This window comes from Kitasatospora sp. NPDC098652, from assembly GCF_044760155.1.
Lineage (GTDB): Bacteria > Actinomycetota > Actinomycetes > Streptomycetales > Streptomycetaceae > Kitasatospora.
Genome location: NZ_JBIWAQ010000009.1, coordinates 245,899 through 302,029, shown reverse-complemented (window position 1 = coordinate 302,029; position 56,131 = coordinate 245,899). Strand labels below are relative to the sequence as shown.

Genomic DNA, 56,131 nt, shown 5'->3' with positions numbered 1-56,131 from the left:
GCACCGTCCGCACCGGCTCCCCCGCCACCGTCACCGACCCGGGCGACGACCGGCGGCCCGCCGTCGTCCGCACCGGCGAGGGCGACCAGGAGGCCGCGCTCGTCGTCGCCGCCGACGGCATCCACTCCGCCACCCGCGGCCTGCTCTTCCCCCACCACCCCGGCCCGCGCTACAGCGGCTTCACCACCTGGCGCGCCATCGTCACCCCCGACCGCCGTCCGGCCGCCGCCGGCGAGGTCTGGGGCCCCGGCCGCCTCGCCGGAATCGCCCCGCTCGCCGAGGACCGGGTCTACGTCTACGGCGCCGCCCTCGCCCCGGCCGGCGCCCGCGCCACCGACGAACGGGCCGAACTCCAGCGGCTCTTCGGCGACTGGTGCGCCCCCGTCCCCCAACTGTTCGCCCTCGCCGAACCCGACCGGCTGCTCCGCAACGACGTCCGGGAACTCGCCGACCCCCTGCCCGCCCACCACCACGGCCGGGTCGCCCTCCTCGGCGACGCCGCCCACGCCATGTGCCCCTTCCTCGGCCAGGGCGCCTGCCAGGCCATCGAGGACGCCCTCGTCCTCGCCTCCCCGCTCACCCCCGCCACCGACCCGGTCACCACCCTCCCCGCCTACACCGCCGCCCGGCTCCCCCGCACCACCGCCGTCGCCACCGCCTCCCGCCGCACCGGCAGCCTGGTCGCCCTCCACACCCCCGCCGCCACCCTCCTGCGCACCACCGCCCTCACCCTGGCCGGCCTCCTCCCCACCCGCACCCTCCTCGGCCGCACCACCGCGATCTACGACTGGCAGCCCCCGGCCCTCCGCACCGGAGCCTGAGGGCGGGTGCGGCGTCCGAGGAAGCGCGGCCGGATGTCGGTGGTGGCGGGGAGGATGGGCGGCATGACGGATTCCGGGCGGGCCATCGCGGATTACTGGGACGCGGCCGCGGCGGCCTTCGACGAGGGGCCGGACCACGGCCTGCGGGCGGCGGTGACGCGGGCGGCGTGGGGGTGGCGGTTGCGGGGGTGGCTGCCGGGTGAGCCGGTGGAGGTGCTCGATGTCGGGTGCGGGACGGGGTCGTTGGCCGAGCTGGTGGCGGCGGACGGGCACCGGGTGACGGGAGTGGACCTGGCGCCGCGGATGGTCGCGCGAGCCCGGGCGAAGCTGGCGGCGGCCGGGCTGGCGGGGCGGTTCCTGGTGGGGGACGCGGGCGCACCGCCGGTGCGGGAGGGCGGCTTCGACGTGGTGCTGTCCCGCCACCTGGTCTGGACCCTGCCCGAGCCGGAGCGGGCGCTGCGCGCCTGGGTGCGGCTGCTGCGCCCCGGCGGGCGGCTGGTGCTGGTCGAGGGCCGCTGGCGGGAGGCGGGCGAGCAGGCGGCGCCGTACGCCGCCGGGGCGGAGCGCCTGCCCTGGGGCGGCGGCGTGGGCGCGGACGAACTCGCCGCTGCGGTGCGCCCGTTGGTGGCGGAGCTGCGCGTCGAGCCGCTCAGCGGGGACGCGGAGCTGTGGGGCGGCCCGGTGGCGGATGAGCGCTACGCGCTGGTCGCTCAGCTCTGATCGCGCCTCGACTCACGGCCCGACCACCTCGCCGTGGTCGTCGCCGGGAAGTGGCCTGCTGAGCTCTGCCGTCAGCTCGGGATCCGCGAGCACCCGGGCGGTGGCGCGCCATTCGATCAGCACTCGACGCAGATCGGCGACCAACTCGCGTCGTTCGGCGGCCGAAAGGTGCCTGAGCCAGAACAAGGCCGACTCACCCCGCACCCGTACCGAAGGTCCCGTTGAGCGGGTCGCGGCGGAAGCAGGCGGGGCAGCGGAGGCGGGTGTAGATCGCCACCGCGCCCATGCAGACGTCCTCGCGGCCGTCGAGCCGGGAGGCCGAGCCGGCCGGCTCGCCGCAGACCGCGCAGCGGCGGTGGGGGCGGGCGGTGATCGAGCAGGCGCGGCAGACCAGGTGGGTGGGGTGCTCGGCGTGGACGACGACGGGCTGCGGGCCGCCGTGCAGCAGGTGGTCGCACCAGGTGCAGGACTCGTCCTCCTGAGCGGCGAGCATCCGTTCCCTGGTCTCCCGCTGCCACTTGGCCGCGTTCTGCAGCGGCACCTTCACCGGCGGCCCCCACCCGGCGGCGGCGAGCCACTGGGCGCCCTCCGCCCCGGCCGCCCGCAGCTGGTCGTCGACGGCGATCTCCCTTGGGGTCCTGTGCTTCATCGGGCGTCTCCTCCGGCGCGTCGTCCTGCTGGTCTAACGCGGCCGGGAGGTGGTGGTCACGCGAACGACCCGGCCGTCAGCCCAGGGGTTCGGTGTCGCCGTGGGCGATGAGGAGCTTGCGCAGCAGGGTGTCGAGCTGGGCGCGCTCGTCGGCGTCGAGGGCGGCGAGGAGGCTCTCCTCGTTGCGGATGTGGCCGGGGAGGGCGGCGTCGATGAGGTCCTTGCCCGCCGGGGTGAGCCGGACCAGGACGGCGCGGCGGTCGGTGGGGCAGGGGTTGCGTTCGACCAGGCCCTTGGCGGAGAGCTTGTCGACCCGGTTGGTGATGGCGCCGGAGGTGACCATCGCGGACTTGAGCAGGGCGCGGGCGTTCAGCTCGTAGGGCTCGCCGGAGCGGCGGAGGGTGGCGAGGACGTCGAACTCGGACGGGTCCAGCCCGCAGGTGAGGAAGTACTCGCGCAGGGCGTTGTCGACCCGGACGTTGAGCCGCCGCAGCCGGCCGATCAGGGCCATCGCCTCCAGCGGCAGGTCGGGGCGGTTCCTGGCCCACTGGTCGGCGATGTCGTCGACGGTGTCGCGCTGCTGCATGCTCGGTCATCTCCCTCGGACGGCCAGGTGTTGCCGGTCCAGATATCTTAACATTCACATACTTGACGTTCACCGATCCCGGGGCGTAGAAATATCTCAACGTTCAGATAGTCAACGTTGAGGGGATTGGGAACCGCCATGGACCGCAAGCGCGCAGGGATCGCCGTCACCGCCGCACTCGCCCCGGCCGCCTGGGGCACCACCTACCTGGTCACCACCCAGCTGCTGCCCGAGGGCCGCCCGCTGCTGCTCGCCGCGCTGCGGGCGCTGCCCGCCGGGCTGCTCCTGCTGCTGATCGGCCGCAAGCTGCCCAAGGGGCGCTGGTGGGGGCGTGCGGCAGTGCTCGGGATGCTCAACATCGGGCTGTTCTTCCCGCTCACCTTCGTCGGTGCCTACCGCCTGCCCGGCGGCGTGGCGGCCACCATCGGGGCGATCCAGCCGCTGCTGGTCGCCGGGCTCTCGGTCGGGGTGCTCCGGGTCCGGCCCGGGCGGCGGGCGCTGCTCGCCGGACTGGTCGGGGTCGCCGGGGTGGCGCTGCTGGTGCTCAAGAGCGGCGCGCAGCTGGACGGCATCGGCATCGCCGCGATGGTCACCGCGATCGGCCTGATGGCCACCGGCACCGTGCTGACCCGCCGCTGGGGCCGCCCGGAGGGCGCCACCATGATCGACCTCACCGCCTGGCAGCTGCTGGCCGGCTCGGTCTTCCTGGTCCCGCTGGCGGCGCTGGTCGAGGGCGCGCCGCCGGCCCTGAGCGCCGCCAACCTCGCGGGGTTCGCCTACCTCGGCCTGTTCAGCACCGCGCTCGGCTACGTCCTCTGGTTCCGCGGCATCGAGCGGCTCGGCGCCGGTCCGGTGTCCTTCCTGGGGCTGGTCAACCCGGTGGTGGCCACCGTCGGCGGACTGGTGGTGCTCGGCCAGACGCTCACCCCCTGGCAGGTGCTGGGGCTGGTGCTGGCGCTCGGCGCGATGCTGATCGGCCAGGCCCCGGCCCGGCGGACCACCCCGGCGGCCGGTCCGGCCACCGCTCCGGCGACCTCGGCCCCGGCACCCGTCCCGGCACCCGTTTCGGCCCTCGCCTCGGCCCCCGCACCCGAGCGCCGGGCGCCGGCGGTCGCCCGCTGACGGCCCAGCGCCTCCGCTCCCGTCCCCACCCCGTCGCCCAGTGGCCGGCGGGGCGCGGACGTGTCCGGGCTCAGCCGGTGGCGCGGATGTAGATGTCGGCGGCGCCGGGCAGCCCGCCCCGGACGGCCGCCACATAGATCCGGCGGGCCGAGGGGGCGCGGGTGGGGACGGCGGACGGGCTGGTGGTGGGCGTCCAGGTCGGGGTGGGGCTCGGGTCAGGAGTGCCGTCCTCGGGGACGTGCGCGGTGCCGCCGGAGCCGTCGTCCGCCCCGTCGTCGGCACCGGCGTCCGGTGCGGCGCCGCCGGAGCCGTCCGGGTCGGGGTCGGCCGAGGCGGGATCCGCCGGAACGGCCATCGGCGCGACACCGGCCCCCGGATCCACCACGGCAGCGGAGGCGGACGCGGCCCCCGAGGGCGAGGGCGCTCCCGAATCCCCCACCGGCCCCGCCGACCCTGCCGACCCCACCGCCCCCGCCGGCAGCTCCGGCAGCTCCGGGGCCTCGGCAGGCTCGTCGCCCCCGAGGGCCGCCGCGAGGTCCGGCGGCAGCGGGGCGGCCGGCCCGGGTGCCGGGAGGTCGTAGGTCTGCAGGAAGTCGCCGAGGCCGGGCTCCTTGCCGCCGCCGAGCCGGTAGTGGAGATAGGCGACCGGCGCCCCGTCCGAGGTGCGGGTGTAGACGGCCCCGACCGGGACGTAGTAGCGGCCCGCGCCGGGGTGCTGGGAGGGGTGGAGGCCCGCCAGCCGCTCGGCGCGGTCCCGGTCGGTCTCCCGTCCGACCCGGCCGACGGTGAGCGCGTTGACGCCGCGCACGATCAGGGCGGCGCCGGCGGACACGCACAGCACGAGTCCGACGGCGACGGTGCGCCGCAGGACCGGTCGGCCGTGCAGGACCGGCCAGGAGTCGGTGACCACGCGCTCGGGTGGGATGCCGTCCACGGTTCGCTCGTTCCCCCGCTTCGATCAGGACGTCCGGCCGGCACCTCGGGCCGGGACGTCACACTCTGCTCGACGTGGGACGTTAGCGGAGAGTTCCTCAGCCCAGGTAGGCGGGGGCGACGGCGGCCTTGGTGACCAGCCGTGGGGCGCCGGAGCCGTCGGCCGGGACGGTCCACAGGTCGGCGCCGTAGTCCCCGGGCAGGGCGTACAGCAGCGTCCCGGTGTCGGACCAGAGCGCCTGGTCGTCGATGTTGCGCTGCTCGGCGGTGGCGGTCTCGCTGCCGGTCGCGAGGTCGAGGACGTACAGCCGCCAGGGGGCGTCGGACGACAGACCGGGGACGCGCTTCTTGTACGCGATGCGGGTGCCGTCCGGGGAGAGCGAGGGGCACTCGACGTTGTCGTGCAGGGTGGTGAGGGTGCGGGCGGCAAGGTCGCCGCGGACGAGGTGGGTCTGCCCGGAGGTGGCGAGGGTCGCGTAGAAGGTGTTGTCGTCGGCGAAGGTGACGCCCCAGATGTTGACATCGTGCGCCTGGTACGGGTGGCCGTCCTTGACGACGGCGAAGTCCTCCAGGTTCTCCCGCAGGTTCCAGTCCCGCACGTCGACGATCGAGGTGCGGGTGGAGAAGTTCGTGCCCGCGTAGGAGTCGCCGCTGACGAAGACCGTCCAGGCGGCGAGGTGCCCGGACGGCGAGACCCGGGAGCGGGTGGGGATGCCGGCGGCGGGGAAGGAGCGCCGTTCGTGCAGGTGGTCGTCCAGGACGACGGCGCGGTAGGTGTCGTCGAGCGCGCCGTGCTGGGCCTGGAGGCAGATGCCGGTGCCCGCGGCGGCGTGGAAGCGCAGGCACTGGGTGCCGGAGGCGGTCCGCGGGCCGTCGGGGCGGTCGGCGGGGACGCTGGTGATCTCGTCCCGGTGCGGCCCCCAGGCCATGCTGCGGAACAGCAACTGGCGCCCGCTGGGGGGCACTTGGAGCGAGACCTGGCCGGGTTCGACGGCCGGTCCGCCGGCCTGGGTGCGGTCGCGCTCGGCGCCGCGGTCGGCCGCGTAGAGGACGGCGCCGGTGCCGACCGCGCCGAGCACCAGGACGGCGAGCAGCAGCACGATCACCCGGCTGCGGTTGTTCTGCAGGTTCACGGGCTCTCCACTACGGGGTTCAGGGGTCTCCTCCACGGGATTCACGGGCTCCCCTCGGGATTCACGGGCTCTCCACCTCGGGGTTCACGGGCCTTCCTCCACGGCGACGGGTTCCGAGCGGCGCAGCACCGCCGCCGCCCCGGCCACGCACAGCGCCAGGGCGCCCGCGGACCAGGCGAGTGCGGTCGGGCCGCCCACCGCGCTCCACAGCGCGCCGAACAGCAGCGAACAGGCGAACCGGGCCAGCGCCTGCCCGGTGCCGACCAGGGCGAGCCCGGCGCCGCGCTGTTCGGCGGGGACGGCGTCGGCCGCGGCGGCGGCGAGCACGCCGTCGGTGGCCGCGTAGAAGCAGCCGTGCAGCAGCAGCACGCAGAGCACGGCGGGCAGCCCGCGCAGCGGCGAGAGCAGCAGCCCGTACCCGAGCAGCAGCACCCCGTGGCCGAGCAGGAAGAGGCGGCGGCGCCCGATCCGGTCGGCGAGCGCGCCGAGCGGGACGGCGAGCAGCAGGAAGGCGGCCGCGGTGCCGAGCGGCAGCAGCGGGAACAGGTTGACGGACAGGCCGAGTCGGCGCTGGATCAGCAGGTACAGGAAGGAGTCGCTGACCGTGGTGAGCCCGAGCAGGACGGCGCACAGGGTGAGCCGGCGCAGTCCGGGCAGGCGGAGCAGGGTGAGGCTGCTGCGCAGCGAGGGGGTGGCGGTGGACGGCGCCTCGCCGCTCTGCCGGTTCGGCACGAACAGCAGCAGGATCAGCACGCCGAGCGCGGCGACGCAGGCGCTGACCGTGAACACCGCGTCGTAGCCGTGCCGTTCGCCGCCGTCGGCGAGCATCGGGCCGCCGGCCAGCCGCAGCACCAGGAAGGCGGTGAGCGGGCCGAGCAGGGCGCCCGCGGTGTCCATCGCCCGGTGCACGCCGAACGCCCGGCCGCGGTGGGCGGGTTCGGTGGCCAGCGAGATCATCGCGTCCCGGGGCGCGGTGCGCAGGCCCTTGCCGGTGCGGTCGACGGCGATGACGGCGCCGATCAGCGGCACGGTGTGGACGAACAGCAGCAGCGGCCGGCACAGCGCGGACAGCCCGTAGCCGACGGCCGCGACGGCCTTGTGCCGGGCGGCCCCGTCGCGGCCGCGGCGGTCGGCGAGGTGGCCGCCGACCAGCCGGACCAGGGCGCTGAATCCGTTCTGGATGCCGTCGAGCAGACCGAAGCCCAGCGGGGAGAGGCCGAGTCCGGTGAGCAGGTAGAGCGGCAGCACGGCGTTGACCATCTCCGAGGAGACGTCGGTGACCATGCTGACCGCGCCGAGGGCGAGGACCGCCCCCGGCACCGAGCGCAGGGCGGCGCCCCGCCGCACCTGGCCGGTGGCCGGTGCGACGGGGGCCTTCGAGCTGCGGGAGTCCGCGACGTACACCGGCGTCAGTTCCAGATGCCGGTGATGTCGGAGGCCCCGGCGGAGTTGCCGGCGTGGGCGTTGACGCCGGCCAGGTCCTCCAGGGTGTGCAGCACGTCGTAGTGGTTGTACCGGGTGGCGGTGGAGCTGCCGGGGGCGACGTGGGCGCCGTAGACGATGGTCGGGATGCGGTTGCCGGCGAGCCGGTTGTCCTCGTCGAAGGTCACCACCAGCAGGCTGTTGTTGCTCTTGGCCCACTGGGCGTAGGCGTCGAGGTTGTCCTGCAGCCAGGTGTCACCAGTGCCGACCGAACAGTCGTGCATGTCGTCGCAGAGGTCCGGGACGACGAAGGAGACCTTCGGCAGGGTGGTGAAGTCGGTCGGGAAGGCGTCCATGCCGTAGGCGCTGGAGGTGGGCACGTTGCCGAAGCCGAACCACGGGTTGTGCTTCTGGGCGTAGTTGTCGACCCGGCAGTCGGTGGCGCCGACCGCGGGCAGGCCCTCGTTGTAGCTGGCCCAGGTCTGGTTGGCGGCGAGCAGCTCGGAGGCGAGGTTGGGCTCCTGGAGCGCGCCGACGTCCACGCAGCTGTCGTCCGTGACGCCCTGGGCGCTGCCGGAGAACAGCATGTAGTAGTTGGGCTGGCTGGGGTGGGTGAGCGCGTAGGACTGGGTCAGCTTCGCGCCGCCGGCCACCAGGGTGTGGTTGACGTACGGCGCGCTGGAGCTGCCGATCACCTGGGAGTAGGCGTGGTTCTCCAGCACCACGACGACGACGTGGTCGGGCGAGGGCAGGGCAGCGGCGGTGTCGGCGGCCGCGCTGCCGCCCGCGGCCCACAGGCCGAGCGAGCCGGCGACCAGGCCGAGGCCGGTGGCGAGGGCGGTGATCGGGCGGAGCCTGCGGCGACGGGCGGGGCGCGGGCCGGCCGTGGGGGTGCCGGGGGTGGGGCCGGCGGTGGGGGCGGGGGTGCCGGGGGTACGGAGTCGTGCGAAGGCCATGGGGTCCTCCGGGGTCGGGGCTTCCGGGGCGGGAGCGCCGAGAACAGTAGGATCGCGGCGTGTCGTGTACCGCACAAGAGAAATGAAGAACAGGCGAACAGCTGCGAGGCAGTCCCGGTACGGAGCAACCGGACGCCGGACCACACCGTGCAGGGCAGGTCCGGCCGCACCGCCCCGGAACCACGGCGGAGGTCACACCCGCCGCGATTGACCCCCCTCCACCGCCCGTGGTGGGATCACGGGGGCCCGCGAGCACCGGGCCGGGGACGGCAAGGAGTGCGGTACGTGATCGGACTGGTCGCCATCTACGGGCCGGGCCGCCCGCTGACCGACGAACTGCAGGAGCTCTGGCCGGAGAGCAGCCGCGCCTACCGGGCCTCGCACACCAACTGCCTCCAGGGGCCGGAGGCGATGCAGGTCGCCCTCGACAACCACCGCCAGGTGATCGCGGTCGGGGCGCTCGGCGCCGTCGTCGGGCTGCTGGGCGACCCCCGGGTCGAGGTGCCGCGCGGCGCCGAGGTGCTCTGCGTGGACCCGGGTCGGCGCTGGGTGATCCCGCTGACCCACACGGACTCCGCGGTGGAGCTGGCCGAGGAGGTGGCGGGCGCCCTCGGCGTCACCCCGGTGTTCACCGGCCCGCCGCCGGGGCCCGGGAACCCGCTCGACGTACTGACCCCGCACGCCGTCCGCTACCGCCGGGCCGGTGCCGGCCACGCCGCCGAGGCCGCGGCGGCCGGGGAGCCGGTCCGGCTGGTCACCGAGGTGGCGTACCCGCTGCCCGCACTGCCCCCGAACGTGCGGCCGGACGCGCCCGAGGACGCCCCCGTCCTGCGGATCACCGACCGGGAGGACCCGGACGGCAGCGACCTGCTGGTCGTCCCGCGCACCCTGGTGGTCGGCATCGGCGCGGGCAGCGGCACCGAACCGGCCGAGGCCATGCGGCTGCTGATGGACGTGCTCAAGGAGACCGGCCTCCTGCGCTCGGCGATCGCCCGGATCGCCACCGTGACCGGCAAGGCCGACCACCCGGCGGTGCGCTGGGCCGCGCGGTGCCTGAACGTGCCGGTGGAGGAGCACCCGGCCGAGGAGCTGGCCCGGATCACGGTGCCGAACCCGTCCGAGGCGGTCGGTACGGCCGTCGGCACCGTGAGCGTGGCCGAGGCGGCGGCGCTGGCCGGCGCCGGTGGCGGTGAACTCGTCGTCCCCAAGCGGAAGTCGGCGACGGCCACGGTGGCGATCGCCCGGGCGGCGGTACGCGGCCGGCTGGCGCTGGTCGGCCTCGGGCCGGGCGCCCCCGACCTGCTGGTGCCCAGGGCACTGACCGAACTGCGGCGCGCCTCGGTGGTGGTGGGCCTGCCGGAGGCGGTCGAGGCGGTGGCCGCCCTGCTCCGGCCGGGGACCAGGCGGGTCGCGGTGCCCGAGCGGGCCGGGCCGGGCGGTTCCGGGGTGGCCGGCCGGGTGCCGACGGACGGCGCCGGGGAGGCACTGGACCCGACCGGGGCGGCGGTCACCCTCGCCGCGCACGGGCACGCCGTCGCCCTGGTCGCCCTGGGCGACGGCGCCGGACTCACCGTGCCATCCGGGGCGTACGAGCTGCTGCGGGTGCCCGGCCTCCCCGCCGACATCGACGGGATCCCCGCATGACCGCCACCCACCGGACCAGCACCGACCGGACCGACACCGACCGGGGCGGTACCGACCGAGGCGATACCGGCCGGACCAGCACCGACCGGGGCGACACCGACCGGGGCGGCGCCGTCGCCACCGACACCGAACCCGACCTGCGCCACCACGGCGACGCCGAGGTGCGCGCCGAGGGCAGCGGCCTGGTCGACCTCGCCGTCAACGTCCGCACCGGCACGCCGCCGGCCTGGCTGCGCGAGCACCTGGCCGCCACCCTCGGCACCCTCGCCGCCTACCCCGACCAGAGCGCCGCCCGCGCGGCCGTGGCCGCCCGGCACGGACGCCCGGTCGAGGAGGTGCTGCTCACCTCGGGAGCGGCGGAGGCCTTCGTGCTGCTCGCCCGAGTCCTGACGGCACGTCACATCGTCGTGGTGCACCCCCAGTTCACCGAGCCGGAGGCCGCCCTGCGGGACGCCGGACACCGGGTGCACCGGGTGCTGCTCTCCCCGGAGGACGGGTTCCGACTGGGCGCCGTCCCCGAGCAGGCGGACCTGGTCGTCCTCGGCAACCCGACCAACCCGACCTCCGTCCTGCACCCCGCCGAGGCCGTCGCCGCGCTCGCCCGCCCCGGGCGCACCCTGGTGGTGGACGAGGCGTTCATGGACACCGTGCCCGGGGAGCGCGAGTCCCTCGCCGCCGCCCGGGACCTCCCCGGCCGGGTCGTCGTCCTGCGCAGCCTCACCAAGACCTGGGGCCTGGCCGGACTGCGGATCGGCTACGCGCTCGGACCGGCGCCGCTGATCGCCGCCCTCGGCGCCGCCCAGCCGCTCTGGCCGGTCTCCACCCCGGCGCTGGCCGCCGCCGAGGCCTGCAGCGGCCCGGCGGCGCTCGCCGAGGCGGACCGGGCGGCCGCCGAACTCGCCCTGTGGCGCGACTACTTGGTGAAGGGGCTGGCCGCCTTCCCGGCCGTGCGGCTGCACGGCGAGCCGGCCGCCTCCTTCGTCCTGGTCCGGCTGCCGGGCGCGGCGGCGGTCCGGGCGCGGCTGCGCGAGCTCGGCTTCGCCGTCCGGCGCGGGGACACCTTCCCCGGCCTGGGCGAGGACTGGCTGCGGATCGCCGTCCGGGACGAGGAGACCACCGACCGCTTCCTCAACGCCCTGGAGGCGGCGCTCCGTCCAGCCTGACCGGGTCGCCGGTGCGGATGAGCCCCGGCGCCAGCACCTGGGCGTACACCCCCGCGCAGGGCAGCGCCGGCATGCCTGCCAGCGGGACCAGCCGGTTGCGTTCGGCCGGGCCCCGTAGTGCCTCCGTCCGGCGGGGCAGCGGGCCGTGCCGCAGGGTGGGGACGGCGCACCGCGGGGTGGGTGCCACGATCCGCAGCCGCAGGCTCTCCCCGACGGTCAACTCCCGCCCCACCCAGGCGTTCTCGACGAAGCCCTCGCCCTCGGTGCGGAGCACCAGGTTCGGCCGGTAGCGCTCCGCCTCGACGCCGACGGCGAGCAGGGTGGAGCTGGTGATCAGATGCAGCGGGGCGAAGTCGAAGAACCCGCCGTCCGGCGCGGCCCGCCCCAACTCGTTGACGGTCACCGGGACTTCCGCCTCGATCCCGCGCGCCAGCACCTCCTCCGGCACGGCCCGCTCGACCTCCGCGCCGGGCGGGCGCTCGGCGATCAGGGCAAGCTTGCGGCCGAAGGCCTCGGACAGCTCCGCCTCGCCCGCGGCGCGCCCGTCCGGGCCGGTCACGGCCACCCGGCCGTCCGCCGTGGCCGTCGCCGAGTAGTCGAGCAGTGCGGCCCACCGGTGGGGGTTCTTGGCGCTGGCCACCCGCCCGGTCTCCAGGTCCAGCAGGGCTCGCGCCCGGTCCCCGGCCAGGCCCCGCGTGGACACCTCGGCCGCCGGGAGGTCCTCCCCCAGCAGCGACTTGACCGGGTAGCGCCGCAGCCGCTCGACCCGGCCGACCAGCTCGCCGGTGGGCCCGCCGGTCAGCACGCCGCGTCCTCCGCCCACTCCCGCAGCGCCGCGAAGTGCAGCTCCCGCAGCCCCGCCCGGGGGTCGACCCAGAGCGGCAGCGCCTCGGCCGGGTGGTGCGCCGCGATCCACTCGATGTCCTGCGGCCCGAGTTCGTCGTCCAGCCAGACGAACGGCCGACCGGCGGCCCAGGCCACCACGTCCCTGGTCTTCCAGTGCAGCCCGTCCGGATCCTCGCCGAACAGGTTGGTCCAGCGGACGTACGGGAGTTCGGGCAGGCCGAGGCGCGGGCCGATGAAGGTGTTCGCCTCGTCCATCCAGGTGGTCGCCCACGCCAACTCGTACGGCAGCGACAGCAGTTCCGGCCCGTGCGCCGGGTTCAGCCACACCCGCAGCGGCTCGACCTGCTCCCGCGGCTGCGGCGCGTGCCGCGCGACCCAGGACTCGGGCAGCAGCCGGTGGGTGCCGTAGCCCTCGGGGCAGCGGGAGTCCGGCGCGGCGTAGGGGTTGAGCGGCCCGTCCACGTCGATCAGGAGCAACGGCGACCCGGTCATGCGGCGGCCGCCCAGTCCCGCAGGGCCGCGAAGTCGTCGGCGAGCATGCCGACCCGGGGGTTGACGTGCAGGGTGAGCGCCGGGCCCGGGTGGTGTGCCGCGATCCATTCGGCGTCCTGCGGCCCGAGTTCGTCGTCGACCCAGACGAACGGCCGACCGGCGGCCCAGGCCACCACGTCCCTGGTCTTCCAGTGCAGCCCGTCCGGATCCTCGCCGAACAGCTCCGTCCAGCGCACGTACGGGAGTTCGGGCAGGCCGAGGCGCGGGCCGATCAGGGCGTTCGCCTCGTCCATCCAGGTGGTCGCCCACACCAGCTCGTACGGCAGCGACAGCAGCTCGGGCCCGTGCGCCGGGTTCAGCCACACCCGCAGCGGTTTCGCCACGCCGTCGGCGGCGCGCCGGGTCTGCCGCTCGGCCCACCAGGTGGGCATCAGCTCGTGCGTCCGGTAGCCGTCCGGCCGCCGCAGCCTCGGCGCGGCGTAGGGGTTGAGGGGTCCGTCCACGTCGAGGAGGAGCAGCGGCTGTCGAGTCATGCCGTGAATTCTCCGGTGGTGGACCGGGATTGACCAGTGATTTGCCCCGACCCGACGGCCGCTGCGACGGACGCCGCCGCTGCCGGCCGCCGCGACCGGTCACGGCCGGCGCCACAGCCCGCGGGCGGCCAGCAGCGGCAGGACCCCCTCGCCGAACCAGTAGACCTCCTCCAGGTGCGGCATGCCCGACAGCACGAACTCGTCGATCCCCAGCTCGTGGTACTCGGTGATCAGGTCGGCGACCTCCCGGTGGCTGCCCACCAGCGCGGTGCCCGCCCCGCCGCGGAGCAGCCCGATGCCGGCCCACAGCCCCGGGTGCACCTCCAGCCGTTCCGCCGAGCCGCCGTGCAGCGCGAGCATCCGCCGCTGCCCCTCCGACTCGCTCTCGGCGAGGGCCCGCTGGGTCTCCCGGACGCGCTGCGGGTCCATGCCGGCGAGCAGCCGCTCGGTCTCCGCCCAGGCCTGCGCCGAGGTGTCCCGGCTGATCACGTGCAGCCGGATGCCGAACCGCACCGTCCGGCCCTGGGCGGCGGCCAGTTCGCGGATCCAGCGGAGCTTCTCCCGTACCTGGGCGGGCGGTTCGCCCCAGGTCAGGTAGACGTCGGCGGACCGGGCGGCGACGTCCCCGGCCGCCGGGGAGGAGCCGCCGAAGTACACCGGCGGCACCGGGTCGGGCAGTCGGTTCAACTTCGCGCGCTCGACCCGCAGATGGGGGCCGTGGTGGTCGACGGTCTCCCCCGCCCAGAGCCGCCGGGCGATGTCCAGGAACTCCCCGGTGCGGGCGTAGCGGGCGTCCTTGTCCAGGAAGTCCCCGTAGGCCCGCTGCTCGGCGGACTCGCCGCCGGTCACCACGTTGAGCAACAGCCTTCCGCCGGACTGCCGTTGGTAGGTCGCGGCCATCTGCGCCGCCAGCGTGGGGCTGATCTGCCCGGGCCGGAATGCCACCAGGTACTTCAACCGCTCGGTCACCTGGGTCAGCATCGCGGTGGTCAGCCAGGCGTCCTCGCACCAGGCGCCGGTCGGCGTGAGCGCCCCCTCGAAGCCCAACTGCTCGGCGCTGCGGGCGATCTGGCCCAGGTACGCGATGCTCGGCGGCCGGTCGGACCCGGCCGTCCCGGGCGTCGAGCCGTGCCCGCCGCCGACGATCTGCCGGCTGTCGCCGTTGGTGGGGAGGAACCAGTGGAAGGTGAGAGCCATGGAACGGACACACTCCTGCGGCCGGTGTGCTGTCGGGGGTCGGTCGGTCCTGCTTCGGTCCTGCTTCGGACCCGCTTCGGTCCTGCTGCTGGGAACTCACCGACGACGACAGCCGGCCGCCCACACCCGCGCCAGGTCCACGTGCAGACGGCGCACGAGGCAGGGGCGGGTCGGAGCGGTCATGCGCCCGATTATGCCCGACACGACACAACGCCCGCAGGCCCTCCCCCGGGTGGGGAAGGGCCTGCGGGCGTTGCGTACCTTGCGTACGTCAGGCGGGGATCAGACCTGGCCGGCCTTCTCCAGGGCCGCGCAGCAGGTGTTGATCAGCAGGCGGGTGACGACGTACGGGTCGACGTTGGCGTTCGGGCGACGGTCCTCGATGTAGCCCTTCTGCTCCACCTCGACCTGCCACGGGATGCGGACGGACGCGCCGCGGTTGGAGACGCCGTAGCTGTAGACGTTCCACGGGGCGGTCTCGTGCTTGCCGGTCAGGCGGGACTCGATGTCGGCGCCGTACTGGGTGACGTGCTCCAGCACCTTCTCCTGGGAGGCGCCGAGCGACTCGCAGGCGGTGATGATGGCGTCGTAGCCCTCGCGCATCGCCTTGGTGGAGAAGTTGGTGTGGGCGCCCGCGCCGTTCCAGTCGCCCCGGGCCGGCTTGGCGTCCAGGGTGGCGTCGATGCCGAACTCCTCGGCGGTGCGGTAGAGCAGGTAGCGGGCGATCCACAGGTCGTCCGAGACGGTGAGGGCGTCGACCGGGCCGATCTGGAACTCCCACTGGCCGGGCATGACCTCGGCGTTGATGCCGCAGATCGCCAGGCCGGCGTCGAGGCAGCGGTCCAGGTGCAGCTCGACGATCTCGCGGCCGAAGACCTCCTCGGCGCCGACGCCGCAGTAGTAGCCGCCCTGCGGGGCCGGGAAGCCGCCCTCGGGGAAGCCCAGCGGGCGGGATCCCTTGAAGAAGGTGTACTCCTGCTCGATGCCGAAGATCGACTCCTGCGCGGTGTACTTCTCCTCGACCTCGCGCAGCAGGGCGCGGGTGTTGGACTCGTGCGGGGTGCCGTCCGTCTCCAGGACCTCGCACAGGACGAGGATGTTGTCACCACCGCGGATCGGGTCCTTGACGACCTTCACCGGCTCCAGCACGCGGTCCGAGGCGTGGCCCTCGGCCTGGTTGGTCGAGGAACCGTCGAAGCCCCAGGTCGGGATCTTGTCGGCGTTGGGCAGGACGCGAGTCTTGGAACGGAGCTTCGCGGTCGGCTTGGTGCCGTCGATCCAGATGTACTCGGCCTTGATTGCCACGGCGTGTCCCTCTATTGCTGGGTGGTGGATGCCCGCGTAGCGTCGCAAGCCGCCGTTTCCCGGTTGTTCCTCTCGTGTAACGCGCATGTGAACCAACCGTCCGCATCGGCACGGTCACGGTGCGGGAGTGCCGGGCGTGGCACCCCGCACCGCTGCGGGTGCTCAGCCGCGACGGGCGTGCGCGGCCCGGCGGCGCCGGGTGGCCCACAGCGCGGCCGCACCGCCCGCGACCAGGGCGGCGGCCCCGGCGGCCAGCGGGCCGGTGGCGCTGCTGCCGCCGGTGGTGGCGAGCCGCTCGGGCTTCTCCACCGCCGCCTGCGGCACGGCGGCGCGCGAGGTGGTGGCGTCCGCGACCGGCTGGGCGGCGGGCGGGGACGTCGGCACGGTGCTCGGAGTGGCGGTGGCGGTGGGGCCGGACGGCTTCTCGCAGCTCACCGAGGCGACGGTGACCTTCCCGGTGACCTTGGCGACGTTCAGGTTGAGCGGGTTCACCTCCACCTGCACCTCCAGGGCCGAGGCGGCGGCGGTGGTCGTGGTGGTGCTCTTCTTGGAGAACTCCACCGACACGCTGCCGACCAGCGGCACGTCCACCTTGGTGGGGCCGTACAGCCCGACGGTGACGGGCTTGCCCAGCACGGTCAGCTTGGCGGGCGCGACCACGTTCGCGGTCGGCTGCCCGTCGACCGGACAGGTGGCCTCGGCGCTCATCGCCTCCAGGCCGAGCAGCGCGGTGGCGGGCAGGCCGGGGGCGTGCACGTCGGCGTTGACCAGCTTGACGGAGGCGGTGGCACCCTTGGCGTCGACCCGGGTGACGGACCTTCCGAGGTCGGCCTTGACCAGCTCGACCGGGGCGGCCTGGTCGACGCCCGCGACCTTGGCGGTCAGCACGGAGCCCTCACGCTGCTCCGGCGTCTCCACCTTGTTGAGCGCGATGTCCACCGGGACGTCCACCGCCTTGTTCAGGAAGCTGACGTCCAGGGCGACTTCGGCGGTGACGGCACGGGCCTTGCCCGGCGAGGGAGTGGCCGCCGGGGCCGCCGGAGCTGCCGGAGCGGCCTGGACGGGCCCGGCGGTGAGCAGCGTGCTCACCACCACGGCGGCGGATGCGGAAACGATTCGGCGAGACGGCCGGGACGGCTGAGACGGCTGAGACGGCCGAGACGACTGGAAGGATCGGGAAGACCGGAAAGACCGGGAAGACATGGCGGGACCCCCACACAGGTGAAACGATGAGCCGCCAGTCTTCTCAAACGATCCGTCACATGAGCCTCACGGAGCGTCATTTCACTCGTTGGAGTGAGATTGACGTCCGGCACTGACCGGGATCTGCTACGGGAGCAACTCCCTTACGGCAGTCGCCAGTCCACCGGCTGCGCCCCCTGCCGCACCAGCAGCTCGTTCGCCCGGCTGAACGGCCGCGAGCCGAAGAAGCCGCGGTCGGCCGACATCGGGCTCGGGTGCACCGACTCCACCGTCGGGATGTCGCCCAGCAGCGGGCGCAGGTTACGGGCGTCGCTGCCCCACAGGATCGCCACCATCGGGCCGCCGCGCGCCACCAGCGCCCGGATCGCCTGTTCGGTGACCGCCTCCCAGCCCTTGCCCTTGTGGGCCCGGGGGTTGCGCGGCTGGGTGGTCAGCGCCCGGTTCAGCAGCAGGACGCCCTGCTGCGTCCAGGGCGTGAGGTCGCCGTTGGACGGCTGCGGCAGGCCGAGGTCGGTGCCGTACTCCCGGAAGATGTTGACCAGGCTCGGCGGGATCGGCCGGACGTCCGGCGCCACCGAGAAGCTCAGGCCGACGGCATGGCCGGGCGTCGGGTACGGGTCCTGCCCGACGATCAGTACCCGGACGTCGGCGATCGGCTGCTGGAACGCCCGCAGCACGTTCGGCCCGGACGGCAGGTAGGTGCGGCCGGCCGCGATCTCGGCGCGGAGGAAGTCCCCCATCGCGGCGATCTGCCCGGCGACGGGCTCCAGGGCGGTGGCCCAACCGGGCTCGACGATCTCATTCAGTGGACGCGGTGCCATGGTCGTCACCCTATCGGCCGATACCGACAGGGCGTCACGACGGACGGTCACCGTGAACGACCACCTCGGACGGTCACCGTGAACGACCGCCTCGACCGATCGCCGGGCTCCCCACCGCCCGCGCCCGGTCACCCCACCGGCCGCCCCCGCAGCACCACCGTGCGCGGGTCCGCGAGCACCCGGACGTCCGCCCGCGGGTCCTCCTGGTACACCACGAAGTCCGCCGGAGCGCCCTCCGCCAGCCCCGGCCGCCCGAGCCACTCCCGGGCACCCCAGCTCGCCGCCGACAGCGCCTCGGCCGGGCTCAGCCCCGCCTTCACCAGCTCCGCCACCTCGTCCGCGACCAGCCCGTGGGCGAGCGAGCCGCCCGCGTCGGTGCCGACGAACACCGGGATGCCCGCGTCGTGCGCGGCGCCCACGGTGTCGTAGCGGCGCTCGTGCAGCCGCCGCATGTGCGCCGACCAGGCCGGGAACTTGGCCTCCCCGCCGGCCGCCAGCTGCGGGAAGGTGGCGATGTTGACCAGGGTCGGCACGATGGCCACCCCGCGCTCGGCGAAGGCCGGGATCAGCTCCTCGGTCAGCCCGGTGGCGTGCTCGACGCAGTCGATCCCGGCCGCCAGCAGGTCCGGCAGCGACTCGGCCGCGAAGCAGTGCGCGGTGACCCGGGCGCCCTCCTCGTGCGCCGCCGCGATCGCCTCGGCCAGCGCGTCGCCGGGCCAGCAGGCGGCGAGGTCGCCGCGCTCGCGGTCGATCCAGTCGCCGACCAGCTTCACCCAGCCGTCGCCGCGCCGGGCCTCGGCCCGCACGTAGGCGGCGAGGTCCCCGGGCTCGATCTCGTGGGCGTAGTTGCGGATGTAGCGGCGGGTGCGGGCGATGTGCCGGCCGGCCCGGATGATCCGGGGCAGGTCCTCGCGCTCGTCGATCCAGCGGGTGTCGGCGGCCGAGCCGGCGTCGCGGATCAGCAGGGTGCCCGCGTCTCGGTCGGTGAGCGCCTGCTTCTCGCTGGTCTCGGCGTCCACGGCGCCGTGCGCGTCGAGGCCGACGTGGCAGTGCGCGTCCACCAGACCGGGCAGCACCCAGCCCGTCACCGTCCGGACGTCCCCGGCGGTCGGCGGGCGGGTGAAGCTCACCCGGCCGTCCACCACCCAGAGTTCGTCCCGTACCTCCTCCGGGCCGACCAGCACCCGGCCCCGGACGTGCAGCACCGCACCTTCGCTCATGGCCGCACTCTACCGACGGGCGGGTTCCGTGCCATCGGCGCGCATGGGGCAGACTCGTTGCCGCACCCACCACCCGCCCCGCGAAAGGCCGTGAAGCCGTGAGCCCCTTCCTCGACCTCCCCCCGCTCAGCGCCGCCGGGTTCGCCGCGATCGAGGACCAGGTCGCCGCGCTGCTGCACACCGAGGCCGACGTCATCGTGACCCAGGGCGAGGCCCTGCTGCCGCTGGAGGCCGCGATCCGCGGCGCCGCGCACCCCGGCTCCACCGCGCTCAACATCGTCACCGGCCCGTACGGCCAGACCTTCGGCAACTGGCTGCGCTCCTGCGGCGCGACGGTCGTCGACCTCGCGGTGCCCTTCGACAGCGCGGTCAGCGCCGAGCAGGTCGCCGAGGCGCTCGACGGCCACCCGGAGATCGACTTCGTCTCCCTGGTGCACGCCGAGGCCGCCACCGGCAACACCAACCCGGTCGCCGGGATCGCCGCCGTGGTCCGCGAGCACGGCGCCCTGCTGATGCTCGACGCGGTCGCCTCGGTCGCCGCCGAGCCGCTGCTCACCGACGAGTGGGGCATCGACCTGTGCGTGATCGGCGGCCAGAAGGCGATGGGCGGCCCGGCCGGGGTCTCCGCCGTCTCCGTCTCCGAGCGCGCCTGGGAGCGGATCGCCGCCAACCCGGCCGCCCCGCGCCGCTCCTACCTCTCCCTGCTGGACTGGAAGGAGCGCTGGACGGACGCCGGTCGCACCGTACTGCCGCACGCCCCGGCCCAGTTGGAGATGCTCGCGCTCGGCGCCTGCCTGGACCGGATCGCCGCCGACGGCCTGCCCGCCGTGATCGCCCGGCACCGTGCCGCCTCCGCCGCCACCCGGGCCGGCGCCCGCGCCCTCGGCACGCTCGGCCCGTACGTCCACCAGGACGCCGCCGCGGCCCCGGTCGCCACCACCCTGCGCACCCCGGCCGGGGTGCACGCCGCCGAACTCGCCGCCGCCCTCGACCCGGCGCTGCCCGTCCAGCCCGGCGGCGGGGCGCTGGCAGCCTCCATGCTCCGCGTCAACCACTACGGCCGGGCGGCCTCGCTGGACACCGTCGCGGCCTGCCTGACCGCCCTCGCCAAGGCCACCGGGGGCGACGCCGACGCGGCACTGACCGCCGCCGGGGCGGCGTGGGACGCGGCCGTCTGACGACCGGACGCCGAGCGGCCCCCGAGACTCCTCGGGGGCCGCTCCTCCGTTCCGGCGCGGGCTCAGTGCCCGCCCTCGTCCACCACCTCCACACCGCGGATGTTCCGCTCGATCTCCTCCGCCGGGAGCGCCACCGCCAGCGCCCAGTAGTAGATGACCAGTGCGAACACCACCACGACCCCGATGTCCCACCACAGCGGCAGGTTCCCCTGGGCGCCCACCCCGAAGGTGCCCTGCCAGGAGACGATCCCCATCCCGACCAGGTAGACCGGCAGCCACTGCCCGGCCTTGAAGTCCATCCGCGGCGCGTTCGGCACCCCCTTCGAAGCGGCGTACATCGAGTACCCGCCGAGCAGCAGGTAGCCGATCAGGATCGCCAGCCCGAGGCGCCACAGGGTGTCCCAGCCGGACCAGTAGATGACCAGGCTCGCCACCGCGAACGCGGCCGGCGAGATGATCGTGCCGCCGGGCAGGTGGTACGACCGCTCCATCCCGGGCAGCCGCTTGCGCAGCACCCCGAAGGCCAGCGGCGCGCCCGCGTACATCAGCACCACGGCAGAGGTGATGAAGCCGACCAGCTTCTGCCAGCTCGGGAACGGCAGGAAGCAGACCACCCCGGCGACCCAGGCGATCAGCAGGCCGAGCCAGGGCACCGAGTTGCGGTCGGTGTACTGGAGGGCCTGCGGGGCGTAGCCGTTGCGACTGAGGCCGTAGGTGACCCGGGAGCTGGAGGTGATGTAGACCAGCCCGGTGCCGGCGGGCGAGATCACCGCGTCGATGAACAGGACGGTGGCCAGCCAGCCCAGGCCGATCAGGGTCGCGAGGCCCGCGAACGGGCCGCTGATCCCGGGGTAGTCGAGCTTGGCCCACCCGCCCGCGAAGGTCTCCGGCGGCAGGGCGCCGATGAACACCACCTGGAGCAGCACGTAGATCACGGTGCCGATCACCACCGAGCCGAGGACCGCCCGGGGGATGTCCCGGCGCGGGTTGCGGCTCTCCCCCGCCCACTGGATGGCCTGCTCGAAGCCGAGCAGCGCGAAGATCACCCCGCTGGTGCTGATGGCCGCCAGCACGCCCTTGGAGCCGTCCGGCGCGAAGCCGTGCGAGGTGAAGTTGGAGCCGTGGAAGTCCTGGATCCCGAAGGCGAAGATGGTCAGGATCGGGATGGCGACCTTCCACACGGTCGCCGCGCTGTTGGTGTGCGCGAGCAGCCGGACGCCGAGGAAGTTGATCGCGACGAACACCCCGAGCAGCACGGCCGCAACCACGAAGCCCGAGCCGGTCAGCGTCAGGTCCTTGTTGAGGAAGCCGTCCGCCCAGGTCCAGTGCCGGGCGTAGTTGATCATCGCCTGGACCTCGATCGGCGCGATGGTCGCGGCCTGGAGCCAGGTGAACCAGCCGAAGGACATCCCGGCGAACCCGCCGAAGGCGTAGTGCGGGTACCGCGCCGTCCCGCCCGCGACCGGGAACAGCCCGCCCAGCTCGGCGTGGATCAGCGCCAGCAGGATGATCGCCAGCGCCCCGATCCCCCAGGACAGCAGAGCGGCCGGCCCGGCCGCCACCGCCGCCTTCTGCGCCCCGAACAGCCAGCCGGAGCCGATGATCGCCCCGACCGAGGCCCACAGCAGCCCGGCCAGGCCGACCTCCCGCTTGAGCCCGCCGTGCCCCGTCGGGGGCGATGTCGTCGTATTGGAATGGGCCATGGCGCCACGCCTCTCACCTCGGGGAATCCCCCCGACAGTGCCGCAGCCCCGAGCCCTCCCCCACCCTCGAAACACCCTCCGACCTGCACCCTCACCCGAACGGCCGGAGCGCGGGTCCGTCAGTCGGGCGGCAGCACCGGCCGACGGTGCCGGCCCGGGCGGTATCCGACCGCCGCCCGGATCGCACCACCCCATCCCGCGCCTCCCCGCTCAACCGCTTTCGCCCCCCCGCGACAGTTCCCGCACCGTTCACCTACCCGGCACGCGGATCTCACCGCGAACCGGCAAGCTCCCGCACGGAGCGAAGTTGGCTGTACAACTTTGCCCGGGAGTCGTCGAGGAGGAACCCCCGTGACCGAGCGACCGCCGTTGACCGAGCTGCCGCCGTACTGGCTGCGCGACAACTGCCCCTGCGCCGAGTGCCGGGACCCGCGCAACGGGCAGAAGCTGTTCCAGATCGACGACCTGCCGGCGGGCCTCGCGATCGCCGCGAGCACGGAGCTCGACGGCCGCCTGGAGGTGCTCTGGTCGGACGGGCACCGCTCCCGCTATCCGCTCGCCTGGCTCGACGAGGCGGAGGAGGGCGACGGGCGCACCGAGCAGGGCAAGCGGCTCTGGGCGGCCGCCGAATTCGCGCGCGGCATTCCCGAGGCCGACTGGGAGGCCTACCTCACCGACCCCGCCGAGCAGGCCGCCGTCCTGGCCGCCGTACGGCGCAGCGGCTTCGCGGTGCTGCGCGGGGTGCCCGCCGTGGAGGGGCAGGTGCTGCGGGTGGCCGAGAGCTTCGGCTACGTCCGGGTCACCAACTACGGGGAGCTGTTCGACGTCCGGGTCGAGCCGGATCCGAACAACCTCGCGTTCACCGACAAGGCGATCGCCCCGCACACCGACAACCCGTACCGCGACCCGGTGCCCACCCTCCAGCTGCTGCACTGCCTGGAGAACTCGGCGACCGGCGGCGACTCCGGCCTGGTGGACGGCTTCAAGGCGGCGGCGATCCTCCGGGACGAAGCCCCCGAGGACTTCGCGACGCTCACCCGCACCCCCGTCCCCTTCGTCTTCCGTGACCGCCGCACCGAACTGCGCGCCGACCGCCCGCTGATCGACGTGGACCCGCTGGGCCGGATCCGCGAGGTCCGGTTCAACAACCGCTCCATCGGCACCCTCCGCGCCGGCGCGGAGGACCTGACGGCCTTCTACGCCGCCTACCGCCGCTTCGCCGCGATCACCCTGCGCCCCGAGCTCCAGCTGACCTTCCGGCTCGGCCCCGGCGACTGCCTGGTCTTCGACAACACCCGTCTGCTGCACGCCCGTACGGCCTTCCAGCAGGACGGCCGCCGACACCTCCAGGGGTGCTACGCGGACCTCGACTCGCTCGCCTCCACCCTCGCCGTGCTGCACCGCCGCACCGCCGCCCTGGACGAACTGGCCGAACTGTTCGCGGGCGAGGGCGCCGGGGAGTACCTGGGGGAGCCGGTCACCATGGCGGAGCACATGCTCCAGGCCGCGGCCGCCGCCGAGGCCGCCGGGGCCCCCGACCACCTGGTCGCCGCCGCCCTGCTGCACGACCTCGGCCACTTCCACGGCGCCTTGCACGGAAGAGATCTGATGCAAGGTCAGGACAATCGCCACAGCCACACCGGCGCCGACCGGCTGGCCGCCTGGTTCGGGCCGGAGGTCACCGAGCCGGTCCGGCTGCACGTGGCCGCCAAGCGCTACCTGTGCGCGGTCGAGCCCGGCTACCGGGCCCGGCTCTCCGAGGCCTCCGAGTACACCCTCACCGTCCAGGGCGGCCCGATGGGCGCCGAGGAGGCCGCCGCCTTCGCCCAACTCCCGGGCGCCGTCGACGCGGTAGCCGTGCGCCGATGGGACGAGCAGGCGAAGGAGCCCGGCCTGGAGACGCCGGACTTCGAGCACTACCGCCCGCTGCTCGCCTCACTCATGCGCTGACCGCCCCGCCGCGAGGCCCCGAGGCGGCGCGGCCGTCCGGGAGCTCAGTCCAGCTCCCGGGCGTGCCGCGAAAGCGCCGACGTGGCCAGCGAGTTGTGCACGCTGAACGCCACCGTGCCGGGCAGGTAGCGGTCCTGGGACCACTCCACCGGCGTGCCGGTCGGGTCGGTGGTGCGCCGCCGCTCGCGCAGCAGCGGGCCGCCCCGGCGGCAGCCGAGCAGCCGGGCGTCCTCGGCGTTGGCCGCGACGACGTCGATGGTGTGGTCGGCGTCGGTGAACAGGATGCCGTGCTCGCGCAGCACCTCGGTGTGCGAGACCACGTCCGGCGGCAGCTCGGCGACGATCTCGCCGACCCGCGGCGGGTAGATGGTCCGCTCGACCATCACCGGGGTGCCGGACAGCGTCCGCAGCCGGACCGTCACGTACACCTCGGCGCCGGGCTCCAGCCGCAGTTGCTCGCGCTCGGCCGCGTCCGCCGGGCGGCGCACCAGGGAGTCCAGGATGCCGCCGGGCTCCTCGCCCATCGAGTACGCCCAGTGCGTGAAGCTGAGCAGTTCGGAGAAGCTCTGCACCCGGGCGCCGCCGAGCACCACCCGTCGGGTGCCGCGGCGGGAGGTGACCAGCCCGTCGGAGCGCAGCACGGCGAGCGCCTGGCGGACGGTGCCGCGGGAGACCCCGTACTGCTCGGCCAGCGCGCCCTCGGCGGGCAGCCGGCCGGCCTCGCCGTACGCGCCGGTGGTGATGGCCTCGCGCAGATCGGCGGCCACCTTGCGGTACAGGGCTCCGGCCGTGCGCTCGACGGGGCGCTCGGGCTCTACTGCCACGTCACTCAATTGTCCCTCCAGGGGCGGTGTCCAGCGCAGCCGTACCGGCACGGACAGCCCGACCTTATCCCGCTGCGCAGTTCGAGCATCGCACCGAACGGATCACGCACCGATGGCCGGATTCCACCGTTCCCGCAGCCGACCCCGGTTCTGGGCCGTCCGTTCACCTTCCCGTCACCGAACTTCGGGTTACTTACCTCCGTCAGCGAAGTTGGCTAGTCAACTCGGACGCCGTCGAACTCACCCCGGACGGCTCCGGATCGCCACTCGCCGATCCCCCGATCCAGACACCCGCTTGCAGTTCCCCCCTCTCAGGAGACTGACCCGTGTCCGTGCACCGTGCCCGCTCCGCCGCCTTCGCGGCCGTCCTGACCGCCGCCGCGCTGTCCCTCACCGCCTGCGGTTCCGCCGGCTCCTCCTCCGCGAAGTCCGGCAGCGACGCCGCGGGCGGCAAGAGCGCCAAGACCGCCACCTCGGTCGCCGACTTCGGCGGCATGGACGCCCTGGTCGCCGCCGCCAAGAAGGAGGGCAAGCTGCACGTCATCACGCTGCCGCGCGACTGGGCGAACTACGGCAAGCTGATGGACGGCTTCAAGGCGAAGTACGGCATCGACATCGAGGACGAGAACCCGGACGGTTCCAGCCAGGACGAGATCAACGCGATCACCTCCCGCAAGGGCCAGGACCGCGCCCCCGACGTGGTCGACCTGGGTGCCGCGTTCGCCACCTCCGGCGGCAAGCAGGGCCTGTTCGCCCCCTACAAGGTCGCCGACTTCGACAAGATCCCGGCCGCCATGAAGGACGCCAACGGTCTGAGCTACAACGACTACGGCGGCTACATCTCGATCGCCTGCGACGCCAAGAAGGTGTCGGCCTGCCCGAAGACCTTCGCCGACCTGCTCAAGCCCGAGTACAAGGGCATGGTCGCGCTCAACGGCAACCCGACCAAGGCGAACGCCGCGTACAGCGCCGTCATGGCCGCCGCCCTGGCCAACAGCGGTTCGCTGGACAACATCCAGCCCGGCATCGACTTCTTCGGCAAGTTGAAGCAGGCCGGCAACTTCAACCCGGTCGAGGTCACCCCGGCGACCATCGAGAAGGGCGAGACCCCGATCACCATCGACTGGTCCTACCTGAACGCCGGCTACGCCGACAAGTTCAAGGACAAGGGCATCGACTGGCAGGTCAGCATCCCGTCCGACGGCGTCTACGCCAACTTCTACAACCAGGCCATCAACAAGGACGCGCCGCACCCGGCCGCCGCCCGCCTGTGGGAGGAGTACCTCTACAGCGCGGAGGGCCAGAACGGTTTCCTGGGCGGCTACGCCACCCCGGCCCTGTTCGACGCCATGAAGGCCGCGGGCACCCTGGACACGGCCACCGCCGCCAAGCTCCCGGCCGTCGAGAAGCCCTTCACCACCTTCCCGACCGACGACCAGACCACCGCGGCCAAGAAGGTCGTGACGGAGAACTGGGCCAAGGCGATCTCGGGCTGATCTGACTGATGACTACGGCTCCCACCCCGGTGCCGGCCAGCGCCTCCGCCGCCCAGAGCGGCGGGGGCGCCCCCGGCCCCGCCTCCCCCGCCCCGGCCACCGCCACCGCCACCGGCGGCGCCACCACGGTGCACACCGAGGCCCCCCGCCCGGCCGCGCGCCGGGCCCGCGGCAGCCGCGCCTGGCTCGCCGCCCTCCCCCTGATCCTCTTCTTCGCGATCGGCTTCGGCCTGCCCGCCGTCGCGATCGTCATCGGCGCCTTCACCACCTCCTCGGACGCCCCCGACGGCGGCGGCACCTTCACCCTCGACAACCTCACCGGCTCGCTCCAGGGCGCCTACTGGACGGCCCTGTGGGGCAGCGTGAAGCTCTCCCTGCTGACCGCGCTGATCGCCACCGTGGTCGGCCTGCCGCTGGCCCAGGCCGTGGCCACCTCCCGGTTCCGCGCCTTCCGCGAGGCCGTGATGTCCGCCTCCGGCGTGCTCGCCAACTTCGGCGGCGTCCCGCTGGCCTTCATGTTCGTCGCCACCCTCGGCAACTCCGGCGAGGTCACCAAGAAGCTCGGCCTGACCAAGCACGGCTGGAACCTCTACACCTTCTCCGGCCTGTCCGTGGTCTACCTGTACTTCCTGGTGCCGCTGATGGTCATCACCATCACCCCGGCCCTGGAGGGCCTCAAGGTCCAGTGGCGCGAGGCCGCGTACAACAACGGCGCCACCGGCGTGCAGTACTGGCGGCACGTGGCACTGCCCGTCCTGCTGCCCTCGCTGCTCGGCGGCTTCGTGCTGCTGTTCGGCGCCTCCTTCGCCGCGTACGCCACCGCCGAGGCCATGGTGGGCAGTTCGGTGCCGCTGATCTCGATGCAGATCGGCGACGCGCTGTCCGGCAACGTCCTGGTCGGCCAGGGCAACCTCGCCCTCGCCCTCGGCCTCGACATGATCGTGGTCGCCTGCCTGGTGATGGCCGTGTACCTGCCCCTTCAGCGCCGGAGTGCCAAGTGGCTCGCCTGATCAATCGCATCCGTTTCGGCCGCGGCCTGGTCCTGCTGCTCTGCGGGATCTACTTCGCGGTGCCGATGGCCGCCTCGCTGTGGTTCAGCGTCGACGACAACAAGGGCGGCACCACCTTCCGCGCCTACACCGAGCTGCTGAACGCCCCCGGCTTCACCGACAGCCTGGTGCTCAGCCTCGAACTGGCCGCCGTCACCGTGGCGGTGCTGCTGCTCCTGCTCGTCCCCGCGGTGCTCGCCGCCCGGCTCGGCGCGCCGAAGCTGCGCCCGGTCATCGAGGTCATGTGCTCGATGCCCCTGGTCGTCCCGGTGGTGGCCCTCACCACCGGCATCATCGGCGTGCTGCGCTGGGGCCCGGACTACCTCCAGGACACCCCGTTCTTCCAGACCATCGTGGCCATCCAGGACCCGGCCTTCCCGATCGTCCTGGTCATCGCCTACGTGCTGATGGCCCTGCCGTTCGCCTACCGGGCGATCGACGCCGGACTGCGCGGCGTGGACGTGGTCACCCTGGTCGAGGCCGCCCGCAACTGCGGCGCCGGCTGGCTGCGCGCGGTGTTCACCGTCGTCCTGCCGAACCTGCGCAGCGCGCTGCTGAACGGCGCCGTGCTCACCGTCGCCCTGGTGCTCGGCGAGTTCACCACCGCCTCCATCCTCGGCTTCGGCCCCTTCTCGGTGTGGATCAACTCCAACGGCAAGAGCGACGGCCAGATGTCCGTCGCGGTGTCGATGCTCAGCCTGCTGATCGTCTGGCTCGTCCTGCTGCTGATGTCCGCCGTCGGCCGCGGCCGCAAGGCCGCCCGGTCCTGAACCACCCCCCGTTCTCCAGGAGTTACCAGCCATGACCACGGCCACCGCCACCGCCTCCCGGGCCGCGACCGCCGCCGGCGGCGCCACCGTCGAGTTCCGCTCGCTGCGCCGCGCGTTCGGCGCCACCACCGCCCTCGACGGTCTGGACCTGACCGTCCGGCCCGGTGAACTGCTCGCCCTGCTCGGCCCGTCCGGCTGCGGCAAGACCACCGCGCTGCGCATCCTGGCCGGCTTCGAGCAGCACGACTCCGGCGAGGTGCTGGTCGACGGGCAGGACATCACCGCGATCCCCGCCCACAAGCGCGACGCGGGCATGGTGTTCCAGTCGTACAGCCTCTTCCCGCACCTGACCGCGCTGGACAACGTCGCCTTCGGGCTGCGGATGCGCGGCACCGGCAAGGCCGAGCGCCGCAGGCGCGCCCAGGAACTGCTGGAGCTGGTCGGCCTGCCGCACCGCGCCGAGCACTACCCGCACCAGATGTCCGGCGGCCAGCAGCAGCGCATCGCGCTCGCCCGCGCGCTCGCCCTCCAGCCGCGCGTGCTGCTGCTGGACGAGCCGCTGTCCGCGCTGGACGCCAAGGTCCGCCTCCAGCTGCGCGAGGAGATCCGCCGCCTCCAGCAGGAGCTGGGCATCACCACCCTGTTCGTCACCCACGACCAGGAGGAGGCGCTGTCCATGGCCGACCGGGTCGCCGTGCTGCGGGCCGGAAGGCTGGAGCAGTGCGCCACCCCGTCCGAGCTGTACGGCCGGCCGGCCACCGCCTTCGTCGCCGAGTTCGTCGGCACCATGAGCCGCATCCCGTGCACCCGCACCCCGGACGGCGTCGAGGTGCTCGGCCGCCGGCACGCGGTCGACGGCACCGCGCCGGCCGACGGCGAACTCCAGGTGCTGGTCCGCCCGGAGAACGTCGTCCTCACCCCGTCCGCGACCGGCCCGGCCCAGGTGGTCACCGCGTCCTTCCTGGGCGCCGTCACCCGGCTCACCGTCCGCCTGGACGACGGCACCGAGGTCAAGGCCGACCTGCCCACCGAGGCCGCCGCCGCCCTGCCGGCCGGCTCGCGCGCCGAGCTCACCCTGCCGGACCGGCCGGTACTGGTGGACCGCCGAACCGCCTGAGCGGCCCGTCTGGGATCCTCGTTACCGCCTCTGCACCCTCAGAAGAACCACCGAAGGTACCACCATGCCTGAAACCGTCGTTCCTGATTCCGCCCCCGTCCCCCTGCCCGCCGCCGTCCTCTTCGACATGGACGGCACCCTGGTCGACACCGAGCAGCTGTGGTGGAAGGCCGCCGCCGAACTCGCCGAGGAGCTGGACCACCCGCTCACCGACCGGGACGCCCCCGAGGTGCTCGGCCAGGCCGTCGAGCACACCGCCGCCCACCTGCACAGGGTCAGCGGCACCAGCCGCCCCGAAGCCGAACTCGCCGCCGTCCTGGGCGAGTCCTTCGCCGCCAAGGTCGCCGCCGAGACGGTGCCCCGCCCCGGCGCGCTCGACCTGCTGGCCGCCCTGCGCGAGGCCCGGGTGCCCACCGCACTGGTCTCCGCCTCCCCGCGTCTGGTGGTGGACCTCGTCCTGTCGTCCATCGGCCGCGACTGGTTCGCCGTCACCATGGCCGCCGAGGACACCCCCCGCACCAAGCCCGCGCCGGACCCGTACCTGGCCGCCGCCGAGCGGCTCGGCCTCGACCCGGCCGCCTGCGTCGCCGTCGAGGACACCCCCACCGGGGTCGCCTCCGCCGCCGCGGCCGGCTGCGCGGTGCTCGCGGTGCCCTCCACCGCCGTCCCGATACCCGACGGCCGGCGGATCACCCTGCTGGACAGCCTGGAGCGCGCCGACCTGGCGCTGCTGGGGAAGCTCTCCGCCGCCCCGGCCGTGTGACCGCGACATGCCCTACGTCCTGCTCACCCTCGCCATCCTGAGCGAGGTCTGCGCCACCAGCTGCCTCAAGCTCACCGAGGGGTTCACCCGCCTCTGGCCCAGCCTCGGAGTGGGAGTCGGCTACGCGCTCTCCTTCTACCTGCTCGGCCGCGCGCTCAAGCACATCCCGGTCTCGGTCGCCTACGCCGTCTGGTCCGGCGCCGGAACGGCGGCGGTCGCCGGCATCGGCGTGGTCGCCTTCGGCGAGTCACTGGGCAAGCTGCAGATCCTCGGCATCGCCCTGATCATCGTCGGAGTCGTCGTCCTCAACCTCAAGGGCGGCCACTGACCGCCCACCACCCCGGCCCGGAGGGCGTCAGGGTCCGGGCGTAGCGTTCCACCCCGACATCGTGAGGAGCGGGGGAAGCAGTGGCGGGAACGAGGACGAGACGCGGGACCGTCGCACTGGCGGCCGCGCTGGTGGCGGCGGTGCCCGCCGGGACGTTCGGGCTGGTGGCGGTGAGCACGTACGTGGGGTTCGGGGCGGCGTCGCTGCTCGGGCTGGTGCTCGGGGTCGGGTGGATCGTGGGGGTGGTGCGGCTGCTCGGGGCGGCGGCGGGCTGCTGGATGGCGGCGTTCGGGGCGCTGCTGTGGCTCCTCGCGCTGGCCTCGGTGGCCTCGGCCCGGGACTCACTGATCCTCAGCACCGCGGGGGAGACCGTCACCGCCCGGGTCACGGCCGCGCACGACCGCCCGCAGGGCAAGCAGCCGAGCTCCTCGTACGACGTCGTCGACGGCAACGGCGTGCCGATCCCGAACGGCACGGTGGCCGCCGGCCTGCACGCGCACGCGGTCGGTGACCTGCTCACCGTCCGGTACGACCCGAGGGGCGTCGCTCAGGCGCGCCTGCCGGAGAACGTCGACCTGCTGCGGGACGGCGCCGTCGCCCTCGGCGTCAACGCCGCCCTGATGGCGGGCACCGCCGGTCTGGGCGTGGCGGTGGTCCGCAACGGCCGCCCGCGCCGGGTCCCGTGGCGCCGGGGGAGCGCCCTCTGAGCCACGCCCCGCGGCGCGGCCGCCCGGCGGCGGTGGGCCCGCCGGGCCGCGCGGGCTACTCCCGCACCACCCGCGCCCGCAGGTAGTTGCGCCGTCCGAAGTTGGGCTCGTCCACCGCCGTGAGCTCCTCGACCTGGAACCGGTACAGCGCCGCCGCCCCGCCCCCGGTGAGGTACTGCCGCCGGACCTCGTCGTCCTGGGCGAAGGCCGGGTACCGCCCCTGGTAGGCCGCCAGCGCGGCCTCCGCCTGGTGCCCCCAGGCCTCGCTCGCGCTGCCGGTCAGCTGGAGTCCGCGCAGCTGCTCACCGAAGGCGGGCGGCGGCAGGAAGACGGTGGCGGCGGCCCGGGCCTCCTCGGCGAGGTGGTGGCTGTGCCGGGTGGAGCGCTCGCTGACGAAGTACAGGACGAGGTCCTCGTCGTAGGCGAAGAAGGCGAGGTTGGCGTGCGGCCCGTGTTCGTGGCCGGCGGTGGCGAGGGTGAGCACCATGGCCTCGGCGAGCAGCCCTTCGACGCCCTTGTGCAGCAGGTCGCCCGGCCAGTCCCCCTGCGTGATGTCGAGTCGGTACGGCATTCGGCACTCCCTCCGCTGGCACGCCCGGTGCCTTCGCGCCCCGAGCACGACTGAGCCGGGCGGCCGCCCCCGGTCGGGGGCCGCACGCCCGGCTCACATGCTCCACCCGCCGTCCGAAACCGGACAAGGGGCGGGCCACTCACGAAATGGCTACTACCGCGCCCGGTGCGAGGCGTACTCGCGGCTCACCACCGGCACCGTGCCGGGGCCGAGGAGCGGGCGCAGCGCGCCCGACCGCATCCGGTCCACCAGCGGCCCGCAGCGCCCGGCCAGCGGGGCCAGCACCAGGGCGACCAGGGTGCCGACGAGGGCGCCGACCGCCACGTCGTGCGGGTAGTGCACGCCGACCCAGACCCGGGAGGCGGCCATCAGGGCCGCGAAGACGGTGGCGACGACGCCGAGCCGGCGGCTGACGAACCAGAGCGAGACCGCGGCGGCGAAGGCGATCACCGAGTGGTTGCTGGGGAAGGACCAGTCACCGGCGGCGGGGCAGGTCTCCAGCGAGACGCTGCCCTTGATCTGCGCGCACGGCCGGAGTTCCTCGACCATGCCCTTGAGCACGGAGTTGATGCCGTACGCGACGACCACGATCACCGGGGAGGCGAGCACCTTGGCCATCACCGCGGACTCGGCGCCGCGCGCCCGCCACCACGCGTACAGCATGAACAGGGCGAACAGCCCGAGGCCGATCGCGGACCAGACCTTGATCACGTCGTCCAGCCAGGTCGGGGCGGACTGCGCCCACTTGTTCACCTGGGTGTAGAGGCTGCCGTCGATGCCACTGCCGTCGTACACGGCGAGAGCCCGAGAGGACATCACACGTCACCTCCGTGACGGCGCGCCTTACGGGCGCGGAACAGTTCGAGAACAATGGGGAGCACGGAGACAACTACTACCAGACCGATGATCGGCAGCAGATACTGGTCGATCCCGGGAATCGACGACCCGAGCCCGTACCCGGCCAGCACCACGCCGACGGTCCACACCGCACCGCCCGTCACCTGCCAGAAGGTGAACGAGCGGACCGGCACTTCGAGTACGCCGCAGAGCGGATTCAGCACCGTACGGACCACCGGGATGAACCGGGCCAGCACGATCGCCTTGCCGTGGCCGTACTTGGCCAGCAGTTCCTCGGCCCGTGCCACGCCCTCCAGCAGGCTCTTGCGCTTGGTCCGGCTCAGCAGCGCCCGGCCGCCGCGCCGGCCGATCAGGTAGCCGACCTGGGCCCCGGCCAGCGCCCCGATCAGGGCGGCGGGGAGCACCTGCCACAGGTGCAGCTGCGGGCCCTTGGTGGCGCCGGGCACGCAGAGCAGGCCCGCGGTGAACAGCAGCGAGTCGCCGGGCAGGAAGAAGCCCACCAGCAGGCCGGTCTCGGCGAACAGCACCACGGCGATGCCGAACGCCCCGAAGGCGGCGAGCAATGAGGAGGCGTCCAGCGGGTTCACGGCGAGGTGGGTGCCCATCGCGAGGTGGGTGCCCACCGCGAGGTGAACGGCCGGATCGGCGGGGAACTGGAGCAAGGCTGGCGGACCTCCCGTACGTTGGGGGGCGGTCGCCGCGACGCGCGGCGGACCCGCCCGGGACCGTCTACAGTGACGTAGACGGTCTACATGACTGTAGACGAAAGCTGGAGGAAGCGCCGCCATGTCCGACGTATCGTCCGCCCGCCGGCCTGCCGGGGAGCTGGAGTCCGAGGTGCTGGCCGCCCTGTGGTCGGCCCGGCAGCCGATGACGCCGCAGGACGTCCAGACGGCGCTCGGCGGCGACCTCGCCCGCACCACCATCGCGACGATCCTGGCCCGGCTGCACGACAAGGGGACGGTCGAACGCACCCGGACCGGCCGCGCCTACGCCTACACCCCGACCGTCCAGGACACGGCGGGCCTCGCCGCCCGCCGGATGCACACCGAACTCGGCCGCGAGGCCGACCGCTCCACCGTGCTCGCCCGCTTCGTCTCCGACCTCTCCGCCGAGGACGAGCAGCTGCTGCGCGCCCTGCTCGGCGGCGACGGCGACGGCGCCGTCGACGGCACCAACCGCGTCGGCGGCACCAACAGTGGCGGCTCCCGAGCGACGGGCGGCCCCGGATCGGCGGGCGCCCCGTGCTGATCGCCGTCTGGGCGCCGCTGCTGCTGCCCTTCCTGACCGCCCCGCTGGCCCGCCGGCTCGCCGAGGCGCTGCCGCCCCGGGCCGCCGCCTGGCTGCTGGCCGGCACCGCCACCGTGCTGGCCGGCGGCACCCTCTGCTCGCTCGGACTGCTCGCCGCCGCCGGACTGCTCCAGCTGCCCCCGGTCGCCGCCCTCGGCCACCTCTCGCTGCCCTGGCTCACCGCCGCCGCGCCCAGCGCCCCGGTCGCCGCCGCCCTGGCCGGCCTCGCCCTGGCCGCGCTCGCCGCACTGGCCGTACGGACCACCCGCCGCCGGTGCCTGGAGCTGCGCACCGCCCGGGCCGCGCTGCCCGCCCCGCGCCCCTCCTGCGGCGCCGAGGCGGGAGCCGAGCCGGGCGCCGAGACGGAGGCCGCATCGGGCGCCGCAACGGGCACCGCAGCAAGCACCGCCCCGCGCGCCCAGACCGACGCCGACCAGCATCCGGACACGCGCCCCCGCCACGCCCCGGTGCGCCGGGCGCGCGCCGAGCGCGGGCCGCAGGACCCCACCCGGCACCCCGCCGGGCGCCCCACCCTGCGCCCCGCACCCCGCCCCGTCCGGGCGGCCTGGCGGCAGGCCCTGGCCCGGCTCCGACACCCCGCCGACCACCCGCTCACCGTGCTGGACGACGAGCGCGCCGACGCCTTCGCCCTCCCCGGCCGCCTGCGCCGCCCCGGCCGGCCCGGCGAGCCCGGCCGGATCGTGGTCACCTCCGGGATGCTGCGCGCCCTCAGCGGGCCCGAGCGCTCCGCCCTGCTCGCCCACGAGCGCGCCCACCTGACCGGCCGGCACCACGTCTTCCTCGCCCTCGCCGAGCACGCCGCCGACGTCCACCCGGCGCTCCGCCCACTGCGCGCGCCCCTCGGGTACCACCTGGAGCGCTGGGCCGACGAGGTGGCCGCCGCCCGGATCGGCGACCGCGCCGTGACGGCCCGCGCGGTCGGCCGGGCCGCCCTCGCCGCGAGCCGCTCGCCCTGGCCGGCCCGGCCCCGGCTGGTCGCCGCCGCCCACTCCGGCCCGGTCCCGCGCCGGGTCGCGGCCCTCCTCCAGCCCCGCCCCTCCACCGCCCCGGCCACCCGGCTGCGGGCCGTCGCGCTGGCCCTGGCCGCCTGCCTGGCCCTGACCACCGGCGCCGCCCTGGAGGCCACCGCCGACCTCCACCACACCGTCGAGACCGCCCAGCACGAACCCGGTACGGAGCGCTAGCCGACCCCGGCCGGGCGCCGAACGAACCCCGAACGAACCTCGGCCGGGCGCCCCGCGCCGTTTCCGTACCGACCGGTATGCGGACTTGGCAGACCCCGTCCCCACGCGCCCATCGCACCCGTACGCTTTCGTCAGCGCGTCGACCCCGGCGCGTCCTCGAACGGCGGCGAGGAGCAACCCGAGTGCGGCAGACCGGACGGCAGTCCCGACGACCAGAGCGCCGCACCCCGCCGACCGCGGCGGAGCTGGCCAGGGTCCACGAACGCACCCTCGCCGACGCCGCCGCCCGCGAACTCGTCCTCCCCGAGAGCACCGGGCCCGGTACGCCCGGCCGGCTCGAACCCCGCCCCGAGATCGGCGACTCCTGGGCCCGGCTGCGCCGCCTCGGCCTCGACCCCGACACCGGCGCCTCCACCGTCCTGCTCGGCCCCGCCGAGCTGGAGCAGCGCCGCCGGGCCAGCGGCCTCGACAACGTCATGCCGGTGCTGCGCGAGACCCTGCTGGAGCCGGTGAGCCAGGCCCCGCTGATCCTCGCCATCGCCGACGCCGAGGGCCACGTGCTCTGGCAGGAGGGCGAACGCGGCCTGCGCCGCAGCGCCGACCGGATCGGCTTCGTCACCGGCGCCCGCTGGACCGAGGAGACCGTAGGCACCAACGGCATCGGCGTCGCGCTGCGCGCCCAGCGCCCGATGCACGTCCACTCCGCGGAGCACTACCTGCGCAGCCACCACACCTGGACCTGCGTGGCCGCCCCCGTGCACGACCCGGCCACCGGGCGGCTGGTCGGCGCCATCAACCTCAGCGGCCCGGCCCACAACGTCCGCCCCTACCTGCTCCAGCTCACCGCCACCGCCGCCCGGCTCGCCGAGACCGAACTGCGTGCCCGCCGCCTGGAGGCGCTGAACCAGCTGCGCACCCTGGCCGCCCCGCTGCTCGCCCGGGTCGGCGGACCGGCCCTGGTGGTGGACGCGGCCGGCTGGACCGCCGCCTCGGCCGGGCTGCCGCCGCAGAGCCGGCTGCGCGTCCCCAGCGAGGGCTGGGACCCGGCCGCCGTGCACTGGGTGCCGGGGCTGGGCGAGTGCGTGCTGGAGCCGCTCGCGGACGGCTGGCTGGTGCGGCCCGTCCGGCCGACCGGGGCGGACGGCTCCGGCACGGTGACCGCCGAACGCGCCGAGGGCGCCCGGCTCCGGCTCGACCTGCGCCGACCGGACCGCCCCGAACTGTCCGTCCGGAGCGCGGCCGACAGCTGGTCGCACCCGGTCAGCCCGCGCCACGCCGAGCTCCTGCTGCTGCTCGCCACCGCCCGCGAGGGCAGCACCGCGGCCCAGCTGGCCGAGGCGCTGTTCGGCGACGCGGGGCGGACGGTCACGGTGCGCGCCGAACTGTCCCGGCTGCGCCGCTACCTGGGCGGCCTGCTGGCCCACCGGCCGTACCGCTTCGCCGACTCGGTGCTGGTCACGGTGGAGGGGCCGGCCGATCCGCTCGACCTGCTGCCCTCCTCCACCGCCCCCGCGGTACGGCGGCTGCGGGCGGAGCTGGTGGCGGGCCTGGTCCGGCTGCCCGGGGCCGCGGTACCCGTGCCGCCCCCGCGCCACGGCGGGGGCCCGCCGGTCCCGGACGACGCCCCGGCCGCGCAGTGCGCACCGGCGAACGGCACCCCCACGAACGGCGCGTCCACCCACAGCGCTGTCACCGACAGCACCACCGCCAACACCCCACCCGCGAGGGGAGGTTGCGCTCCTCAGCCGCCCGCGAGCAGCGCGGCCAGCTGGGCGTCGGTGGGCCCGTAGTCGCGCTCGGCCTCGGCCGAGACCAGCGCGTAGGTGCGGTCCAGCCAGGCCTGCACCCGGGGCCTGGAGGCCTCCAGCAGGGCGCTGCCGTGCGGGGATTCGAGCGCCAGGTGCAGCGTCGAGCCGTGGCAGGGGCAGTACGCCGGCCACAGCTTGACGTCGCCCTGGCCGCTGATCCCCTGCAGTCCGTCGCGCAGCAGGTCGCGGGAGAACACCCAGTCCGCCTCGTCCGGACGCCCCAGGTGGAAGGTCAGCAGCACCTCGTAGGGCCGTGCGGTGTCGAAGCGGAACCGGGTGCACACCTCGCCGACCACTTCGTCGCCCAGTGAGATCCGCAGCGTCAGCACCTCCTCCACCGACGCCGGAGCGGCGGCGGAGCCACCCCCATCGCCGCCCGTGGGGGTGGCGGCGAGGGGGGCACTGGAGGCTGCGGACAGCGGGTCGGGCGGCATGACGGTCTCTCCGGGAACGGCGCGGGATGCCATCAGCCTGCGTCACCGGCGACCGGGCGGGCAAGGGTTGCAAGGGGGTTGCAACAATCCCCGCCCGGGCCCGTCGATCCTTACCAGGAATACCAGACGGACCGTCAACTTCCGCTCATCGAACGGATGTCCGGAAAATGGAGGGATACTGTCCGTCGTCCGGCCACCCGCTGGTACGCTCTCCCCCTCCCGGCGCGGGCCCGCCCGCGAGGCCGGCCCGGAACGGCCGGACCGCTGCCCGGCGGTGGTGCGTGGGAGAATACGGCGACGCGACGGCGGCTTCGGGGAGGGAGGGGTCCGGTGGCTGTGCGTGGGGAGACCACGCGGGACGTGCAGCACGAACCCGCACGACAGGGCCGGCACGGTCGGCCCCGCCCGTTCGGCGGCCGCTTCCGGCTGCCCACCCTGCGCTTCTCCGGTGCCGCGATGGCGATGTCCACCGTGGTGGGCATCAGCATCGCCACCACCCTGCTGCTGAACGAGCAGCAGGGCATCGGCCGTCGGGCCGGCGTCGCCCGGGTCGGCACCACTCCGCCGCCCAGCCCGAGCGGTACGGACCAGGCCGAGGCCGCCTCCGAGCGGACCACGGACACCCCTCCCCCGCCCTCCGGCCGCCCGCACGCCCCGAAGGCCTCCGGCCGTCCCTCCACGCACCCGTCCGGCCCGGCCAACGCCGCCGCCACGCCGCCGTCGGGGCTGCGGGCCGGAACGGCCGTCCCGGTCACGCCGTCGACCGGCGGGCAGGCCTCCGCCGGGCACGACCCGCACCCCTCGGCCGACACCCCGGCCGTCGGCGCCTCCCCCTCCGCCCAGCCGCCCACGGCCGCCGACCCGTCCACCCCGGCCCCCGGGCAGCCGGGTACCGGGCAGGCGGGTACCGGACGACCCGACGTCGGAGCAGCCGGCACGGGCGAATCCCCGCGCCCGCCCGCGCTCCAGCCGGCCAAGCCCGGCCGCCCGGGCGCCGCCCTCCCCGGCCCGGGCCGCCCGCTCCCGCCGCCACCGGCCGGCGCCGTCCCCGGAAACACCGCCGGCACCGAGGGCACCGCCAGCACCGGTGCCACCAACGGCACCGACAGCACCGAGGACACCGGGGCCGCCGACGGCGCCACCGACGACGCCACCCCGGACGCCGACCAGGCCCTGACCGGCACCGGACTGACCACCACCCTCGGCCGCGACGGCCTCCGGCACGCGCTGGACCTCACCGTGACCGAACCGGTCACCGCACTCCAGGCCGAATTCCGGCTCACCGCAGGCGAGTTGGCCCCCGGCACCGGCACCGTCTGGACCGACCTGCCGGGCGCCGTGGTGACCACCCAGCAGGAGCGCGGCAGCCTGGTCTACCGCTTCACCACCCCGCCCGGCACCGACGTCGAGCCCGGCCGCTACGGCTTCGTCGTGCGCGGCAGCCGCCCGGCCGAGCAGGGCGGCCCGGTACGCAGGTCGGGCTCGCAGGAGAGCTGGAACGCCGCGGCCTTCGGCATCGACCACCCCCGGGCGGTCGCCGCGCTCGGCGGCTTCGGCCCGTCGGCGCCGCAGCCCACCCAGCCGCAGCCCACCCAGCAGACCGCGCCGCAGCGGGCGCCCCAGCAGCCCGTACCCCAGCCCGTACCCCAGCCCGCGCCGCAGGCCGCCCGGCAGCCGGCGGGCCAGGTCCGCTGACCTCCCCTCGGCCGATCCGATCGTCCGACGATCGGCCAGCTGACCGGGCTCATCCCCGCACCCCCGTTCGTTACTGTGTGCAGCACCCGGCCCGACGCCCCCAGCGGCCCCGGCCCGGGCCGTCGTTCCGCACCCGAGGAGGAGTCCTTGTCCACCGTCCTGACCCAAGGCGGCAACGCACCGCTGACCGCCGCGCGGGTGACCGTCGAGGTCACCGCGCCCAAGGCGCTGGACGTCTCCGGCCTGCTGCTGACCGACGCCGGCAAGGTCCGCTCGGACGCCGACTTCGTCTTCTTCAACGCCCCGCACGGCCCGGGCGTGAGCCTGCGCCCGGCCGCCGCCGGAGCACCTGACGTGATCACCGTCGACACCCCGGCCGTTCCGGCCGACATCAGCAAGGTCGTGGTCACCGCCAGCCCGGCCGACCAGTCCGCCACCTTCGCCGGGATCGAGCCCACCGCCACCGTCCGGGACGCCGACACCGGCGCCGTCCTGGTCACCTTCACCCCGCCCCGGCTGGGCCTGGAGACCGCGCTCATCGTGGTCGAGATCTACCGGCGCAACGGGGTCTGGAAGGTGCGCGCGGTCGGCCAGGGGTACGCGGACGGTCTGGCGGGCATCGCCACCGACTTCGGCGTCGCCGTCGACGACACCCCGGCCCCGCCGAGCGCAACGAGCGCACCCACCCCGGCCCCGGCCCCGCAGCCGACCGTCCAACTGCACTCGCCGGCCGACCTCCCGCTGCCGCCCGTCCCGCCGGTGCCCCCGGCCCCGCCCGTCCCCCCGGCACCCCCGGCACCCCCGGCTCCCGCGGTCGACCCCCGGATCGCCATGGCCACCGTCCCGGCCATGCCCGCCGCACCCCCGGAGCCCCCGGCCCCCGCAGCCGCCCCCGCCCCCACCCCCGCCGAGCGCCCCAAGGTCACCCTGGACAAGGGCCGGGTCAGCCTGGTCAAGGGCAGCTCCGTCTCCCTGGTGAAGAACGGCCGCCCCTTCCTCTCCTCGGTCCGGATGGCCCTCGGCTGGGAGTCCGCCGCCCGCGGCCGCGACATCGACCTGGACGCCTCCTGCCTGGCCTTCGACGCCAAGCACCAGCGCCTGGAGACGGCCTGGTTCATGAAGCTGAGCATCTTCAACGGCGCGATCGCCCACTCCGGTGACAACCTGGTCGGCGGTGACGGCGGCGACGACGAGGCGATCACCGTCCACCTGGAGGGCCTGCCGACCGAGGTCCACGCGCTGGTGTTCGTGGTCAACTCCTTCTCCGGCCAGAAGTTCACCGAGCTGCGGAACGCCTACTGCCGCCTGGTGGACGTCCGCACCGAGGAGGAGCTGGTCCGCTTCGACCTGACCCACTCCGAGCCGCGCACCGGCGTGGTGATGTGCAAGCTGGTCCGCCGCCCGACCGGTGAGTGGGAGATGACGGCGCTCGGCGAGTTCGTCGACGGCAAGACCGCCCGGGCGATGATCGAACCCTCCGCCGCCCTCCTCTGATCCCGGTCCCGACCGCATCCACTCAATGTCAAAGCCACGCCGCCGATTTCACCTCCCAGGGGCATCAAGTCGTTCGCGGATCGACTCGATTGACTCTCCGGGGGGTGATTCGCGCTCTCCCCTGCATCCAAGGAGGAGAGACCGTGCCGCACATCCCGTCCCGCCTCGTCGTCGCCGGCACCGCCGCCGCCCTGGCCGTCGGCCTGATCACCCCCACCACCGCCGAGGCCGCCGCCAAGCCCGTCACCCGCGCCGCCGGGCTGGAGTGGGTGGCCCTCGGCGACTCGTACACCGCCGGGGTGATCCAGGCCACCGGCGACGAGTTCGAGACCCCGCGCGACGGCTGTGCCCGCACCACCGGCTCCTACCCGGAGGTCATCCGCCGCGACCTCGGCCCGCTGGTCGACCTGCGCAACGTCAGTTGCAGCGGCGCCACCACCGGGAGCGTCTACGCGACCGAGCTGTCCCCGCTCGGCCGGCCGCTCCCGCCGTACGGCACCGACCCGGACGCGCCGTTCCCGCCGGTCCCGCCGCAGATCGACGCCGTCAGCCAGAGCACCGACCTGATCACCGTCGGGATCGGCGGCAACGACCTCGGCTTCGCCCAGATCCTCGAGGACTGCGTCACACTCGGCGCCGGGACCGGAAACACCGGTACGCCCTGCAAGGACAAGTACGACACCCAGCTGCCCGGCCGCCTCAACCAACTCCGTTCCGGCTACGACCAGATGCTCACCGCACTGCACGCCAAGGCCCCGTCCGCCAAGGTCGTCACCGTCGGCTACCCGCACCTCGTCCCCGAGGACGCCAACCGCTGCCGGTACGGCGACCCGCTGCAGTTCGCCACCTTCACCACCGGAGACCTCGCCTGGGCGCGGGCCGCCATCCTGGAGCCGCTCAACGCGGTCATCCAGCAGGACACCGCCGCCCACCGCGACACCTTCGTCGACCTCTACCCGGCCAGCGCCGGACACAGCGCCTGCGACCCCGACCACTGGCTGGACGGCCTGCTGACCAGCATCCTGCCCCTCGAGTACGCGCTGGTGCACCCCAACGCCAAGGGCCAGGCCTTCGCCGCCGCCCGGGTCGAGACAGTCATCCTCGGCGACTGAGGGAAAAGCGGTGGCGCGGCCCGCCCTCGGGGATCATCCTGATCCGATGATCATCCGCGAAGCCACCCCCGAGGACTGGTCGGCCATCTGGCCGTTCTTCCACGACATCGTCGCCGCCGGCGAGACCTTCCCCTACCCCCTGGACATGCCCTCCGAGCTGGGCCGGGAGTGGTGGATGAAGACCGCCCCCGACCGCACCGTGGTCGCCGTCGACGAGGACGGCACGGTCCTCGGCACCGCCACCATGAACCGCAACCGCCCCGGCAACGGCGGGCACGTGGCCAGCGCCAGCTACATGGTCGACCCGGCCCACCACGGCAAGGGCATCGGGCGGGCCCTGGTCGAGTACACCCTCGACTGGGCCCGCGGGGCGGGCTTCCGCGCCATGCAGTTCAACGCGGTGGTCGCCAACAACGACCACGCCGTCAAGCTCTACCGCTCGCTGGGCTTCGAGGTGGTCGGCACCGTCCCCGAGGCCTTCCACCACCCGGTCGACGGCTACGTCGGCCTGCACGTCATGTACCGCCCGCTGTAACCACGGGGGGCTACTCCTCGATCGCCCCGCCGACCCGCCGCAGGTGCTGCCGGAAGCTGTACGACGGGTCGGCGGCGCGCCGCTCCAGGAACTCCTCGAAGCGGGTCTGCCTCCGCAGGGTGTCCCCGGCCGTGATCCGCCCGGCCTGCGCCCGTTCGGTGGCGGCGATCCCGGCGGCCGTCTCCAGCACCTCTCCGGCCCGGTCGGCCGGCACGAACAGCACACCGTCGGCGTCCGCGAACACCGTGTCCCCGGTGGTCACCAGGTGCGGCCCGAACCGCGCCGACTCCAGCACCTCCGGCTCCCGCCCGTCCAGCCGCAGCGGCCCCACCGGCAGCGCGCCGTAGCTGAACACCGGCAGCCCGATCTCCATCAGCTCGGGGGTGTCCCGGTGCAGCCCCCACACCACGATCCCGGCCACCCCGGCGGCCCGCGCCTCCAGCACCGCGAGGTCCCCGATGCAGGCCTCGTCGGTCCGCCCGCCGTTGTCGATCACCAGCACGTCCCCGTCCAGCGCGCCCCCGTACGCCTCCAGGAACACGTCCACGCTCCCGTAGTGCCGCACCGGCAGCACCCGCCCCGCCACCCGGGCCCCGGCCACCACCGCCCCCACCCCCACCGGCGCCGCCCGCACCCCCACCCCGAGCCGCACACACGCATCCGCCACCAACGGCGTCGACAGCCCCTCGAACTGCTTCAACATCCCCAACTCCTCCCACCAAAAGCCCAGTTCACAGCAGCGAAGATCCTAAGCCCGGCCGCCGGAACAACGGAACGGCCCGCACCCCCCGTCAGGGGTGCGGGCCGTTCATCCTGCCGCCAGGGTCAGCTACGGGTGGCCATGGCGCGCAGGAAGAAGGTGAGGTTGGCCGGGCGCTCGGCGAGGCGGCGCATGAAGTAGCCGTACCACTCCTGGCCGTACGGGAGGTAGACCCGCATGGTGTTGCCCTCCTCCGCGAGGCGCAGCTGCTCCTCGGGGCGGATGCCGAACAGCATCTGGTACTCGAAGGAGTCCCGGGTGCGGTTGTTCCACTGGGCCAGCTGGCCGGCGATCTTGATCATGTTGGGGTCGTGCGAGGCGATCATCGGGTAGCCCTCGCCGGCCATCAGGATCTTGAGCGCGCGGACGTACGCGAGGTCGACCTCGTGCTTGCCCTGGAAGGCGACCGACTCGGGCTCCTTGTAGGCGCCCTTGCACAGGCGCACGCGGGAGCCGGCGCCGGAGAACTCACGGCAGTCGGCCTCGGTGCGGCGCAGGTAGGCCTGGAGGACGACGCCCAGCCAGGGGAAGTCCGCCCGCAGCTCGCGCGCGATGGCGAGGGTGGAGTCGGTGGTGGTGTGGTCCTCCATGTCGAGGGTCACCGTGGTGCCCGCGTCGGCGGCGGCCTCGCAGATGCGGCGGGCGTTCTCCAGCGCGATCTTCTCGCCGTCCACCGGCAGGAACTGGCCGACGGCCGACAGCTTGACGGACACCTCGGCGGCGGCGGCGAGGCCGGTCTCCTTGAGGGCCTTGAGCAGGTGCTCGTAGGCCTCGGCGGTGCCGGCGGCCTGGGCGGCGTCCTTGGTGTCCTCGCCGAGGTGGTCGAGGGTGACCTTGCGGCCGGTGGCGACCAGGTCGTCGGTCGCGGTGACGGCGTCGTCGAGGACGTCACCGGCGACGAAGCGCTCGACTATCGCGTGGGTCGGGGGGAACTTCTCGACCACGGTGCGGACCTGGGGGGACCGTGAGGCCGCGAGAAGGGCGGAACGGAGCATCGGGACTCCTGGAGCTGGTGTTTCCAAGGGTGGCAGAAAAGGGCCGGGGCGGCGGTACGGGGGTAGGCCGCCGCCCCGGCGGGGCGACACCCGGCTGCGGGGCCGGGCGTCGCGGGTGACCGATGGCCTCTACAGCGGATCGATCGGCGACAGGGCTGGTCAGCCCATGTGCGGGTAGCGGTAGTCGGTCGGCGGGACGAAGGTCTCCTTGACCGAGCGGGTCGACGTCCAGCGGGCCAGGTTCTGCTTGGCGCCGGCCTTGTCGTTGGTGCCGGAGGCGCGGCCGCCGCCGAAGGGCTGCTGGCCGACGACGGCGCCGGTGGGCTTGTCGTTGATGTAGAAGTTGCCGGCGGCGAAGCGCAGCTTGTGCATCGCGTCCTGGGCCGCGGCGCGGTCCTGGGAGATGATCGAGCCGGTCAGGCCGTAGGGCGACACGGACTCCATCTGGGCCAGCATCTCCTCGTACTTCTCGTCCTCGTAGACGTACACGGCGAGGATCGGGCCGAAGTACTCGTCGCGGAAGTACTCCGAGGCCGGGTCCTGGCAGACCAGGACGGTCGGGCGGACGAAGTAGCCGACCGAGTCGTCGTAGGTGCCGCCGGCGATGACCTCGACGGAGGCGTCGGCGTGGGCGCGGTCGATGGCGGCCTTGTTCTTGGCGAAGGCGCGCTCGTCGATGACGGCCGACATGAAGTTGGACAGGTCGCTGACGTCGCCCATGGTGAGGCCGTCGACCTCGGCGGCGAACTCGTCCTTGAGGCCGGCCCAGATCGAGGCGGGGACGTAGGCGCGGGAGAGCGCCGAGCACTTCTGGCCCTGGAACTCGAAGGCGCCGCGGGTCATCGCGGTCTTCAGCACGGCCGGGTCGGCGGACGGGTGGGCGACCAGGAAGTCCTTGCCGCCGGTCTCGCCGACGATCCGCGGGTAGGTGCGGTAGCCGGCGATGTTGTTGCCGACCTCGCGCCACAGGTGCTGGAAGGTGGCGGTGGAGCCGGTGAAGTGGATGCCGGCCAGCGCGGGGTGCTTGAGCGCGACGGCGGAGACGTCCAGGCCGTCGCCGGTCACCATGTTGATGACGCCCTTGGGCAGGCCGGCCTCCTCCAGCAGCTGCATCAGCAGGTGCGCGGAGTACTGCTGGGTGGGGGACGGCTTCCACAGCACCACGTTGCCCATCAGCGCGGGCGCGGTCGGCAGGTTGCCGGCGATCGCGGTGAAGTTGAACGGGGTGATCGCGTAGACGAAGCCCTCCAGCGGGCGGTGGTCGCTGCGGTTCCACACGCCGTCCGAGGAGATCGGCTGCTCGGCCATGATCTGGCGGGCGAAGTGCACGTTGAAGCGCAGGAAGTCGACCAGCTCGCAGGGGGTGTCGATCTCGGCCTGCTGGGCGGTCTTGGACTGGCCGAGCATGGTGGCGGCGGCCAGGGTCTCGCGCCAGGGGCCGGCCAGCAGGTCGGCGGCCTTGAGGAAGATCGCGGCGCGCGAGTCGAAGGAGAGCGCCTGCCAGGCCGGGGCAGCGGCCAGGGCAGTGTCGATGGCTTCCTGCGCGTCCGCCTGGGTGGCGTTGCGCAGGGTGCCGAGCCGAGCCGCGTGGTTGTGCGGCTGGACGACGTGGATCTCGGTGCCGCCGCCCATCCGGCGCTCACCGTTGATCGTCATGGTCAGCTGGACCGGCTCCTGGCCGCCCAGCTCCTTCAGCTTGGCCTCCAGGCGAGCCCGTTCGGGGCTGCCGGGGGCGTAGCTGTGGACCGGCTCGTTCACCGGCGCGGGGACCTGGGTCACAGCGTCCATGAGGCGCACGCTCTCCTTCGTTCAATGCGGGGGAAGGCCTGCACGGGTCACGCGCAGGCCACAGCACGAACGCTATTCCTGCCCGCCGGGCCACTTGATTGGCCGGGCGGCTAAATTCCCCCGTACGGCGTTGTCCGGCCCGACGAAGGCGGTCACGCCGCGGTCACGACCGCCCGTCAGGCGGCCCGGTCCGACCGCCCCTCCCGCCCCAGCTGTCCCGCAGGCACCACCCGCCGCTCCCAGTCGATCCGGTACCCGTGCACCGGCCGGAGCAGCTTCTCCGGGCTCATCACGGTCCGCGCCATGATCGGCGCGACCAACCGGAACACCAGCCGCCCGACCGCCCCGGAGGCCTTCTGGTTGTTGGTGCGCTCGGCCGCGGCGGCGATCCGCTCCACCCGGGGCCGGCGCAGCGCCTCGTACGCGGCGAAGGCCTCGGTGTGGTCGGGCAGGTCGCGCAGGCAGCGGGCGAGTTCGACGGCGCTCTCGACGGCGAGCGAGACGCCCTGGCCGGAGCTGTTGGACGGCGCGTGCACCGAGTCGCCGACCAGCACCATCCGGCCGCGGTACCAGTGCGGGACGGACGGCATGATCTCCAGCCGGGGGAAGGTCTCGACCGTCCCGGCGTCGGCGACCGCCAGCACCTCGCGGGCGGGGCGGTCGTCGGCGTGCAGCTCGCGGCAGCGGCGCAGCCACTCCTCCCGGCCGACGGCGCGGACCTGCTCGGTGGTCAGCTGCTCGGGCTGCGGGATGTTGCTGAACCAGGCGGTGCCGCGGCCCTCGGGCAGGCCCCAGTAGCCGAAGAAGGCCCGGGCGCCGTTGGCGAAGTGCATGGTCTCGCCGCGTCCGGCCCGGCCGGGCAGCCGGTACGGGCTGTAGCCGCCGACGCCGAGCAGGCCGGTGTACCTGGCGGCGGGCGCGTCCGGGTCGATCAGGGTGCGAACGGTGGAGCCGGTGCCGTCGGCGCCGATCAGCAGGTCGCCGGTGGCGCTGGTGCCGTCGGCGAACCGTGCGGTGATCCCGTCGGCGCCCTCCTCGGCGCCCACCAGCCTTTTGCCGTACCGGACTTGGATCCCGGCCCCGGCCAGCCGCCGCTGCAGCACCCGGTACAGCTCGGCGCGGCGCATCACCCGCCCGCGCGGCAGGTCGGTGAGGCCGGCGAACTCGGCCAGCACGCCGCCCCTGCCGTCCTCGATCAGCATCGGCCCGATCGGCTGGCCGACCTGCCCGACCTCCTCCTCCAGCCCGACCACGGCGAGGGCGCCGAGGCCGTTGGGGGCGATCATGAACGTGCCGCCGATGCCCTCGGCGGAGGCCTCGTAGGCCTCGAAGACCTCGGCCTCGAGGCCGGCCCTGCGCAGCGCCAGTGCCGTCACCGGGCCGGCGATACCGCCGCCGATGACCAGGGCCTTCTTCGCGGTGCGGACGGTTCGCGGTGCACTCATTGCAGACTCCCGAAGTACTCCTGCCAGGTCCGGACGAAGTCCGGCTCCCGGAGCTGGGCGATGAGGCGCTCGACGAAGGCGATCTCGGTCTCCAGGCCGCCGACCCGGTACTCCTCCTCGATCAGGAAGAGCCAGCCGACACCCTCCTCGGTGGCCTTGCGCAGGGCCTCCCGGATCCCCGCCGCCTCGGCGGTCAGGGCGGTCAGCCGCCGACCCAGGAGCTCCACCGACTCGGCCGGCGGGAGCACCATGAGCAGCGACAGCGAGACCCCGAACGCGGGGTACTCGTGCCGCGGTTCGGCGACGAGTTCGCGCATCCAGTCGAAGAGCTCCGCCCGCCCCTCCTCGGTGAGGGCGTAGACGGTGCGCTCCGGCCGCTGGGTGTCGCGGACGGTCTCCTGCTCGGCGACGAACCCGGCCTTCCGCAGCTGCTCCACGACCATGTAGAGCGAGCTGCGGTTGTACTTGATGTTGCGGTCCTTGGCGTGCTCCTTGAGCCGACGACCCATCTCGTACGGGTGCATCGGCTCGGCCATGAGTTCGGCCAGGACCGCGAGCGCCAGCGGGTTCGACACCTTGCGTCGCTTCGCCACGAGACATCCTCATCTCTTGGTCAGCACCGACTATCCACTCCTGAATAGTCAGAGTCAACTATTTTCGAGAGACGAACCGCGATGCTGTCCGCCCGGCTAAAATCAACCACACACCGTTGTCCGAGCGGATGAAGGAGGTCCGGAGTGACCACCCCCGGCCTCCCGCTCCGCCAGCTGCTGATGTCGCTGGGCGAACCCCTGGTCGAACTCCAGGCCGCCCCCCAGGGCCTGGACGTCCCCGTCCGCGACGTCGCGATCCTGGACCCGGAGGACCCTCCCACCTCCTCCCCCGGTGAACTCGTCCTCGCCATCGGCGCCCGCGGCCGCGCCGCCCTCCCCGCTCTGCGCGCGGCCGGCCGGGCCGGCGCCGCCGCCGTCGCGGTCAAGCTGGACGCCCCCGGCCAGGCCGACGCCCTGCGCGAGGCCGCCACCGACGCGGGCGTCGCCCTGCTGTCGGTGCGCCGGGAGACCCGCTGGGAGCACCTGGACTCGCTGGCCCGGGCGATCATCGCCGGCCCCGACGCCCCGGACTCCCCCGGCACCCCCGAACCCAACGCGGGCGACCTCTTCTCCCTCGCCCAGACCGTCGCCGTGCTCACCAACGGCATCGTCTCGATCGAGGACACCTCCAGCCGGGTCCTCGCCTACTCCCGCTCCTCCGACTCCGACGAGGTCGACGACCTGCGCCGGCTCTCCATCCTCGGCTGGCAGGGCCCGGAGCCGTACCTCTCCAAGCTCCGCGAGTGGGGCATCTTCCAGCACCTGCGCAGCTCGGACACCCCGATCGCGGTCGAGCCGCACCCCGAACTCGGCCTGCGCCGCCGCCTGGCGGTCGGCATCCGGGCCGGCGCGCAGCCGCTCGGCACCATCTGGGTCCAGGAGGGCGCCCAGCCGCTGGCCGCCCACGCCGAGCAGGCCCTGGTCGGCGCCGCCCGGGTCGCGGCTGCCCAACTGGTGCGCCGCCGACGCGAGTTGTCCGCCGACGTCCGGCTCACCCAGACCCTGCTGACCGGACTGCTGGAAGGCTCCACCGGCCCCCAGTCGCTGGCCACCCACCTCGGCCTGGACCTGCGCCGCCCGGCCACCGTGCTCGCGTACGGCGCCCACACCACCGAGGCGCTGCACCGCTCCGACGTCACCGGCCTGATCTCGGTGCACACCGCCGCCCGGCACCGCGCCGCGCTGCTCGCCCCGATCGAGTCCCGGGTCTACGTGCTGCTGCCCGAACTCCCGCCCGGCCTGCCGATGACCACCGTGCGCGGCTGGGCGGCCGAGGTGGTCACCGCCTCCCGGGAGCACCTCGGCGTCCCGCTGCGCGCCGCGATCGGCTCGACCGTCGACGGCCTGTCCCAGGTGCCGGACTCCCGCGCCCAGGCCGACCGCATCCTGGACGCGATGGGCCGCGGCGGGGTCGACCTCGACGTCGCGGCGCTGATCGACGTCCAGGCCGAGGTGCTGGTCAGCGAGGTGCTCGCGCTGCTCCAGGACCGCACCGGCCTGCGCGACCCGCGGCTGACCGCGCTCGCCGAGTACGACCGCCGCCACCACACCCGGCTCGCAGAGTCGGTGCTCGCCTGGCTGGACGCGCTCGGCGAGGTCCGGGTCGCCGCCGACGCCCTGCACATCCACCCCAACACCCTGCGCTACCGGGTGCGCCGCGCCGAGCAGTTGACCGGCATCGACCTCGCCCAGCCGCAGCAGCGGCTGCTGGCGATGCTGCAACTGCGGCTGCCCGCGGACGAGTAGTCCGCGGGCAGCCGGTCACGGTTCGGAGCTCGGGCCCCGGGGGTCGCGCTCCGGGGGTCGCGCTCCGGGGGTCAGGCGGGAGGGGTCAGGCGGGAGGGTCAGGCGCCGTACCCCTGGCCGCGCCTGTGCTCGTTCAGCCGGCGCCACGGCCCGCTGATCGCCAACTGGATGCCCGGCTCCTGGATGTTGGCGAACAGGGTCCGGCCGTCGTCCGAGAAGGTCACCCCGGTGAACTCGCTGAACTCGGGCCTGCCGGCGCTGCCGATGTTCAGCTCGTTACGGGCGATCGGGTAGACCAGCCCGTCCTCGGTGGCGCCGAACAGGTGCGAGATCCCGTTGCCGTCCTCGGCGATCACGATGCCGCCGTACGGCGAGACGGTGATGTTGTCCGGGCCGTCGTAGTTGTCGTGGTCGCCCAGGACGTCGTCGTTGACGCCCAGCAGCACCTTGAGGGTGATGGTGCGACGCGCCGGGTTGTAGAACCACACCTGGCCGTCGTGCTGCACCGGGCTCTCCGAACGGGCGTAGCTGGAGACGAAGTAGAAGCCGCCGTCCCCCCACCACATGCCCTCGAGCTTGCGGGCCCGGGTGACCTCGCCCTCCTTGAACTGCTTGCGCACCGAGACGGTCCGGGCGTCGCGGTCCTGCACCTTGACCCAGTCGGCGCCGTAGACGGTGCCGACCTCGGTGGCCCGGGAGAGGTCGTCGACGAACCGGCCCTGGGCGTCGAAGACCTTGAAGGCCTCCAGCACGCCGGCGTCGGCGGCGAGCCTGCGCAGCTGGTGGCGGCCGTGCCGGAAGCCGGCCGGCGGGGTCCAGCGGAACAGCAGCCCGTTCGGGTTGGAGGCGTCCTCGGTGAGGTAGACGTGGCCGCGCTTCGGGTCCACCACCACGGCCTCGTGGGCGTACCGGCCGAAGGCCTTCACCGGCTGCGGGTCGCGGTTGTAGTCGTCGTCGAAGGGGTCGACCTCGAAGACGTAGCCGTGGTCCTTGGTGAAGCCGTTCTTGCCGGCCCTGTCCTCGGTCTCCTCGCCGGACAGCCAGGTGCCCCACGGGGTCACCCCGCCCGCGCAGTTGGTGGCGGTGCCGGCGATGCCGACCCACTGCTCGACCGAGCCGTCCCGCTTCGCGTGCACGATGGTGCAGCCGCCGGCCGCACCCGGGTCGTAGACGTGCCCCTCGGTCAGCGGCACCGGGTACGGCCAGTTGGCCCGGGCGCCGGACAGCTCGTGGTTGACCACCATCAGGTTGCCGCCGCGCTCGTCCTCGAAGGCGGACGTGCCGTCGTGGTTGCTCGGGGTGAACTCGCCGGTGCGCAGCCGGGTCTGCCCGGCCCGGTTGAGCACCTTGTACGAGAAGCCCTTGGGCAGCGAGAGCAGTCCGGCCGGGTCCGGCACCAGCGGGCCGTAGCCGATCGCGGCGCCGCCCGCCGCGTTGGTCCCGGCGGCACCGGCCGCGGCGACCGGGGCCTCGCCGCCGACCGGCGCGGCGATCGCACCGGGGGCGCTGGCCAGCGCCTCTGCGCCGCCGGCGATCAGCACGCCGGCCCCGACGAGGGTGGAACGGTTGACGAAGTCCCGGCGGGACAGCGACATGGCAGCAACTCCTGGGGGTGTACGGGCGTCGAGGCAGGTCGTCGACGCCCAGCAGACTCCGCCGCAGGGATGAACCCGGCATGACGCCCACCGCACGACGAGGCGACCATTTGCCAACCGATGACCGTCACATGACCCGAGCTTTACCGAGCGCGGGTCAGCCCCGCCCCGCCCGCCACTGCTCCCAGGCCGACAGCCACAGCTGCTCCACCAGCCGGTGCTCCTCCGGGGTGCCCGACCCGGCCGTCCCCGGGCGCTCCCGCCACAGCTGCTCCCAGGCCCGCTGCGCCGGCAGGCTGGCCACCTCGCTGGCGAACACGGTGTACCGCACCACCTCCTCGACCGCCGCCTCCCCCTCCGGGGTGCCGATCAGCCAGTGCGTCTGCTGGGACAGCCGGTTGAGGTGGTTGACCATCGAGGTCACCGCCGCCGCGGCCTCCTCCCGGGTCTCGGTGGCGAGCCGCATCTGCTGGCGCACCGCCGCCTCCCAGCGCACCGCGCAGACGTCCCCGCGCAGCCCGCGCGGCAGTCGCGGCGTCCGCCCGACCCGCACCTGCGCCTCGATCGCGGCGGCCTCCGCGATGCTCTGGGCGATCAGCTCCCGGTGCGCCTCCAGCCCTGCGGCGGGCGGCAGTTCACGCTCCTCGACCGGTACGTAGCGGGCCCGCCGGGAGGCCAGGTCGCGCAGCAGCTCGGTGCGCCCGCGCAGGTAGCAGTCGAAGTCCCCGATCCCGGCCAGCTCCACCCCACCGGGGGGCAGCCCGCGCCCGCACACCGTGACGGCCTGCCCGTCGACCCGCAACCGGCCGGCCCACACCGGCCCGGCGGCCTCCGGGCCGCCGACCGCCGCCGCACCGCCGACGGCCGCGCCGCCGACCACACCAACCGCACCGACCGCACCGTTGGGCAGCGGCAGGTCCTCGTGCACCTCCACCGGGTAGGGCTCGCCGTCCACGGTGATCCACTCCCGCAGCGTCCGCACCCGGCCCGGCCCGTCGCCCTCGTCCACGCCCAACTGCTCGTAGACGCGGTCCCGTTCGTCCTCGACCACGTCCTCCAGCTCGGGCAGCACCTCACAGCCGTCGGCCCCCGGCCGGTACGTCCGCACGGTCACGTACGGCCCGGCCGCGGTGGTCCAGTCGCCGCACTGCACCTCGACCCAGCGCAGCTCACCGCCACAGGTCTCGAAGGCCGCGAGCGCCTCGCCCCGGCCGGGCGGCCCGACCACGCCGTACACCGGGAAGTCCACCGCGGCGAGGGTCCGGCGGGAGAACTCCTCCTGGCCGGCGAAACGCTCCTGCCCGCCCGGCCGCTCCGGCCCCGACCGCTCGACGTTCCACTCCTGGGGCCTTCCGCCGCTCTCCCGCACCATCCTCTGCCGCACCCCCGAGTCCTCGCGCTCGCACCGCTGACGCCACCTTACGTGCCGGGAGCTGCCGGGTCATCAGCTCCGCTGCCGTACGGGGGCGGCGGCCGTGTCCGTCGGCCACGATGTCAGCCGCCCTCCCTACGCTGGCGGCATGACAGCACAGAACGACGCAGCCCAGCCCCCCTTCCCCGCCCGGATCAGCATCGTCACGCTCGGCGTCTCCGACCTCGACCGGAGCGCCCGCTTCTACCAGGACCTCGGCTGGCGGCGCTCCTCCGCCTCCAGTCCGGAGATCGTCTGGTTCCGCACCGCCGACTCGGTGCTGGGCCTCTTCCCCACCGAGGAGCTGGCCGCCGACGCGGGCGTGCCCGCGACCGGCGAACCCTCCTTCCGCGGCGTCACCCTGGCGGTGAACCTGGAGTCCCCCGCCCTGGTGGACGCCGCGCTGCGCACCGCCGTCGAGGCCGGCGCCGTGGTGGTCAAGCCGCCGGTCCCGACCAGCTGGGGCGGCTACTCCGGCTACTTCGAGGACCCGGACGGGCACCTGTGGGAGCTGGCCCACAACCCGTTCTTCCCCTTCACCGAGGACGGCTCGCTGGACCTCCCGTAGCCGCCGCCGACCCCTCGCCGGCCCTTCGTCAGCCCCTCGCCGGCCCCTCGCCGACCCCGCGCCAGCCCCTCCTCAGCCCTTCGACCGGGCCTTGAAGGCCGCCTTGCGCGCCTCCTTGGCCAGCGCCCGGTCCGTGTGCAGCTCCCCGATCGCCTCCAGGACGTCCGCCGTGTACGGGTGGTCGACCCGCCACAGCTCACCGAACCACGACGCCGGGTCGCCCTTCACCGGCAGGTCGGTGATCAGCTCGCGCAGCAGCGCCGCGTCGCCGCCGCTGTCCAGCAGCTGGGCGGCGAAGGTGTCGACCACCGTCCACAGCGCCATCGTCCGCTCCGGCACCGGCACGTCCGTCGCACCCTGCGCCGACAGCCAGGCCCGGGCCGCACCGCCGAGCTCCGGGTCGTCCAGCACCTCCCGGACGGCGGGCTCGGCGCCCGCCCCCAGCAGGTTCAGCGCCGAGACGCACAGCATCCGGCGCAGCGGACCGTACGCGTCGTCGCCACGCGCCGCCGCCAGCAGCTCGCGCGCCGCCGGCTCCGGCTCCCGGCCGACCACCCAGACCCGCAGCTCCTCCTCCGGCAGCACATTGGCCGCCTCGCACACCCCGCGCAGCAGCTCGGCGGCGTCCCCCTGGGCCAGCTCGCCGACCAGCGGCGCGTCGTAGCCGTCCTCCAGCAGCCACTGCCGGATGCCGTACTGGCCGAGCGGGGTGAGCCGGACGAGTCCGAAGCGGGCCGACTCCTCGTCGTCCAGCGGCGCCTCGCCGACGACGGCGGGCTCCTCGCCCTCCTCCTCGTCGAACAGCTCCGGGTCGATCGGCCGGTACTCCAGCAGGCCCAGCTCGGCGAGGTCGGCCAGCATCGGGTCCAGGGCGACCATCACATCGGTGATGTCGCCGAGCAGCTCCTCGCTCGGCTCCTCGCCGTCCGGCACCACCAGCAGCGCGGCCAGCACGCCCAGCGGCACCGTCTCGTTGCCCGGCTCGGCGAAGGCGGTGGTCTCGTACAGCACCTGCAGCGCCTCGTCGAGCAGCTCGGCGGCGGCGTCCCGGGCCTCCTCGACCTCGCTCAGGGCGTCCTCGTCCTCCTCGTCCTCCCCGGCCGCCGCGGCCGCCGCGGCCGCCGGCTCCCCGCCCTCGTCCTCCTCCGGCAGCGAGTCCGCCTCCACCGCCAGCTCCCGGACGATCCCGGCGGCGGTCAGCCACAGCTCCAGGACGGTCTCCGCGTCCCCCTGCTCGGCGGGCTCCAGGTCCGGGCCCGGGACGGCGACGTGCTCGCCCTCCTTGGTCGTGCCCAGCTCCACCAGGTCCAGGTCGCAGGCCAGCGACCAGGCCCGCAGCGCCTCGACCTCGGCCTCCTCCGGCACCTCGCCCTCGGCCGGGGCCAGCCCGAGCAGCCGGGCGACCGGCGCCCGGTCCTCCTCGACCAGGTCCCCGAACTCGTCCACCACCCGGTGCGGGGACGCCCAGCGGGCCAGCGCCAGCGCGTAGCCGAACATCGGCACGGCCTTCGCCTGCTCGGCCAGCTCCTGCTCCGCAGGCAGCTTCACCGGCGGTACCAGGACCGCCGCGTCGTCCAGGTCCTCGTCGTCCAGACCGTGCGCGGCGAACGCCCCGTAGAGGTCCTGGAGCTCCAGGTCCGCGGGCAGGACCGCCTCGGCGGCACCCTCTCCGGCCGAAGCCCCCGCGTTCTTCCGACGTCGTCCGGCCATCGTCGTGTGCTCTCCCTCAGCCAGCGGTCAGCTCGAACAGCTCCGCGTGTCGATCTACCACCTCAGCGTATAGGCCGGGCACCCCCGATGCCCGGCCTCACAGGGCGCGCAAAGGGGCGCGCGCCGCTTCCGTGCGCCCACCCCTTATCCTTCGCATTGGCACCGCGCACAACCCCGCGCGCGCCACCGGGCAACGAAGCCCCCTTCTCTCAGCTCACCCGCTCCACCAGGGAGCCCCGCACCGCGGCCACCACCACAGCGCCTCAGGACGGGCGCGCCGGCACACCCAGCCGACCCCGGTGGCGCCCGGCCACAGGAGACCCCTGCCATGGCGGACCTCTCCCCCGCCGGCTCCGCGCTGCGCACCGCGCAGTACGACGGACGCCGACTGTCGGAGGCCCTGCTCCCCCTGGAGCTCGCTCCCCGCGCCCAGCTCCAGCTCGCCGCGATCAGCCGCTGGAACGCGCTGCGCGGCATACGCGTCGGCCTGGTCGCCGCCGCCCTGCTGTTCATGCTGATCGGTGCCAACCTGGCGACGCCGATCTACCCGATGATCCAGCAGCGCCTCGGCCTCGGCCCGCTCGACACCACGATCCTCTTCACGATCTACGTCTTCGCGCTGGTCCCGGTCCTGGCCGTGGTCGGCCACTGGTCCGACCACCTCGGCCGCCGCGCCCTGATCCTGCCCGCCGTGGTCCTGGCCGCCGCCGGGGACCTCGTCTTCGCCACCTCCGACAGCTTCTGGCAGCTCGCCCTCGGCCGGGCCGTCCAGGGCATCGCCGTCGGCCTGTCCACCGGCGCCGCCGGAGCCGCCCTCGGCGACCTGCTGCCCGACCGGCCGACCCTGGCCGCCAAGCTCACCCTGGCCTGCTCGGCGGGTGGCGTCGCGCTCGGCCCGGTCGTCGGCGCCCTGCTGGCGAACGGCTCCGACCCGCTGCTGACGCCCTTCCTGCTGCACGCCGTCGCCCTGCTCGCGCTCTGCGTACCGCTGGCGGTCGTCCACCCCCGGATGCCCGGCCGCAACCGCCCGCCCGCGTCGCCGCCCCGCATCACCACCCCGGCCCACCTGCGCCCGCAGCGCCTGCGACTGCCGGTCACCGGCCGCCGCGAGTTCCTGCTCGCCGCCTCGGCCGGCTTCATCTCCTACGCGGTCTTCGGCGTCTACCTCAGCCTGGCTCCGGCCTTCTCCGCCAAGCTGCTGCACACCGACTCGCACCTGACCGGCGCGATCGTGGCCGCCCTGCTGCTCGGCTCCTCGGCCGCCGCCCAGCTGATCGTCCCGCCCACCGCCGACCGCACGGTCGTCGCCCTCGGCATGACCGGCCTGGCCACCGGCCTCGCCCTGGTCGTCGCCGCCGGGTACACCGGCACCCCCGCGCTGCTGTTCATCGGCAGCGTCCTGGGCGGAGCCTGCCAGGGCGTGGCCTTCCGCTCCCTGTTCACCACCGCCGTCGCCGCGATGAACCCGGAACGCCGGGGCTCCGAGATGAGCTCCCTGTGGGTCATCGTCTACCTCGGCAGCTCCCTCCCCATCGTCATCGTCGGCGCCCTGGTCAAGAGCTACGGCCTCCTCCCCGCCATCAGCGGCTTCGCCACCGTCGCCGCCCTCCTCTGCGCGGCCCTGGCCCTCGCCGTCGCCCGCAAGCCCAAGGCCGCCTGACCCCGTCACACAGCAAGCGCCGCTGCCCGGGACTTCCCCTTCGGAAGTCCCGGGCAGCGGCGCTTTCCCCACCGGCTGAACACCCGCGCATCATCCGCTTCGTTAGAGCAGCCCTACCGCCGTTCCCCACCATCCACCCCCCACCCGCCTCTCGGCGGGTGCCCGCCCCCACCCTCGCCGTGTGCCGCCCGGCCGGGCGGCACACGG

The 56,131-nt window shown here is 74.3% G+C and carries 53 protein-coding genes (1 of these 53 cut by a window edge); 24 read left to right on the top strand and 29 right to left on the bottom strand.

The genetic code is table 11. The annotated features are described in order from the left end of the window. Together ACIQWA_RS21760 and ACIQWA_RS21755 are read left to right on the top strand one after the other, a co-directional pair. On the top strand, positions 1–821 hold the 3' portion of the coding sequence (locus ACIQWA_RS21760) for an FAD-dependent monooxygenase (protein WP_402484700.1). It extends 355 nt beyond the left edge of the window; only the last 821 of its 1,176 coding nucleotides appear in the window; its start codon lies off the left edge, out of view; the stop codon is at positions 819–821. 63 nt (positions 822–884) lie between these two features. Then, complete coding sequence (locus tag ACIQWA_RS21755; RefSeq protein ID WP_402484697.1) at positions 885–1,541, top strand: class I SAM-dependent methyltransferase; 657 nt, start codon at positions 885–887, stop codon at positions 1,539–1,541. A gap of 12 nt (positions 1,542–1,553) precedes the next feature. Here ACIQWA_RS21755 and ACIQWA_RS21750 read toward each other — a convergent pair whose 3' ends face one another. The 3 genes from ACIQWA_RS21750 to ACIQWA_RS21740 form a co-directional block, all read right to left on the bottom strand. Then, on the bottom strand, positions 1,554–1,727 hold the full coding sequence (locus tag ACIQWA_RS21750; protein ID WP_387930316.1) for a hypothetical protein: 174 nt from the start codon (positions 1,725–1,727) through the stop codon (positions 1,554–1,556). A gap of 7 nt (positions 1,728–1,734) precedes the next feature. Then, positions 1,735–2,190 (bottom strand): hypothetical protein, encoded by a 456-nt coding sequence (locus tag ACIQWA_RS21745; protein WP_402484695.1) that lies wholly within the window; start codon positions 2,188–2,190, stop codon positions 1,735–1,737. Between the two features lie 76 nt (positions 2,191–2,266). Next, positions 2,267–2,776 (bottom strand): MarR family winged helix-turn-helix transcriptional regulator, encoded by a 510-nt coding sequence (locus ACIQWA_RS21740; RefSeq protein ID WP_402484692.1) that lies wholly within the window; start codon positions 2,774–2,776, stop codon positions 2,267–2,269. Between the two features lie 138 nt (positions 2,777–2,914). Between ACIQWA_RS21740 and ACIQWA_RS21735 the strand changes: the two genes are divergently transcribed. Next, a complete protein-coding gene (locus ACIQWA_RS21735) occupies positions 2,915–3,898 on the top strand; it encodes an EamA family transporter (RefSeq protein ID WP_402484690.1) in 984 nt (327 codons plus the stop codon). Between the two features lie 70 nt (positions 3,899–3,968). Here the strand turns inward: ACIQWA_RS21735 and ACIQWA_RS21730 are convergent, their stop codons facing one another. The 4 genes from ACIQWA_RS21730 to ACIQWA_RS21715 all read right to left on the bottom strand — a co-directional run bounded on the left by ACIQWA_RS21730 (position 3,969) and on the right by ACIQWA_RS21715 (position 8,342). Further along, positions 3,969–4,832 (bottom strand): hypothetical protein, encoded by an 864-nt coding sequence (locus ACIQWA_RS21730; protein ID WP_402484688.1) that lies wholly within the window; start codon positions 4,830–4,832, stop codon positions 3,969–3,971. Positions 4,833–4,929: 97 nt separating this feature from the next. Further along, positions 4,930–5,964, bottom strand: a complete 1,035-nt coding sequence (locus ACIQWA_RS21725; protein WP_402484685.1) for a TolB family protein — start codon at positions 5,962–5,964, stop codon at positions 4,930–4,932. An 84-nt stretch (positions 5,965–6,048) separates the two neighbouring features. Then, entirely contained in the window at positions 6,049–7,368 is a 1,320-nt protein-coding gene (locus ACIQWA_RS21720; protein ID WP_402484682.1) for an MFS transporter, read from the bottom strand. Positions 7,369–7,373: 5 nt separating this feature from the next. Then, positions 7,374–8,342, bottom strand: a complete 969-nt coding sequence (locus ACIQWA_RS21715) for an alkaline phosphatase family protein (protein WP_402484680.1) — start codon at positions 8,340–8,342, stop codon at positions 7,374–7,376. Between the two features lie 285 nt (positions 8,343–8,627). On the opposite strand from ACIQWA_RS21715, the gene ACIQWA_RS21710 reads away from it, so the two are divergent. Together ACIQWA_RS21710 and cobC are read left to right on the top strand one after the other, a co-directional pair. Next, complete coding sequence (locus ACIQWA_RS21710; protein ID WP_402484677.1) at positions 8,628–9,986, top strand: cobalamin biosynthesis protein; 1,359 nt, start codon at positions 8,628–8,630, stop codon at positions 9,984–9,986. Next, on the top strand, positions 9,983–11,149 hold the full coding sequence (cobC, locus tag ACIQWA_RS21705) for an Rv2231c family pyridoxal phosphate-dependent protein CobC (protein ID WP_402484675.1): 1,167 nt from the start codon (positions 9,983–9,985) through the stop codon (positions 11,147–11,149). The genes ACIQWA_RS21710 and cobC overlap by 4 nt, the downstream gene beginning before the upstream one ends. On the opposite strand, the gene ACIQWA_RS21700 is transcribed toward cobC, so the two are convergent. From ACIQWA_RS21700 to ACIQWA_RS21665, 8 genes are all read right to left on the bottom strand, one after another. After that, positions 11,115–11,954, bottom strand: coding sequence for an MOSC domain-containing protein (locus tag ACIQWA_RS21700; protein ID WP_402484673.1), 840 nt, complete (start codon positions 11,952–11,954; stop codon positions 11,115–11,117). The genes cobC and ACIQWA_RS21700 overlap by 35 nt on opposite strands. After that, positions 11,948–12,487 (bottom strand): hypothetical protein, encoded by a 540-nt coding sequence (locus ACIQWA_RS21695; protein WP_360236322.1) that lies wholly within the window; start codon positions 12,485–12,487, stop codon positions 11,948–11,950. The genes ACIQWA_RS21700 and ACIQWA_RS21695 overlap by 7 nt, the downstream gene beginning before the upstream one ends. Then, positions 12,484–13,020 carry a hypothetical protein gene (locus ACIQWA_RS21690; protein ID WP_402484670.1) on the bottom strand — a complete coding sequence of 179 codons (537 nt, stop codon included), beginning with the start codon at positions 13,018–13,020 and terminating at the stop codon, positions 12,484–12,486. Before ACIQWA_RS21690 ends, ACIQWA_RS21695 begins: the two co-directional genes overlap by 4 nt. A gap of 99 nt (positions 13,021–13,119) precedes the next feature. After that, positions 13,120–14,217 carry an LLM class flavin-dependent oxidoreductase gene (locus ACIQWA_RS21685; protein WP_402484668.1) on the bottom strand — a complete coding sequence of 366 codons (1,098 nt, stop codon included), beginning with the start codon at positions 14,215–14,217 and terminating at the stop codon, positions 13,120–13,122. Between the two features lie 282 nt (positions 14,218–14,499). Continuing rightward, entirely contained in the window at positions 14,500–15,522 is a 1,023-nt protein-coding gene (gene glnII, locus ACIQWA_RS21680) for a glutamine synthetase (RefSeq protein ID WP_402484666.1), read from the bottom strand. 162 nt (positions 15,523–15,684) lie between these two features. Continuing rightward, complete coding sequence (locus ACIQWA_RS21675; protein ID WP_402484663.1) at positions 15,685–16,617, bottom strand: SCO1860 family LAETG-anchored protein; 933 nt, start codon at positions 16,615–16,617, stop codon at positions 15,685–15,687. Positions 16,618–16,868: 251 nt separating this feature from the next. Continuing rightward, positions 16,869–17,546, bottom strand: a complete 678-nt coding sequence (locus tag ACIQWA_RS21670; protein WP_402484660.1) for a uracil-DNA glycosylase — start codon at positions 17,544–17,546, stop codon at positions 16,869–16,871. 128 nt (positions 17,547–17,674) lie between these two features. Then, positions 17,675–18,766 (bottom strand): amidohydrolase family protein, encoded by a 1,092-nt coding sequence (locus ACIQWA_RS21665; protein ID WP_402484657.1) that lies wholly within the window; start codon positions 18,764–18,766, stop codon positions 17,675–17,677. A 98-nt stretch (positions 18,767–18,864) separates the two neighbouring features. Here ACIQWA_RS21665 and ACIQWA_RS21660 point away from each other — a divergent pair, with 98 nt between their 5' ends. Beyond that, the gene (locus ACIQWA_RS21660) at positions 18,865–19,944 is read left to right on the top strand and encodes a pyridoxal-phosphate-dependent aminotransferase family protein (protein ID WP_402484655.1); all 1,080 of its coding nucleotides are present in this window, start codon (positions 18,865–18,867) and stop codon (positions 19,942–19,944) included. A 62-nt stretch (positions 19,945–20,006) separates the two neighbouring features. On the opposite strand, the gene ACIQWA_RS21655 is transcribed toward ACIQWA_RS21660, so the two are convergent. Further along, positions 20,007–21,647 (bottom strand): APC family permease, encoded by a 1,641-nt coding sequence (locus ACIQWA_RS21655; protein WP_402484653.1) that lies wholly within the window; start codon positions 21,645–21,647, stop codon positions 20,007–20,009. A 351-nt stretch (positions 21,648–21,998) separates the two neighbouring features. Between ACIQWA_RS21655 and ACIQWA_RS21650 the strand changes: the two genes are divergently transcribed. After that, positions 21,999–23,597, top strand: a complete 1,599-nt coding sequence (locus tag ACIQWA_RS21650; protein ID WP_402484651.1) for a phosphonate degradation HD-domain oxygenase — start codon at positions 21,999–22,001, stop codon at positions 23,595–23,597. Between the two features lie 44 nt (positions 23,598–23,641). Here the strand turns inward: ACIQWA_RS21650 and ACIQWA_RS21645 are convergent, their stop codons facing one another. Further along, a complete protein-coding gene (locus ACIQWA_RS21645; RefSeq protein WP_360236291.1) occupies positions 23,642–24,421 on the bottom strand; it encodes a GntR family transcriptional regulator in 780 nt (259 codons plus the stop codon). A gap of 326 nt (positions 24,422–24,747) precedes the next feature. On the opposite strand from ACIQWA_RS21645, the gene ACIQWA_RS21640 reads away from it, so the two are divergent. The 7 genes from ACIQWA_RS21640 to ACIQWA_RS21610 all read left to right on the top strand — a co-directional run bounded on the left by ACIQWA_RS21640 (position 24,748) and on the right by ACIQWA_RS21610 (position 30,651). After that, positions 24,748–25,917, top strand: coding sequence for an ABC transporter substrate-binding protein (locus ACIQWA_RS21640; RefSeq protein WP_360236288.1), 1,170 nt, complete (start codon positions 24,748–24,750; stop codon positions 25,915–25,917). 8 nt (positions 25,918–25,925) lie between these two features. Next, positions 25,926–26,927 (top strand): ABC transporter permease, encoded by a 1,002-nt coding sequence (locus tag ACIQWA_RS21635; protein ID WP_402484648.1) that lies wholly within the window; start codon positions 25,926–25,928, stop codon positions 26,925–26,927. Next, positions 26,927–27,736 (top strand): ABC transporter permease, encoded by an 810-nt coding sequence (locus ACIQWA_RS21630; RefSeq protein WP_402484752.1) that lies wholly within the window; start codon positions 26,927–26,929, stop codon positions 27,734–27,736. The genes ACIQWA_RS21635 and ACIQWA_RS21630 overlap by 1 nt, the downstream gene beginning before the upstream one ends. 31 nt (positions 27,737–27,767) lie before the next feature. After that, a complete protein-coding gene (locus tag ACIQWA_RS21625; protein WP_402484646.1) occupies positions 27,768–28,853 on the top strand; it encodes an ABC transporter ATP-binding protein in 1,086 nt (361 codons plus the stop codon). 64 nt (positions 28,854–28,917) lie between these two features. Next, positions 28,918–29,616: an HAD family hydrolase gene (locus ACIQWA_RS21620; protein ID WP_402484644.1), complete on the top strand. Its 699-nt coding sequence runs from the start codon at positions 28,918–28,920 to the stop codon at positions 29,614–29,616. Positions 29,617–29,623: 7 nt separating this feature from the next. Continuing rightward, a complete protein-coding gene (locus ACIQWA_RS21615; protein WP_350506695.1) occupies positions 29,624–29,944 on the top strand; it encodes a multidrug efflux SMR transporter in 321 nt (106 codons plus the stop codon). 80 nt (positions 29,945–30,024) lie between these two features. Further along, entirely contained in the window at positions 30,025–30,651 is a 627-nt protein-coding gene (locus ACIQWA_RS21610; RefSeq protein WP_402484642.1) for a hypothetical protein, read from the top strand. Positions 30,652–30,706: 55 nt separating this feature from the next. Here the strand turns inward: ACIQWA_RS21610 and ACIQWA_RS21605 are convergent, their stop codons facing one another. The 3 genes from ACIQWA_RS21605 to ACIQWA_RS21595 form a co-directional block, all read right to left on the bottom strand. Further along, a complete protein-coding gene (locus ACIQWA_RS21605) occupies positions 30,707–31,222 on the bottom strand; it encodes a pyridoxamine 5'-phosphate oxidase family protein (protein WP_360236273.1) in 516 nt (171 codons plus the stop codon). Positions 31,223–31,375: 153 nt separating this feature from the next. After that, positions 31,376–32,038, bottom strand: coding sequence for a phosphatase PAP2 family protein (locus tag ACIQWA_RS21600; RefSeq protein ID WP_402484640.1), 663 nt, complete (start codon positions 32,036–32,038; stop codon positions 31,376–31,378). Next, positions 32,038–32,685, bottom strand: a complete 648-nt coding sequence (locus ACIQWA_RS21595; protein ID WP_360236421.1) for a DedA family protein — start codon at positions 32,683–32,685, stop codon at positions 32,038–32,040. Before ACIQWA_RS21595 ends, ACIQWA_RS21600 begins: the two co-directional genes overlap by 1 nt. Before the next feature lie 181 nt (positions 32,686–32,866). Here ACIQWA_RS21595 and ACIQWA_RS21590 point away from each other — a divergent pair, with 181 nt between their 5' ends. The 3 genes from ACIQWA_RS21590 (at position 32,867) to ACIQWA_RS21580 (ending at position 36,365) form a co-directional block, all read left to right on the top strand. Continuing rightward, positions 32,867–33,331, top strand: a complete 465-nt coding sequence (locus ACIQWA_RS21590) for a BlaI/MecI/CopY family transcriptional regulator (RefSeq protein ID WP_402484638.1) — start codon at positions 32,867–32,869, stop codon at positions 33,329–33,331. Continuing rightward, positions 33,325–34,575, top strand: a complete 1,251-nt coding sequence (locus tag ACIQWA_RS21585; protein ID WP_402484636.1) for a M48 family metalloprotease — start codon at positions 33,325–33,327, stop codon at positions 34,573–34,575. The genes ACIQWA_RS21590 and ACIQWA_RS21585 overlap by 7 nt, the downstream gene beginning before the upstream one ends. Before the next feature lie 182 nt (positions 34,576–34,757). After that, positions 34,758–36,365 carry a GAF domain-containing protein gene (locus ACIQWA_RS21580; protein WP_402484634.1) on the top strand — a complete coding sequence of 536 codons (1,608 nt, stop codon included), beginning with the start codon at positions 34,758–34,760 and terminating at the stop codon, positions 36,363–36,365. Here ACIQWA_RS21580 and ACIQWA_RS21575 read toward each other — a convergent pair. After that, positions 36,317–36,817: an SsgA family sporulation/cell division regulator gene (locus tag ACIQWA_RS21575; RefSeq protein ID WP_360236258.1), complete on the bottom strand. Its 501-nt coding sequence runs from the start codon at positions 36,815–36,817 to the stop codon at positions 36,317–36,319. The genes ACIQWA_RS21580 and ACIQWA_RS21575 overlap by 49 nt on opposite strands. A 330-nt stretch (positions 36,818–37,147) precedes the next feature. Here ACIQWA_RS21575 and ACIQWA_RS21570 point away from each other — a divergent pair, with 330 nt between their 5' ends. The 4 genes from ACIQWA_RS21570 to ACIQWA_RS21555 all read left to right on the top strand — a co-directional run bounded on the left by ACIQWA_RS21570 (position 37,148) and on the right by ACIQWA_RS21555 (position 41,653). Then, positions 37,148–38,512: a hypothetical protein gene (locus ACIQWA_RS21570; RefSeq protein ID WP_402484632.1), complete on the top strand. Its 1,365-nt coding sequence runs from the start codon at positions 37,148–37,150 to the stop codon at positions 38,510–38,512. A 147-nt stretch (positions 38,513–38,659) separates the two neighbouring features. Next, positions 38,660–40,006 (top strand): TerD family protein, encoded by a 1,347-nt coding sequence (locus tag ACIQWA_RS21565; protein WP_402484630.1) that lies wholly within the window; start codon positions 38,660–38,662, stop codon positions 40,004–40,006. Positions 40,007–40,149: 143 nt separating this feature from the next. Further along, a complete protein-coding gene (locus ACIQWA_RS21560; RefSeq protein WP_402484628.1) occupies positions 40,150–41,118 on the top strand; it encodes an SGNH/GDSL hydrolase family protein in 969 nt (322 codons plus the stop codon). Positions 41,119–41,164: 46 nt separating this feature from the next. Next, on the top strand, positions 41,165–41,653 hold the full coding sequence (locus ACIQWA_RS21555) for a GNAT family N-acetyltransferase (RefSeq protein WP_402484626.1): 489 nt from the start codon (positions 41,165–41,167) through the stop codon (positions 41,651–41,653). A 10-nt stretch (positions 41,654–41,663) separates the two neighbouring features. On the opposite strand, the gene ACIQWA_RS21550 is transcribed toward ACIQWA_RS21555, so the two are convergent. From ACIQWA_RS21550 to ACIQWA_RS21530, 5 genes are all read right to left on the bottom strand, one after another. Next, positions 41,664–42,356: an RraA family protein gene (locus ACIQWA_RS21550; RefSeq protein WP_402484625.1), complete on the bottom strand. Its 693-nt coding sequence runs from the start codon at positions 42,354–42,356 to the stop codon at positions 41,664–41,666. 122 nt (positions 42,357–42,478) lie between these two features. After that, entirely contained in the window at positions 42,479–43,408 is a 930-nt protein-coding gene (locus ACIQWA_RS21545) for a proline dehydrogenase family protein (protein WP_402484623.1), read from the bottom strand. Between the two features lie 159 nt (positions 43,409–43,567). Beyond that, positions 43,568–45,196, bottom strand: coding sequence for an L-glutamate gamma-semialdehyde dehydrogenase (gene pruA, locus ACIQWA_RS21540; RefSeq protein WP_360236240.1), 1,629 nt, complete (start codon positions 45,194–45,196; stop codon positions 43,568–43,570). Positions 45,197–45,372: 176 nt separating this feature from the next. Beyond that, complete coding sequence (locus ACIQWA_RS21535) at positions 45,373–46,641, bottom strand: FAD-dependent oxidoreductase (RefSeq protein WP_402484621.1); 1,269 nt, start codon at positions 46,639–46,641, stop codon at positions 45,373–45,375. Then, a complete protein-coding gene (locus ACIQWA_RS21530) occupies positions 46,638–47,234 on the bottom strand; it encodes a PadR family transcriptional regulator (RefSeq protein WP_402484619.1) in 597 nt (198 codons plus the stop codon). Before ACIQWA_RS21530 ends, ACIQWA_RS21535 begins: the two co-directional genes overlap by 4 nt. A 144-nt stretch (positions 47,235–47,378) precedes the next feature. Between ACIQWA_RS21530 and ACIQWA_RS21525 the strand changes: the two genes are divergently transcribed. Further along, a complete protein-coding gene (locus ACIQWA_RS21525) occupies positions 47,379–48,980 on the top strand; it encodes a PucR family transcriptional regulator (RefSeq protein ID WP_402484617.1) in 1,602 nt (533 codons plus the stop codon). A 98-nt stretch (positions 48,981–49,078) separates the two neighbouring features. Here the strand turns inward: ACIQWA_RS21525 and ACIQWA_RS21520 are convergent, their stop codons facing one another. Together ACIQWA_RS21520 and ACIQWA_RS21515 are read right to left on the bottom strand one after the other, a co-directional pair. Next, positions 49,079–50,575 carry an alkaline phosphatase PhoX gene (locus ACIQWA_RS21520; RefSeq protein ID WP_402484615.1) on the bottom strand — a complete coding sequence of 499 codons (1,497 nt, stop codon included), beginning with the start codon at positions 50,573–50,575 and terminating at the stop codon, positions 49,079–49,081. A 157-nt stretch (positions 50,576–50,732) separates the two neighbouring features. Continuing rightward, complete coding sequence (locus ACIQWA_RS21515; protein WP_402484613.1) at positions 50,733–51,959, bottom strand: hypothetical protein; 1,227 nt, start codon at positions 51,957–51,959, stop codon at positions 50,733–50,735. Between the two features lie 136 nt (positions 51,960–52,095). Between ACIQWA_RS21515 and ACIQWA_RS21510 the strand changes: the two genes are divergently transcribed. Further along, positions 52,096–52,554 carry a VOC family protein gene (locus tag ACIQWA_RS21510; RefSeq protein ID WP_402484611.1) on the top strand — a complete coding sequence of 153 codons (459 nt, stop codon included), beginning with the start codon at positions 52,096–52,098 and terminating at the stop codon, positions 52,552–52,554. 72 nt (positions 52,555–52,626) lie between these two features. Here the strand turns inward: ACIQWA_RS21510 and ACIQWA_RS21505 are convergent, their stop codons facing one another. Continuing rightward, entirely contained in the window at positions 52,627–54,264 is a 1,638-nt protein-coding gene (locus ACIQWA_RS21505; RefSeq protein ID WP_402484610.1) for a hypothetical protein, read from the bottom strand. 328 nt (positions 54,265–54,592) lie between these two features. Here ACIQWA_RS21505 and ACIQWA_RS21500 point away from each other — a divergent pair, with 328 nt between their 5' ends. Then, positions 54,593–55,924: an MFS transporter gene (locus tag ACIQWA_RS21500; RefSeq protein WP_402484608.1), complete on the top strand. Its 1,332-nt coding sequence runs from the start codon at positions 54,593–54,595 to the stop codon at positions 55,922–55,924. Positions 55,925–56,131: the final 207 nt, after the last annotated feature.

What these genes read in the sequence shown, in the direction of transcription:
- ACIQWA_RS21755 (WP_402484697.1), top strand. Translation starts at nt 885, where the DNA reads ATGACGGATTCCGGGCGGGCCATCGCGGATTACTGGGACGCGGCCGCG.
- ACIQWA_RS21745 (WP_402484695.1), bottom strand. Translation starts at nt 2,190, where the DNA reads ATGAAGCACAGGACCCCAAGGGAGATCGCCGTCGACGACCAGCTGCGG.
- ACIQWA_RS21740 (WP_402484692.1), bottom strand. Translation starts at nt 2,776, where the DNA reads ATGCAGCAGCGCGACACCGTCGACGACATCGCCGACCAGTGGGCCAGG.
- ACIQWA_RS21735 (WP_402484690.1), top strand. Translation starts at nt 2,915, where the DNA reads ATGGACCGCAAGCGCGCAGGGATCGCCGTCACCGCCGCACTCGCCCCG.
- ACIQWA_RS21715 (WP_402484680.1), bottom strand. Translation starts at nt 8,342, where the DNA reads ATGGCCTTCGCACGACTCCGTACCCCCGGCACCCCCGCCCCCACCGCC.
- cobC (WP_402484675.1), top strand. Translation starts at nt 9,983, where the DNA reads ATGACCGCCACCCACCGGACCAGCACCGACCGGACCGACACCGACCGG.
- ACIQWA_RS21695 (WP_360236322.1), bottom strand. Translation starts at nt 12,487, where the DNA reads ATGACCGGGTCGCCGTTGCTCCTGATCGACGTGGACGGGCCGCTCAAC.
- ACIQWA_RS21690 (WP_402484670.1), bottom strand. Translation starts at nt 13,020, where the DNA reads ATGACTCGACAGCCGCTGCTCCTCCTCGACGTGGACGGACCCCTCAAC.
- ACIQWA_RS21685 (WP_402484668.1), bottom strand. Translation starts at nt 14,217, where the DNA reads ATGGCTCTCACCTTCCACTGGTTCCTCCCCACCAACGGCGACAGCCGG.
- ACIQWA_RS21670 (WP_402484660.1), bottom strand. Translation starts at nt 17,546, where the DNA reads ATGGCACCGCGTCCACTGAATGAGATCGTCGAGCCCGGTTGGGCCACC.
- ACIQWA_RS21665 (WP_402484657.1), bottom strand. Translation starts at nt 18,766, where the DNA reads ATGAGCGAAGGTGCGGTGCTGCACGTCCGGGGCCGGGTGCTGGTCGGC.
- ACIQWA_RS21655 (WP_402484653.1), bottom strand. Translation starts at nt 21,647, where the DNA reads ATGGCCCATTCCAATACGACGACATCGCCCCCGACGGGGCACGGCGGG.
- ACIQWA_RS21635 (WP_402484648.1), top strand. Translation starts at nt 25,926, where the DNA reads ATGACTACGGCTCCCACCCCGGTGCCGGCCAGCGCCTCCGCCGCCCAG.
- ACIQWA_RS21625 (WP_402484646.1), top strand. Translation starts at nt 27,768, where the DNA reads ATGACCACGGCCACCGCCACCGCCTCCCGGGCCGCGACCGCCGCCGGC.
- ACIQWA_RS21620 (WP_402484644.1), top strand. Translation starts at nt 28,918, where the DNA reads ATGCCTGAAACCGTCGTTCCTGATTCCGCCCCCGTCCCCCTGCCCGCC.
- ACIQWA_RS21615 (WP_350506695.1), top strand. Translation starts at nt 29,624, where the DNA reads ATGCCCTACGTCCTGCTCACCCTCGCCATCCTGAGCGAGGTCTGCGCC.
- ACIQWA_RS21605 (WP_360236273.1), bottom strand. Translation starts at nt 31,222, where the DNA reads ATGCCGTACCGACTCGACATCACGCAGGGGGACTGGCCGGGCGACCTG.
- ACIQWA_RS21600 (WP_402484640.1), bottom strand. Translation starts at nt 32,038, where the DNA reads ATGTCCTCTCGGGCTCTCGCCGTGTACGACGGCAGTGGCATCGACGGC.
- ACIQWA_RS21595 (WP_360236421.1), bottom strand. Translation starts at nt 32,685, where the DNA reads ATGGGCACCCACCTCGCCGTGAACCCGCTGGACGCCTCCTCATTGCTC.
- ACIQWA_RS21590 (WP_402484638.1), top strand. Translation starts at nt 32,867, where the DNA reads ATGTCCGACGTATCGTCCGCCCGCCGGCCTGCCGGGGAGCTGGAGTCC.
- ACIQWA_RS21575 (WP_360236258.1), bottom strand. Translation starts at nt 36,817, where the DNA reads ATGCCGCCCGACCCGCTGTCCGCAGCCTCCAGTGCCCCCCTCGCCGCC.
- ACIQWA_RS21555 (WP_402484626.1), top strand. Translation starts at nt 41,165, where the DNA reads ATGATCATCCGCGAAGCCACCCCCGAGGACTGGTCGGCCATCTGGCCG.
- ACIQWA_RS21550 (WP_402484625.1), bottom strand. Translation starts at nt 42,356, where the DNA reads ATGTTGAAGCAGTTCGAGGGGCTGTCGACGCCGTTGGTGGCGGATGCG.
- ACIQWA_RS21545 (WP_402484623.1), bottom strand. Translation starts at nt 43,408, where the DNA reads ATGCTCCGTTCCGCCCTTCTCGCGGCCTCACGGTCCCCCCAGGTCCGC.
- pruA (WP_360236240.1), bottom strand. Translation starts at nt 45,196, where the DNA reads ATGGACGCTGTGACCCAGGTCCCCGCGCCGGTGAACGAGCCGGTCCAC.
- ACIQWA_RS21535 (WP_402484621.1), bottom strand. Translation starts at nt 46,641, where the DNA reads ATGAGTGCACCGCGAACCGTCCGCACCGCGAAGAAGGCCCTGGTCATC.
- ACIQWA_RS21520 (WP_402484615.1), bottom strand. Translation starts at nt 50,575, where the DNA reads ATGTCGCTGTCCCGCCGGGACTTCGTCAACCGTTCCACCCTCGTCGGG.
- ACIQWA_RS21510 (WP_402484611.1), top strand. Translation starts at nt 52,096, where the DNA reads ATGACAGCACAGAACGACGCAGCCCAGCCCCCCTTCCCCGCCCGGATC.
- ACIQWA_RS21505 (WP_402484610.1), bottom strand. Translation starts at nt 54,264, where the DNA reads ATGGCCGGACGACGTCGGAAGAACGCGGGGGCTTCGGCCGGAGAGGGT.
- ACIQWA_RS21500 (WP_402484608.1), top strand. Translation starts at nt 54,593, where the DNA reads ATGGCGGACCTCTCCCCCGCCGGCTCCGCGCTGCGCACCGCGCAGTAC.